This window comes from Rhizobium ruizarguesonis (genome assembly GCF_017357285.1).
Lineage (GTDB): Bacteria > Pseudomonadota > Alphaproteobacteria > Rhizobiales > Rhizobiaceae > Rhizobium > Rhizobium ruizarguesonis.
Genome location: NZ_CP071678.1, coordinates 2881631 through 2936540, shown reverse-complemented (window position 1 = coordinate 2936540; position 54910 = coordinate 2881631). Strand labels below are relative to the sequence as shown.

58 protein-coding genes, 1 pseudogene and 1 riboswitch (1 of these 60 only partly in view) are annotated in these 54910 nt (G+C 62.2%); of the genes and pseudogenes, 41 read left to right on the top strand and 18 right to left on the bottom strand.

Annotated elements, in window-relative coordinates; genetic code table 11:
- The 4 genes from J3P73_RS14555 to J3P73_RS14540 form a co-directional block, all read left to right on the top strand.
- Positions 1-926: the 3' portion of a DUF2950 domain-containing protein gene (locus J3P73_RS14555; protein ID WP_024322112.1), read on the top strand. It extends 31 nt beyond the left edge of the window; only the last 926 of its 957 coding nucleotides appear in the window; the start codon falls outside the window, past its left edge; the stop codon is at positions 924-926.
- A gap of 81 nt (positions 927-1007) precedes the next feature.
- Positions 1008-1241, top strand: a complete 234-nt coding sequence (locus J3P73_RS14550; protein WP_018074571.1) for a DUF2171 domain-containing protein — start codon at positions 1008-1010, stop codon at positions 1239-1241.
- Positions 1242-1357: 116 nt separating this feature from the next.
- The gene (locus J3P73_RS14545) at positions 1358-1567 is read left to right on the top strand and encodes a hypervirulence associated TUDOR domain-containing protein (RefSeq protein ID WP_018074572.1); all 210 of its coding nucleotides are present in this window, start codon (positions 1358-1360) and stop codon (positions 1565-1567) included.
- A 37-nt stretch (positions 1568-1604) separates the two neighbouring features.
- Positions 1605-1790: a DUF3008 family protein gene (locus J3P73_RS14540; protein WP_018074573.1), complete on the top strand. Its 186-nt coding sequence runs from the start codon at positions 1605-1607 to the stop codon at positions 1788-1790.
- A gap of 34 nt (positions 1791-1824) precedes the next feature.
- On the opposite strand, the gene J3P73_RS14535 is transcribed toward J3P73_RS14540, so the two are convergent.
- A complete protein-coding gene (locus J3P73_RS14535; protein WP_130691988.1) occupies positions 1825-2544 on the bottom strand; it encodes an MgtC/SapB family protein in 720 nt (239 codons plus the stop codon).
- Between the two features lie 284 nt (positions 2545-2828).
- On the opposite strand from J3P73_RS14535, the gene greA reads away from it, so the two are divergent.
- Entirely contained in the window at positions 2829-3311 is a 483-nt protein-coding gene (greA, locus tag J3P73_RS14530) for a transcription elongation factor GreA (protein WP_075224905.1), read from the top strand.
- A gap of 110 nt (positions 3312-3421) precedes the next feature.
- Positions 3422-3781 (top strand): hypothetical protein, encoded by a 360-nt coding sequence (locus tag J3P73_RS14525; RefSeq protein WP_075224906.1) that lies wholly within the window; start codon positions 3422-3424, stop codon positions 3779-3781.
- A gap of 48 nt (positions 3782-3829) precedes the next feature.
- On the opposite strand, the gene J3P73_RS14520 is transcribed toward J3P73_RS14525, so the two are convergent.
- The gene (locus J3P73_RS14520) at positions 3830-4723 is read right to left on the bottom strand and encodes a LysR family transcriptional regulator ArgP (protein WP_130691986.1); all 894 of its coding nucleotides are present in this window, start codon (positions 4721-4723) and stop codon (positions 3830-3832) included.
- Between the two features lie 98 nt (positions 4724-4821).
- Between J3P73_RS14520 and J3P73_RS14515 the strand changes: the two genes are divergently transcribed.
- Entirely contained in the window at positions 4822-5430 is a 609-nt protein-coding gene (locus tag J3P73_RS14515; protein WP_075224927.1) for a LysE/ArgO family amino acid transporter, read from the top strand.
- Positions 5431-5543: 113 nt separating this feature from the next.
- Here the strand turns inward: J3P73_RS14515 and J3P73_RS37555 are convergent, their stop codons facing one another.
- A complete protein-coding gene (locus J3P73_RS37555) occupies positions 5544-5732 on the bottom strand; it encodes a hypothetical protein (RefSeq protein ID WP_018074579.1) in 189 nt (62 codons plus the stop codon).
- 73 nt (positions 5733-5805) lie between these two features.
- On the opposite strand from J3P73_RS37555, the gene J3P73_RS14510 reads away from it, so the two are divergent.
- Positions 5806-6747, top strand: coding sequence for a LysR family transcriptional regulator (locus J3P73_RS14510; protein ID WP_018074580.1), 942 nt, complete (start codon positions 5806-5808; stop codon positions 6745-6747).
- Between the two features lie 100 nt (positions 6748-6847).
- Positions 6848-7003 carry an entericidin domain-containing protein gene (locus J3P73_RS14505; RefSeq protein ID WP_003540537.1) on the top strand — a complete coding sequence of 52 codons (156 nt, stop codon included), beginning with the start codon at positions 6848-6850 and terminating at the stop codon, positions 7001-7003.
- A 59-nt stretch (positions 7004-7062) separates the two neighbouring features.
- Here the strand turns inward: J3P73_RS14505 and J3P73_RS14500 are convergent, their stop codons facing one another.
- Complete coding sequence (locus J3P73_RS14500) at positions 7063-7425, bottom strand: hypothetical protein (RefSeq protein ID WP_018074581.1); 363 nt, start codon at positions 7423-7425, stop codon at positions 7063-7065.
- Positions 7426-7444: 19 nt separating this feature from the next.
- On the bottom strand, positions 7445-8446 hold the full coding sequence (locus J3P73_RS14495) for a glycine betaine ABC transporter substrate-binding protein (protein ID WP_197726832.1): 1002 nt from the start codon (positions 8444-8446) through the stop codon (positions 7445-7447).
- 665 nt (positions 8447-9111) lie between these two features.
- Here J3P73_RS14495 and J3P73_RS14490 point away from each other — a divergent pair.
- Together J3P73_RS14490 and J3P73_RS14485 are read left to right on the top strand one after the other, a co-directional pair.
- Entirely contained in the window at positions 9112-10566 is a 1455-nt protein-coding gene (locus J3P73_RS14490) for a cobyric acid synthase (protein ID WP_130691982.1), read from the top strand.
- 551 nt (positions 10567-11117) lie between these two features.
- A complete protein-coding gene (locus J3P73_RS14485; protein WP_018074585.1) occupies positions 11118-11888 on the top strand; it encodes an SDR family oxidoreductase in 771 nt (256 codons plus the stop codon).
- An 81-nt stretch (positions 11889-11969) separates the two neighbouring features.
- Here J3P73_RS14485 and J3P73_RS14480 read toward each other — a convergent pair whose 3' ends face one another.
- Positions 11970-13103 (bottom strand): helix-turn-helix transcriptional regulator, encoded by a 1134-nt coding sequence (locus J3P73_RS14480; RefSeq protein WP_130691980.1) that lies wholly within the window; start codon positions 13101-13103, stop codon positions 11970-11972.
- Positions 13104-13288: 185 nt separating this feature from the next.
- Here J3P73_RS14480 and J3P73_RS14475 point away from each other — a divergent pair, with 185 nt between their 5' ends.
- The 4 genes and pseudogenes from J3P73_RS14475 to J3P73_RS14460 all read left to right on the top strand — a co-directional run bounded on the left by J3P73_RS14475 (position 13289) and on the right by J3P73_RS14460 (position 15802).
- Positions 13289-13774 (top strand): hypothetical protein, encoded by a 486-nt coding sequence (locus J3P73_RS14475; RefSeq protein WP_130691978.1) that lies wholly within the window; start codon positions 13289-13291, stop codon positions 13772-13774.
- Positions 13775-13816: 42 nt separating this feature from the next.
- On the top strand, positions 13817-14089 hold the full coding sequence (locus tag J3P73_RS14470) for a DUF4242 domain-containing protein (RefSeq protein WP_130691976.1): 273 nt from the start codon (positions 13817-13819) through the stop codon (positions 14087-14089).
- An 89-nt stretch (positions 14090-14178) separates the two neighbouring features.
- Positions 14179-14400, top strand: a complete 222-nt coding sequence (locus J3P73_RS14465) for a DUF1127 domain-containing protein (RefSeq protein WP_130691974.1) — start codon at positions 14179-14181, stop codon at positions 14398-14400.
- Positions 14401-14564: 164 nt separating this feature from the next.
- Positions 14565-15802, top strand: a pseudogene (locus J3P73_RS14460) (adenylate/guanylate cyclase domain-containing protein).
- Positions 15803-15831: 29 nt separating this feature from the next.
- Here the strand turns inward: J3P73_RS14460 and J3P73_RS14455 are convergent.
- The gene (locus J3P73_RS14455) at positions 15832-17622 is read right to left on the bottom strand and encodes a chloride channel protein (protein WP_018074591.1); all 1791 of its coding nucleotides are present in this window, start codon (positions 17620-17622) and stop codon (positions 15832-15834) included.
- 253 nt (positions 17623-17875) lie between these two features.
- A riboswitch (cobalamin riboswitch) is annotated at positions 17876-18272 on the top strand.
- Between the two features lie 437 nt (positions 18273-18709).
- Here J3P73_RS14455 and cobU point away from each other — a divergent pair.
- From cobU to cobO, 4 genes are read left to right on the top strand one after another with little or no spacing between them, the layout of a single operon-like run.
- The gene (gene cobU, locus J3P73_RS14450; protein ID WP_130691970.1) at positions 18710-19234 is read left to right on the top strand and encodes a bifunctional adenosylcobinamide kinase/adenosylcobinamide-phosphate guanylyltransferase; all 525 of its coding nucleotides are present in this window, start codon (positions 18710-18712) and stop codon (positions 19232-19234) included.
- 4 nt (positions 19235-19238) lie between these two features.
- Positions 19239-20288, top strand: a complete 1050-nt coding sequence (gene cobW / locus J3P73_RS14445) for a cobalamin biosynthesis protein CobW (protein ID WP_130770461.1) — start codon at positions 19239-19241, stop codon at positions 20286-20288.
- 4 nt (positions 20289-20292) lie between these two features.
- Positions 20293-24252, top strand: a complete 3960-nt coding sequence (cobN, locus tag J3P73_RS14440) for a cobaltochelatase subunit CobN (protein ID WP_207579653.1) — start codon at positions 20293-20295, stop codon at positions 24250-24252.
- Positions 24249-24899 carry a cob(I)yrinic acid a,c-diamide adenosyltransferase gene (gene cobO / locus J3P73_RS14435; RefSeq protein WP_018480804.1) on the top strand — a complete coding sequence of 217 codons (651 nt, stop codon included), beginning with the start codon at positions 24249-24251 and terminating at the stop codon, positions 24897-24899. The genes cobN and cobO overlap by 4 nt, the downstream gene beginning before the upstream one ends.
- Positions 24900-24904: 5 nt before the next feature.
- Here the strand turns inward: cobO and J3P73_RS14430 are convergent, their stop codons facing one another.
- The 3 genes from J3P73_RS14430 to J3P73_RS14420 all read right to left on the bottom strand — a co-directional run bounded on the left by J3P73_RS14430 (position 24905) and on the right by J3P73_RS14420 (position 26961).
- Positions 24905-25699, bottom strand: coding sequence for a helix-turn-helix domain-containing protein (locus tag J3P73_RS14430; protein WP_130691964.1), 795 nt, complete (start codon positions 25697-25699; stop codon positions 24905-24907).
- A complete protein-coding gene (locus tag J3P73_RS14425; protein WP_017988609.1) occupies positions 25699-26112 on the bottom strand; it encodes a nuclear transport factor 2 family protein in 414 nt (137 codons plus the stop codon). Before J3P73_RS14425 ends, J3P73_RS14430 begins: the two co-directional genes overlap by 1 nt.
- 63 nt (positions 26113-26175) lie before the next feature.
- Positions 26176-26961, bottom strand: a complete 786-nt coding sequence (locus tag J3P73_RS14420; protein WP_130693089.1) for a TSUP family transporter — start codon at positions 26959-26961, stop codon at positions 26176-26178.
- A 100-nt stretch (positions 26962-27061) separates the two neighbouring features.
- On the opposite strand from J3P73_RS14420, the gene J3P73_RS14415 reads away from it, so the two are divergent.
- The 8 genes from J3P73_RS14415 to J3P73_RS14380 all read left to right on the top strand — a co-directional run bounded on the left by J3P73_RS14415 (position 27062) and on the right by J3P73_RS14380 (position 33782).
- Entirely contained in the window at positions 27062-27481 is a 420-nt protein-coding gene (locus J3P73_RS14415; protein WP_026171077.1) for a cobalamin biosynthesis protein, read from the top strand.
- A 70-nt stretch (positions 27482-27551) separates the two neighbouring features.
- Positions 27552-28505 (top strand): nucleoside hydrolase, encoded by a 954-nt coding sequence (locus tag J3P73_RS14410; protein ID WP_130691962.1) that lies wholly within the window; start codon positions 27552-27554, stop codon positions 28503-28505.
- Positions 28506-28690: 185 nt separating this feature from the next.
- Positions 28691-29530 (top strand): uroporphyrinogen-III C-methyltransferase, encoded by an 840-nt coding sequence (gene cobA, locus J3P73_RS14405; protein WP_130691960.1) that lies wholly within the window; start codon positions 28691-28693, stop codon positions 29528-29530.
- On the top strand, positions 29527-30834 hold the full coding sequence (locus J3P73_RS14400) for a cobyrinic acid a,c-diamide synthase CobB (protein WP_130691958.1): 1308 nt from the start codon (positions 29527-29529) through the stop codon (positions 30832-30834). Before cobA ends, J3P73_RS14400 begins: the two co-directional genes overlap by 4 nt.
- The gene (locus J3P73_RS14395) at positions 30831-31937 is read left to right on the top strand and encodes a threonine-phosphate decarboxylase (protein WP_130691956.1); all 1107 of its coding nucleotides are present in this window, start codon (positions 30831-30833) and stop codon (positions 31935-31937) included. The genes J3P73_RS14400 and J3P73_RS14395 overlap by 4 nt, the downstream gene beginning before the upstream one ends.
- Positions 31934-32914, top strand: coding sequence for an adenosylcobinamide-phosphate synthase CbiB (gene cbiB, locus J3P73_RS14390; protein WP_130691954.1), 981 nt, complete (start codon positions 31934-31936; stop codon positions 32912-32914). The genes J3P73_RS14395 and cbiB overlap by 4 nt, the downstream gene beginning before the upstream one ends.
- An 89-nt stretch (positions 32915-33003) precedes the next feature.
- Positions 33004-33204, top strand: a complete 201-nt coding sequence (locus J3P73_RS14385; RefSeq protein WP_018074603.1) for an ECs_2282 family putative zinc-binding protein — start codon at positions 33004-33006, stop codon at positions 33202-33204.
- A gap of 146 nt (positions 33205-33350) precedes the next feature.
- Positions 33351-33782, top strand: coding sequence for a L,D-transpeptidase (locus tag J3P73_RS14380; protein ID WP_018074604.1), 432 nt, complete (start codon positions 33351-33353; stop codon positions 33780-33782).
- 44 nt (positions 33783-33826) lie between these two features.
- Here J3P73_RS14380 and J3P73_RS14375 read toward each other — a convergent pair whose 3' ends face one another.
- Positions 33827-34549: a Crp/Fnr family transcriptional regulator gene (locus tag J3P73_RS14375; protein WP_024322088.1), complete on the bottom strand. Its 723-nt coding sequence runs from the start codon at positions 34547-34549 to the stop codon at positions 33827-33829.
- 410 nt (positions 34550-34959) lie between these two features.
- On the opposite strand from J3P73_RS14375, the gene J3P73_RS14370 reads away from it, so the two are divergent.
- The 7 genes from J3P73_RS14370 to J3P73_RS14340 all read left to right on the top strand — a co-directional run bounded on the left by J3P73_RS14370 (position 34960) and on the right by J3P73_RS14340 (position 41427).
- Complete coding sequence (locus tag J3P73_RS14370) at positions 34960-35238, top strand: acyl carrier protein (protein ID WP_003540486.1); 279 nt, start codon at positions 34960-34962, stop codon at positions 35236-35238.
- 214 nt (positions 35239-35452) lie between these two features.
- Positions 35453-35935 carry a 3-hydroxyacyl-ACP dehydratase FabZ family protein gene (locus J3P73_RS14365; RefSeq protein WP_003540474.1) on the top strand — a complete coding sequence of 161 codons (483 nt, stop codon included), beginning with the start codon at positions 35453-35455 and terminating at the stop codon, positions 35933-35935.
- The gene (locus tag J3P73_RS14360) at positions 35932-37137 is read left to right on the top strand and encodes a beta-ketoacyl-ACP synthase (protein WP_130691952.1); all 1206 of its coding nucleotides are present in this window, start codon (positions 35932-35934) and stop codon (positions 37135-37137) included. Before J3P73_RS14365 ends, J3P73_RS14360 begins: the two co-directional genes overlap by 4 nt.
- A 12-nt stretch (positions 37138-37149) precedes the next feature.
- Entirely contained in the window at positions 37150-38436 is a 1287-nt protein-coding gene (locus J3P73_RS14355) for a beta-ketoacyl-ACP synthase (protein ID WP_018074607.1), read from the top strand.
- A 56-nt stretch (positions 38437-38492) separates the two neighbouring features.
- Positions 38493-39521: a zinc-binding dehydrogenase gene (locus tag J3P73_RS14350; RefSeq protein ID WP_018074608.1), complete on the top strand. Its 1029-nt coding sequence runs from the start codon at positions 38493-38495 to the stop codon at positions 39519-39521.
- A 4-nt stretch (positions 39522-39525) separates the two neighbouring features.
- On the top strand, positions 39526-40461 hold the full coding sequence (locus J3P73_RS14345) for a lipid A biosynthesis lauroyl acyltransferase (protein WP_130697732.1): 936 nt from the start codon (positions 39526-39528) through the stop codon (positions 40459-40461).
- Positions 40462-40710: 249 nt separating this feature from the next.
- Complete coding sequence (locus tag J3P73_RS14340) at positions 40711-41427, top strand: PAS domain-containing protein (protein WP_024322086.1); 717 nt, start codon at positions 40711-40713, stop codon at positions 41425-41427.
- Positions 41428-41482: 55 nt separating this feature from the next.
- On the opposite strand, the gene J3P73_RS14335 is transcribed toward J3P73_RS14340, so the two are convergent.
- From J3P73_RS14335 to J3P73_RS14325, 3 genes are all read right to left on the bottom strand, one after another.
- Positions 41483-41845: a VOC family protein gene (locus J3P73_RS14335; protein WP_018074611.1), complete on the bottom strand. Its 363-nt coding sequence runs from the start codon at positions 41843-41845 to the stop codon at positions 41483-41485.
- On the bottom strand, positions 41846-42244 hold the full coding sequence (locus tag J3P73_RS14330; RefSeq protein ID WP_024322085.1) for a polyketide cyclase: 399 nt from the start codon (positions 42242-42244) through the stop codon (positions 41846-41848).
- A 68-nt stretch (positions 42245-42312) separates the two neighbouring features.
- Positions 42313-43104: a helix-turn-helix domain-containing protein gene (locus J3P73_RS14325; RefSeq protein ID WP_024322084.1), complete on the bottom strand. Its 792-nt coding sequence runs from the start codon at positions 43102-43104 to the stop codon at positions 42313-42315.
- A 210-nt stretch (positions 43105-43314) separates the two neighbouring features.
- Between J3P73_RS14325 and gndA the strand changes: the two genes are divergently transcribed.
- The 5 genes from gndA (at position 43315) to J3P73_RS14300 (ending at position 47465) form a co-directional block, all read left to right on the top strand.
- The gene (gndA, locus tag J3P73_RS14320) at positions 43315-44766 is read left to right on the top strand and encodes an NADP-dependent phosphogluconate dehydrogenase (RefSeq protein WP_024322083.1); all 1452 of its coding nucleotides are present in this window, start codon (positions 43315-43317) and stop codon (positions 44764-44766) included.
- 84 nt (positions 44767-44850) lie between these two features.
- Positions 44851-45609 (top strand): carbon-nitrogen hydrolase family protein, encoded by a 759-nt coding sequence (locus tag J3P73_RS14315; RefSeq protein ID WP_024322082.1) that lies wholly within the window; start codon positions 44851-44853, stop codon positions 45607-45609.
- Positions 45610-45621: 12 nt separating this feature from the next.
- A complete protein-coding gene (locus J3P73_RS14310) occupies positions 45622-46116 on the top strand; it encodes a GNAT family N-acetyltransferase (protein ID WP_024322081.1) in 495 nt (164 codons plus the stop codon).
- A 56-nt stretch (positions 46117-46172) separates the two neighbouring features.
- The gene (locus J3P73_RS14305; RefSeq protein WP_024322080.1) at positions 46173-46682 is read left to right on the top strand and encodes a GNAT family N-acetyltransferase; all 510 of its coding nucleotides are present in this window, start codon (positions 46173-46175) and stop codon (positions 46680-46682) included.
- A 165-nt stretch (positions 46683-46847) separates the two neighbouring features.
- On the top strand, positions 46848-47465 hold the full coding sequence (locus J3P73_RS14300) for a class I SAM-dependent methyltransferase (RefSeq protein ID WP_018074618.1): 618 nt from the start codon (positions 46848-46850) through the stop codon (positions 47463-47465).
- Positions 47466-47509: 44 nt separating this feature from the next.
- On the opposite strand, the gene J3P73_RS14295 is transcribed toward J3P73_RS14300, so the two are convergent.
- The 3 genes from J3P73_RS14295 to J3P73_RS14285 are packed head-to-tail and all read right to left on the bottom strand — an operon-like array spanning position 47510 to position 49796.
- Positions 47510-48055 (bottom strand): AAA family ATPase, encoded by a 546-nt coding sequence (locus J3P73_RS14295; protein ID WP_024322079.1) that lies wholly within the window; start codon positions 48053-48055, stop codon positions 47510-47512.
- A 15-nt stretch (positions 48056-48070) separates the two neighbouring features.
- Complete coding sequence (locus J3P73_RS14290) at positions 48071-49147, bottom strand: D-alanine--D-alanine ligase family protein (RefSeq protein WP_024322078.1); 1077 nt, start codon at positions 49145-49147, stop codon at positions 48071-48073.
- Positions 49148-49181: 34 nt separating this feature from the next.
- Complete coding sequence (locus J3P73_RS14285; protein ID WP_075224913.1) at positions 49182-49796, bottom strand: C39 family peptidase; 615 nt, start codon at positions 49794-49796, stop codon at positions 49182-49184.
- 173 nt (positions 49797-49969) lie between these two features.
- Between J3P73_RS14285 and J3P73_RS14280 the strand changes: the two genes are divergently transcribed.
- Positions 49970-50878: a LysR family transcriptional regulator gene (locus tag J3P73_RS14280; protein ID WP_024322076.1), complete on the top strand. Its 909-nt coding sequence runs from the start codon at positions 49970-49972 to the stop codon at positions 50876-50878.
- A gap of 390 nt (positions 50879-51268) precedes the next feature.
- Positions 51269-53785, top strand: a complete 2517-nt coding sequence (gene leuS / locus J3P73_RS14275) for a leucine--tRNA ligase (protein WP_130691948.1) — start codon at positions 51269-51271, stop codon at positions 53783-53785.
- 57 nt (positions 53786-53842) lie between these two features.
- On the opposite strand, the gene J3P73_RS14270 is transcribed toward leuS, so the two are convergent.
- Positions 53843-54886, bottom strand: coding sequence for a LacI family transcriptional regulator (locus tag J3P73_RS14270; RefSeq protein ID WP_024322074.1), 1044 nt, complete (start codon positions 54884-54886; stop codon positions 53843-53845).
- Positions 54887-54910 lie beyond the last annotated feature (24 nt).

Here is a 54910-nt window from a genome sequence, read left to right as displayed (position 1 = left end):
GTTCTGTGTTCGCTCTTGCGGCTCTCGCCACCAATCCGGTTCCGACATCTGCGGCAGAGCCATCCGATGCGACCGTCATCTCGGGCTTCGCTTCGCAGAGCGATCCCCCGGAATTCGAGACGCCGGAACAAGCCGTCGACGCCTTCAAGGCGGCCTTGTCGGCTGATGATTTCGACAAGTTCGCGGCGCTGCTGGGAATTGATGCGGCGAAAGCGAAGGCGGGCGAAGGCGTGATGGACACCTACGCGCAGATCCGGGACGGCACGAAGAAGAAGATCGTCGTGAAGGACGTCGATGGCCGCAAGATCATTGAGATCGGCGACAAATTATGGCCTCTGCCATTTCCGATCGCGAAGGGCGACGATGGCAAATGGGGCTTCGACACCTATGCCGGGTTCGAGGAGATCATCGATCGTCGCGTCGGCGAGAACGAATTGCAGACCATCGACACGATGCGGGCCTATGTCGACGCCCAAAAGGAATATTCTTCCGCCGACCACGACGATGACGGCGTCCTGGAATATGCCCAGAAACTGATCAGCAGCGACGGCAAAACTGACGGTCTCTACTGGTCGCCTGATCTGGGCGAGGGTGACAGCCCGGCGGGCAACGCCCTCGAAGACAATGCGGCGCTTGATAAAGCGAAGGCCGGCGAGGGCTATTACGGCTATCGCTACAGGATTATCGAAAGCCAGGGGCCGAACATCGCGGGCGGAAAGTTCGATTACGTGATCAACGGCAACATGATCGCAGGATTCGCACTGATCGCCTGGCCGATCCGATATGGCGAAACCGGCGTGCACACGTTCGAAGTGAATGCTAACGGCACGGTCTACCAGGCCGATCTCGGTCGGGAGACCGAAAAAATAGCCGCTGGCATCAGGAGCTTCAACCCGGATGACAACTGGGAAGTGACTGAAGATTGAACACGGTCGCTCGTGCTTGGAACCAAGTCCGCTCCACGTCGTTGCCGCTTCGTATCTGACAATGATGCAAAGGAGGAAACGATGATTTCCGCAGAGCAGATCCGTGAACATATGGAAGTTCGGGCTGCCGACGGCACCCATGTCGGCACAGTCGATCATCTCGACGGCCCCACGCGCATCAAGCTGACGAAGACCGACTCGGGGGATGGCAAGCACCACTTGATCCCGCTCGATTGGGTCGACCACGTGGACGCCCACGTCCACCTGTCGAAGAACGCCAGGGATGTCCGAAGCCAGTGGGCCACCATCAACTGACAGCCAGGAGGCCGCGGCTTCCGGGCCGCAGCCTCCTTGGAACAGGATGATTAGAGCATGGTGTCGTCCGAAAACCGCTCACACTTTTCGGCATCATGCTCTTAAAGGAGCCTGCCATGTCGAAGCAATTGAAGAGGGGCGATGAGGTCAGCTGGAATACCAGCCAGGGAAAGACCGAGGGCAGGGTGGTCAAAAAGCAGAGCAGTCCGACGAAGATCAAAGGCTATAGCGTGAAGGCCTCGAAGGCCGAGCCGCAATATATCGTCGAGAGCGACACGTCGGGAAAGCGTGCCGCCCACAAACCTGGCGAGCTTAAGAAGCTTTGACGCCGGCGGCCGTCCTGTTCGAGCAAAGGAGATCGATATGCCAGCCAAGTCCAAGGCCCAGCAGAAGGCGGCAGGTGCCGCACTTTCGGCCAAGCGTGGCGAGACGCCCAAGAGCGAACTCAAAGGCGCCTCGAAACAAATGGTCGAATCCATGAGCGAGAAACAGCTTGAGGAGTTCGCATCGACCAAGACCAAGGGTAAGCCCCAGCACGTCTCGAAATGAGAGATGTCGAACTGCCGGCGTGCAACCGCAAACCTTATGTCGTCATCGACTTCATGGAGAAGTCCGCCACGTCATGCGTGTTGGAAAGCGCGTTCACGATCGCGCGCGCCGACGCGTCAGGGTCGTTGGCGAGCCATCGCAGCTCGAACGTCACCTCGGCGCTGCCATCGGCCGTTCGTTGGAGTGACAGGAAGCCTACATGGCATCTGAGCGGGTTCAGAACTTCCGATAGCTCCGGGATATTGCCGTTCGAGGCGCGGACGACAAGCGTTGCCTTCTGTTCGCAGCGCAGCCATGTGTCCAGCCGCTTCAACGGCGACAGGACGACAAAGCCAATCGCCGTCGCCACGATGCCGGTCAGGATCTGACCGCCCCCGAAACAGAGGCCCACCACCGTCATGAACCACAAGGTCGCCGCCGTCGTGACCCCGGTCAGCATATCGCCGCGTTTCAGGATCGCTCCGCCGCCGATGAAGCCCACGCCCGTCAGGACGCCGAGCGGAAAGCGCAGCACGTCCATCTGCGTGAACGAGCCGGGCGTCTTTCCGTATACCGACAGAAGAAGGTTTGCCTGGATCATCGCCAGACAGGCGGCAAGCGCCACCAGGATCGTGGTCCTGAAGCCTGCCGCGTGACCGCCGCGCTCGCGATCAAGGCCGATGAGGCCGCCGGCAACCAATGTCAGCGTGATACGCGTGCCGATATCCCACCAAGTTGGCGTCAGCGGCATGGCATCCGTCAGGAACGAAGGCATGTTTTGGTCCAGACTTTGTCCTGGCCCTCTCGCTGCTCGCCGGGCATTTGCTCCTCCTAGGCCGCGTTTAGCAGAGTGTATCCGATGCGCCACGGCGCACCGTCGTATAAACGCCATGCGGCGCAGGACGTTCCTAACGCTCGCAAGCTGGAGGCGTGACAGGAAAAGCGGCCGTCGATGGCCTCGATTGGCGGTTCGTCTGCAGTCGGTGTATGGTTCCAACAGAGGTCTGGGCAATAGCCCATCAGCTACGAGACCGCATCACGCTAAAACGGAGTCCGAGATTGGCCGTCGCTTTCACCAAGGAAGAGAGTTTCGAAACCGCTTCGGAAACCCTGCTGCCCGATCGTCCGATTTCGGCGCATCCGAACCTTGTCACGCAAGCGGGTTTGAACGCTCTGGAGCTGCACTTCCAGCAGGCCCGCGAGGCCTATGATGCGGCGAGCATCATCGACGACGTGAACGAACGGCGGCGGCAGACAGCCAATCCTTTGCGTGATCTTCGCTATTTAGCGGCAAGACTTCGCACTGCCCAGCTCATGCCTGACCATACGTCAATCGACATCGTCGCCTTCGGCAGCACGGTGACTTTCCGCCGTGACGACGGGCGCGTGCAGACCTATCGAATCGTCGGGGAGGACGAAGCCGATCCCAAGACGGGATCGATTTCCTACGTCTCCCCGGTGGCGCGGTTGCTGATGGGCAAGGCTGTCGGCGATGTGGTGGAGACAGGCGGCCAGGAACTGGAGATCATTGCCATCACATAAGAGAGCGATATTTGCGAACCGTCACTCATTATTTTGGTACCGTTTGGTACTTTATTTATTGAACCTTTACCATCCGTGGCTAGAACGATGACATTCCATCATCGAAAGTCATGCTCATGGTTAGCGCAATTTCCAGTTCTGCATCCACCATTTTGAGTTCAGCCGTTTCAACCTCGTCTTCCAGTTCGTCGGATCAACTTGCCTCTCTCGAGGCGCAGCTTGCCGAAAAGAAAGCAGCCCTGTCGGAAACCCAGGACGATCAAGAGAAGGCCACGATCGAAAAATCTATCGATACGCTGGAGGCGAAGATCGCCAAGCTCGAAGCGAGCGAGAGCAGCCAAACTCAGGCGTCTGCTGCATCGAAGCCTGCCGGTGACGCTCCGAAAGAACTTTCCGGCGAAAGCGAGCGTATCGGCACGACGAATTTTGACGAGACCAGTGAGTTCGGCAGCCGCATGGCCTACGTCTGATAAAAGCGACCCGGTCACTGGGATGAAGCTGCATTTTTGAGTGATGCATCAAAGACGGCGCTGGGCCACGGTGACGACTTTGCGCGTCAGATCCGCCAGGCGGTCGGCGGCGAGGCGATTTATCTGCCAGTAGAGCGGGACATCGAGCGGCGTGTCGGGCACCAGCTCGACCAGCCGTCCGGATGCAAGGTGCTCGCGGGTCAGCTGTGTCGGGTTCATTCCCCATCCCATGCCCGAAAGGCTCGCTTCGACGAAGCTCTGCGGCGACGGCAGCCAGTGGGTGGGATAATCGAGATCGCGTCCGAACGTTCGCCTGATCCAACTGCTCTGCAGCCTGTCCTTCTGATTGAAGGTCAGCGCCGGAGCGTTGCGGATCGCCTCTGATGTCACGCCCTGTGGAAAATGACGCGCGACGAAATCGGGCGTTGCCGTGGCGTGGTAACGCAGAACCCCAAGGGCAAAACGCCGACATCCGCGGACCGGCTTTTCCAGGCTGGTGACGGCTGCGATCACCCGCCCGCGCTGCAGCCATTCAGCGGTGTGGTCCTGATCGTCGACGGCGATATTCAGCAGATAGGAAGAACTCCTGGCGAAATTCGACATAGCCTCGACGAACCATGTCCCGAGGCTGTCGGCATTCGTCGCGATTTGAAGCGTGACCCTTTGGCGGGGTTCGTCGGGATCGACGAGAGCCGGCAGTTGCCCGAAGAGTTCGGCTTCGAGCATGCCGACATTTTCCATGTGGCGGCAGAGCCATTCTCCCTTTTCCGTTGCCGTGCACGGCGTGCCTCTGACGATGAGGACGACGCCGAGACGCTCCTCGAGCTGCTTCACGCGTTGGGAAATGGCCGAAGGCGTCACGTTCAGCACGGTCGCGGCTCTTTCGAAGCTGCCTGTCTGAACAATGGTTGCGACGGCGCGAAGAGCGGGATAGTCGAGCATAGATTAGTTTCGCTTAATCAGAGTAAGTCAAATTAATTAGCCTAATTCCCGCAATGGGGATAGCGCAACCTCACCGAAATGGGGCGTTGGCCGAAGCGATGAATTTTTCGATCTATGGAACCGGCCTGATGATGGGCCTCAGCCTGATTGTCGCCATCGGTGCGCAGAACGCCTTCATCCTCCGCCAGGGCTTGCGCAACGAACATGTCTTCGCCGTCTGCCTCGCATGCGCGGTATCGGATGCCGCGCTGATCGTGCTTGGCGTGACCAGCCTCCAGCAAATCGCCAGGTTCATGCCCTGGCTCGATCCTGTCATGCGCTACGGCGGAGCCGTATTTCTGGTCTGGTACGGGGCAAGAAGCCTCTATTCCGCCTTGCGGTCGTCCGCCGCTCTCACGGCTGGGGAAGCCAAAACGTCGAGCTTCCGGCAGACGCTCGCGACTTGCCTCGCGCTCACCTGGCTCAATCCGCACGTTTATCTCGACACGGTCGTGCTGCTCGGCACGATATCGACCCGATATCCGGGAGAGCAGGCTTCTTTTGCGGCAGGGGCGGTGACGGGTTCCTTCCTGTTCTTCTTTTCGCTCGGATATGGCGCAAAGCGGCTGCGTCCGATCTTCTCGAAACCCTCATCCTGGCGCGTCCTGGAAACGCTCGTCGCTTTCACGATGTGGATCATCGCCTTCAAATTGCTGGGCGGGATGTGATCGCGGTTCGACCGGCTTATCATCCGCTGCAGCGCAGGTCGAGCGGCGACGTTGCGAGTTGACCGGCATCGATCTGCCCAGATTATGAGCGGATTCAAAGGGATGAAGCGTCTCTACCGCGTCCCATCGCACGCGCGGCGCTTCGGGACGGTCAACTCTAGCTCGCGCTGGCAATCTGCCAGCAGATGTGGCGGAAAGCGCCTTAACTCCCGGAGCGCATGCTCATGGTTGGCATCCCTGCGCCTCTGCGCCTTGAATGCGGAAAGGGCTTGTACGATATTCCAGATGCTTGTTTGAGACATGTCGGGCCTCCTTGGCTGCATTTAGCTGCCGACACGCGAAATATCGGGTTCAATTGACATTCAATCAAACAAAATGATATGGGGTTATAAATCAGAAAAATTGAAAGATGCGACGATGAGCATACCCTTTCGCCGTCCCATTCCGCTGCTCGACAACGATGTATTGCGCACCTTTGTTGCCATCGCCGAGACGGGCAATTTTTCGACCGCCGCAGAGGCAGTCTTCCGCACGCCATCGGCGGTGTCGATGCAGATCAAGAAGCTTGAAGAACAACTGGGGGCAACGCTGTTTCTGCGCGACGCCCGCTCGGTATCGCTGACGCGCCACGGCGAGATGTTGCTGTCCTATGCCCGTAACATCCTGGCGCTGTCGAACGAAGCGGTGTCGCGGTTTATCATGCCGGAGCTTAGCGGCGTCGTGCGGCTCGGCGCGCCGGAGGATATCGGCGAACGGCTGCTGCCGAGCATTCTGAAGAGTTTTGCCGAGAGCTATCCCGGCATCATGGTTGACGTGACGATCGACATGAGCATGGGGCTGAAGAAGCGCATGGAAGAGCAACGGCTCGACCTCGCGTTGATCAACTGTGCGACACGGCCGTTCCCGACTGGCGGAGAGGTCGTGTTCCGCGAGCGACTGGTCTGGGCCGGGGCCAAGTGCGGCTCGGCGCATCGCCGCGACCCCCTGCCGATCTCGATCTGGGAGGATGGCTGCATCTGGCGCCAGGAAGCGCTCTCGCAGCTCGAACGCAACAAGCGGCATTATCGCGTCGCTTATCTCAGCGGTCACACGATGGCGCAGCGCGCCGCAGTGCTTTCCGATCTCGCCATCGCGCCGTTGCCGCTGTCCTATGTCAACGAGGACATGGCGATCCTCGGGCCTCAGGAAGGGCTGCCGGAACTCGGCGCCTTCGATATCCGCCTGCTGACCGCCTCGCAGGTGTCGGGCCCGATCGAGACGGTGGCCGACAGCATTCGCGGCGCCTTTGCCGAGAGAGCGAAGGCGGTCGCCGCCTGAAGCGCCGACTTAGCCAGTGAACCTTTTGGTTTGTCGCGCGTTATCGGCGCGGACGGCAATTGTCGCCGTTCGGGGTTGATTTCAAACAAGGATATCCGAGATGACGACAACGGCCAAAATTGCCGCAGCCTTGATGGTTCTTCTTGCCCTTTCCTCCTGCGGCAACACGATCCGCGGTATAGGAAAAGATACGGCAAATACTGTAAACGCCACGCAGGATGCCGGCCGCTCGGTCGACCGTGCCGCGAAGAAGTAACGACGGTTCAAATTCCTTCCGGGATTGGCAGATTAGGTGCTGACCGGGGTCGGATCATCCTAACGGATGACCGGGGGATAAATCTTTTCCAGCCCGCCGGATCGGTCGAGACCGGTCCGGAAGGCCTGGTAGGCGGGATGCTGGCTGGAGCGGGCGGTTTCCATCAGTCGGATCTGTAACCGGTCCGGCGCCTGGGTTCCGAGCCAAATTCCCAGATTTTCGAGCTTCAGCGAGTTGAGGAAACGCGATCCGGCGGCAAGATCGAGATGGCGGCGCAGTCCGTCGAGCAGGTTGTCGTCCTGGGCGGCATTTTCCATCAGCAGCGCCAAATACGACTTGTCGGTCTCCGAAAGCGCGGCGAGCTTTTCCGCAACGGTATCGCGGTCGGGAAAGGGAACATTGCCTGTCATCGAATCGTCCATGCTAGCTCGTGTCTTGTCGTTATAAGCTCGCCTTGACCTTCTCGGCTACATCGACTGGCACCCATTTGGTCCACAGACCCTCGTAATTGCGAAGGAAATAGATTGCGGCATCCTCGTTGCTTTCGCGGTTTTCGTCCTGCCAGGCGAGCACCTGGTTGATCGTCTTGTTGTCCCATTTGCGGGTCTTGAGATAGGTCGTGACAGGTCCGGCGCGGCTGGCGAAGGACCGGGTCATCAGCGTGAAGGCGCGCGAGACCGGATAGGAATTGACCTCGGGCCTGGCGCAGCCGGCAACGGCGGTGCAGCGGTCCCATTCGCTCTTGTTGTGGCCGACGCCGAAGCTCAGGCGCGTCATGTCATATTTGCCGAGGATGGCGGTCGGCGCCCAGTAATAACCGAGCCAGCCCACCTTGTTTTCGAAGGCGCGGGCAATCGAGGCATCAAGCTGTTCGGGGCTGCCGGTTTCGACAAGCTCGAAGCTCTTCTTGTCGGCGGCAAGCGCCTTGAACAGGTTGGTGGTTGATATCTGGCAGCTCCAGTCGGCGGGACAGTTGTAAACTGCGCCCTTCGACGGGTCGTCCTCGGCGGGGAAGAGTTCGGGATGTTTCAGCGCGCCTTCGACCGAGCGGATGTCGGGGTGGGCGTCGGCGATGAATTTCGGGATCCACCAGCCCTCGACGGCGCCGTCAGCCAGGATTTCGGCCCCCTGCACCAACCGGCCGCTGTTGACGGCTTGATCGAGGAGGGCCCTGACGGAATTAATCCAGTATTCCGAGGCGATGTCGGGGGTACCTTTCTCATTCATCGAGGCGAAGGTCGGCAGGGTGTCGCCATCGACAATGGTGACGGAACAGCCGTATCCCTTTTCCAGGATGATCTTGTCGAAGCTCGCCGCAATGCCTGCCGAGGCCCATTTCATTTCGGCGATCGAAACGCTGCCGCATTCGGCGGCTTCAGCCAGCTCGACGGTAGAAAGAGCCCCGGCAAAGACGGCCGGAATCAGAAGCGTCTTCATCGTCATTCCCCGAATTCTTCTTAGGCGGACGCGCAGGCTCTGAAATCAACCGACAAATATCTTCGGCACCCGAAGGGAAAACGCCTGCCGGGCGATACAGCAACAGGCTTTCCGGTTCACGGGCACCGTCCGTCCTTGCGGCTCCGGCAACTCATCGCAGGCCATGTTCAACAATGGCGCATTGTGATGGAGCCTACGCGTTCGCTCGCAGAAATCAACCATCTTCTGCTCATGGTTGCGTGACTAAATTATTGAATTCGAAGAATTTATGTGAGGATCCCAAAAATCGACCTCGGACGAAATGCACGCTCTTCGCGATCGGCGGTGGATCTTCGGCAGAAATTTCGACGAGAATATCAAAAAAGATCAAAATTAACATTTGCGTAAGCCTTCAATAACTCTCCGGTAAGAATGTGCCGTTATCAGTTGGGGCGTGGCAGCAATGACCGCCGCTTCTCCGGTTCAGGTAGTGCGTACCGGAGAAAGCGAGCTTCGCCGTGTAAGGGCGAAGACGCCTGAGTTTTCGGCAAACCGCGCAGAGCCAAGGCCATGCGCGGTTTTCGCGTTTGCGCGGGAACTTGCCCAAGCCAAGTCTTGGCCCGGGCCAAGCTTGACCCGAGGTTGCCGCCCATTGTAGGCCTCGCCTGAACGAGAAGCGGATGTGAGCCACCATGGCAAGAGCGATCATGCTGCAGGGAACCGGCTCGGATGTCGGCAAGACGGTTCTGGTTGCGGGCCTTTGCCGGTTGGTGGCCAATCGCGGGCTGACTGTCCGGCCGTTCAAGCCACAGAACATGTCGAACAATGCGGCGGTCGCGGATGATGGCGGCGAGATCGGTCGCGCGCAGTGGCTGCAGTCGCTGGCCGCGCGCGCGCCATCCTCGGTGCACATGAACCCGGTGCTGCTCAAGCCGCAATCGGAAAATGGCAGCCAGATCATCGTGCAGGGCAAGGTGTTCGGACAGGCGACAGGACGGGACTACCAGCGGCTGAAGCCTCAGCTACTCGGCGCCGTGCTCGAAAGTTTCGAAAAAGTGGCTGCGGGTGCCGACCTCGTTATCGTCGAGGGCGCCGGATCGCCGGCCGAGATCAATCTCAGGGCCGGCGATATCGCCAATATGGGCTTTGCGACGCGGGCCGGCGTGCCGGTCGTGCTTGTCGGCGATATCGACCGCGGCGGCGTCATCGCTTCGCTGGTCGGCACGCATGCGATCCTCGACAGTGCCGACCGGGCGATGATCTCGGGCTATATCATCAACAAGTTCCGTGGCGACGTCTCGTTGTTTGACGACGGTATCCGCGCCATCGAAGGTTTTACCGACTGGCCGTGTTTCGGCATCGTGCCGTGGCTGAGGGGTGCTGCGCAGCTGCCGGCCGAGGATTCGGTCGTGCTCGAACGGCTGGCGAGGGGCGGGACGGGTGCGCTGAAGATCGCCGTGCCGGTGCTGCCGCGCATCGCCAATTTCGATGATCTCGATCCGCTGCGCGCCGAGCCCGATGTCGAGCTGGTCTTCGTAAAGTCCGGCGAACGCCTGCCTGAGGATGCGGCGCTCACTATCCTTCCCGGCTCGAAATCGACCATATCGGATCTCGACAATTTCAGGGCTCAGGGCTGGGACCGCGATCTCCAGGCGCATGTCAGGCGCGGAGGCCGAGTGATCGGCATCTGCGGCGGCTACCAGATGCTCGGCCGCATGGTGCGCGACCCGCTCGGCATCGAGGGCGGGACGCTGGAGACGCCGGGGCTTGGGCTTCTCGATGTCGAAACCGACATGGCGCCGGAGAAGACCGTGCGCAACAGCGCTGCCCGCTCGACCGAATATGACGCGCCGCTTGCCGGCTACCAGATCCATCTTGGCATCACCCGCGGCCCGGATTGCGATCGGCCTTCGGCGATCATCGATGGAGCACCTGACGGTGCGCTTTCGGCCGACGGCCGGATCATGGGCACCTACCTGCACGGGCTGTTTGCCAGCGACGCCTACCGCGCCCGTCTGCTTCAAAGCTTCGGGCTCTCAGGCGAAGGCGGAAACTACCGCGAAAGCGTCGACCGGGCGCTTGACGAGGTCGCGAACGGCCTGGAGAAACATCTCGATCCGCGCTGGCTTGCCGGGCTGCTCGGCTAGAGCGGTTCAGCTCTTCAGGAAAGCGCAGAACGGTTCCAAGATGTTGCGATATGGCGCACGCCTGACAGAGGCGAAGCCTGCCCTCGACGCGTCCGAGCGCGGATAATATCGCCGTTGAAGTCATCGATGCGGACGTTCCGTCTGGGTATGGAACGTTTTCGGGCGGCAGCTGTTGAATCGTCGGCTTTTGCGAAGAGGCTTATCCCTGCCTCAAAAACTGCGCCGCACGACTATCCCGATAGTCGGCCTCAAATCGCAAAGGCCAAGGGCGAATTGATCTGACGCGAGGCGAGCCCATGAAAATGTTAATGATGATCATCGTCGGAGCAATGATAGCGTCTGTCCTAGGCATCCTGGTAATCAAGCCATTCGATCGAGGCGGCAATAAGAGCGATACGCCGCCGCCAGTCATCCAACAGCCGGAGCCGAAGTGACCGCACTGCAGGTCAAATCTATCGGGGAACTTGCGCCCATCGGCTGCCATTCGCTCTTGCTAAATTAGTTGACTGAGTCCATTAATTGTGGCGCGGACGATTGAGAGCGATGAAACCATGAGCATATTGGAGAGATTTTCACTGGCGGGTCAGGTGGCGCTAGTGACTGGCGGCGGCCGAGGTCTGGGTTTCGAGATGGCGAGCGCCCTTGCCGAGGCCGGTGCGCATGTCATCGTCACCGGGCGCACGACGGCGACGCTAGAAGATGCCGTCAGGACCATCCGGGCTGCGGGCGGCACGGCGGAGGCGGCCGTGTTCGATATCGCCGACCGCGGGGCCCAGCGTGCTGTGATGGCCGAGATCGACAAGATCCACGGCCGTCTTGATATTCTGATCAACAATGTCGGCGCCCGCGACAGGCGGCCGTTGGCCGAATTCGACGATGAGGCCGTCTTAGAGCTGCTGCGCACCGATCTGGCCGCGGCGATAACGCTTTCCCGGGACGCCAGCGTGCTGATGAAGCGGCGCAATTATGGCCGCCTGATCGCAGTCACCTCGATCAGCGGCCATGTCGTCATGCCCGGCGACTGCGTTTATCCAGCCGCCAAGCAGGGTCTGACCGGCCTGATGCGCGCCATGGCGGTCGAATTCGGCCCGCACGGCATCACCAGCAACGCGATTGCGCCCGGCTGGTTCGCCACCGAGACGAACGCCGCGATGGCGGCGAACGAGGAGTTGATGCCCTTCGTGCGCCAGCGCATCCCGGTCCAGCGCTGGGGACGCCCTGACGAAATCGCCGGCGCGGCGCTGTTTCTCGCAAGCGCCGCCGCCTCCTTCGTCAACGGCCATGTGCTGACGGTCGACGGCGGCATGACGGTCACGATGTAAGCGGAGATGCCCTGAGGCGCCGTGCCGCCGGCGCGCCTTTTCGCCTCTTCCGCCGATCGGCCGAAGTTTGATGTCGAGATGTTACGTGCGCCTGACAGGTGGGCTGAGTTCGCGTACGAGCTGCTGCAGGCTGCGCTGGTCTTCCGCTCCCGTCTTGTCGTAAATGGCAGCCAGTTGCGATTTCACGGTGCCGTCGGCAACGCCCTGTGCATTTGCGATCTCGGATCGCGTCATGCCTTCGGACACGTAGCCGACCACGCGCCGTTCGGCAGGCGTGAGGGCAAAAAGGGCCGCAATGGCCTCGACGGCCGACTGGATCACCGTTCCCGCCGCGGCGAGGAAGATCGCCGCAGCCGCCCGGCTTTCAAAGCGTCCCCTTTCTGTGCGCCGCTGCAGCGGCAGAACGTGAGCGACGGCGGGGCGTTCCGCCGAGGCAAGGGGAACGTCGATGCCGGCGGCCGCGAGACTGATTTCGTCGCGCGCGCCAAGCGCCACGGCGTTGGAAAGGGCGGCGCCTGCATAACTGTAGCGAGCGGCCAGACGGCCTGAAAGCGAGTGGACCACGTGCTGCTCGCGCAGCCGTGCTTCGGCGGCTCCATTGGCGAAGAGGATTGTCATGTCTTCTGCAACGATGAAGACCGCATGATCGAGGGCGTCGATGACCTCCCTTAGGACGGCGGCTTCGGCGCGCTCCATCTCGAACATGTCGTGGATCGTCACGGCACGGCGGATATGAGGGCCGAGCAGACCGACGATGTCGAAGACACGTCGTTCGCTCGGTTCGTATTGCACCGAAATGTTGATCGTCCCGACACGGGTCGGGCGCTTCAGCACGGCCATGTCGATCGAGTTTAGAACCCCATACCTGGCATGAAAGTTCTGGTACAGCGCACCGCTCTTCCAGACGGCTTCGCCATCGGGTCCATAGAGGGAAAACATCCGCTCCAGCGTATCCGGCTGATCGATCTCCATTCGGTGGAGAAGGTGGAAGAACGGGACGTCCTTCGCATGCGCGACGAGGGTGCGGATGGCCTCTCTGTCGTCGCAGGCGATCTGGGCCAGCCGTGCGGACCGCGTGGTGGTGTCGAAGACGGCAAGCGTGGTTAGAAAACCATTCACCTGACCATTGATCAGACGAAGAGCGTTCGGCCAGGCATCCTCCCGGGCCACGCAATCATAAATAGCGCCAATAATTTCCGACAGCTGCTGTTCCATGATCACAATCCTGCATCAGCCCGGCCAGCCCGGTCAATTATCGCCGGCCATGGCGCCTTCATTTCCGGGATTTGCGGAAGATTTCATCCCCCACGCGGGAGATGTTTCATCGCGCGGATTTTTTACAACGCACTGCCAGCCGGAATCCAATCGGCTTGGACAACCAGAAATTGGAGGCAATCTTTATGAAAGCGACAAAAGCGCCGATCGCGGCGCTTCTCATTATGGCAGCTCTTCCGGCTGCAGCGCTCGGCGGCGGCGGCCTGCCGGAACAGGTCCGGGAGGCCAATGCGCGCTTCCGGGACGTCAACCAGGCTGTCAAGGAAGGCTATTCGCCGATCCCATGCACCAGCGGCATAGATGGAGGTGCGATGGGCATCCACTATGTCAGTGCCGACCTCATCAAGGATGAGGCCATTGAACTCTCCAAGCCGGAGGCTGTGATGTACGAGCCTGACGAACACGGCAAGATGAAACTCGTCGCTGTCGAATACATCACGACGAAAGGTCCCGCCAATCTCGGCGGCCAGCTGTTCAGTTTCACGAACGCACCGAACCGCTACGGGCTTCCGGCTTTCTACGAGCTGCACGTCTGGGCATGGAAGAACAATCCGAAGGGACCGTTCGCCGACATGAACCCCGACGTCAGCTGCCGGCATGCGCACGGTTGATGAAGCGCTAGGTCACTCAAAACATCATGAAAGGATAAAACAATGCCGCAATTCGTTATCGAACGAAACATTCCAGGTCTCGGGGACATGGACAAGGAAACCCTGCGCGAGATCTCGGCGAAATCCAACGCCGTCGTGGCCTCCCTCGGCGAACCCTATACCTGGATTACCAGCTATGTGACCGGGGACAAGATGTACTGCGTTCATGAGGCCGAGAGCGCCGAAGCGGTCTATCGGCACGCGGAAAAGGGTGGTTTTCCGGCGGACCGCGTGACGGAGATCACGACGCTCATCGGCCCACATTCGGCGCACTAGGATGTCGGAACCGGCCGGCGAACGAGTCGCCGACCGGTTCTCCGGGTTGCGATCTTGCCACCGGCACGCGCAAATTCATGGGGATCACAATGAACGAGAAGCTCTTGTCCGGCGCGGTCGAGCTGCGACTGCGCAAAGTGATGGTGCTGCTTACCTCTCCGCTGCGCGCCGTTATCGTCTGGCGGAGCAGGCGATCGGTAGCAAATCGCCTTGGCGCCTTGCCAGATCACATGCTGAAAGACATTGCCGTGTCGAGGGGCGAAATACCCTTCGTCGCCTCACAGGATGCAGACTGGAGCAGGTTCCGCTAGCGTGTCGTGGCGGGCGTCCGCATCGGGCGTAAAACCTCGCAGTGCCTCGATACCGGTATCAATCTCTCTGCCATCTGCCCCGCGGTCGTCATGGCCGAGCTCGATGGCTAGAAACATCGGTTTGGCCGGGCTATCACTGGATGTCGTGGTGACCCGGTTCGGCATTGCCGCCCATTTGCCCGATTTGCCATCATAAGATTGTGGCGGCTCATGTGGAGGTTCGGAAATTAGCAATCATATTCAGTGGCTTATAGAACATGGAATCACAGCTGAGCATATTGCTGAGCTGATAGCCGGATTGTGCGATCGGTTGATCGCGGATGGCTTTCCGATTTGGCGGGGAAGCATTTCAATGCCGTCTATTCATCCCATGTATGGCGGCGTCTCGGCCAATTTCGTGCGCGGCGGTGTGACCACGATCGAGAATGCCGAATATGGCACTGCGGGAGTGCTGAATTTCGAGAAGACTCCGATCTATTTTCTTTTGGGCCGTGGCGAAACGTCAGGTCGCTGGAACATCGCTAAGGGTGAGGGTGTCGATGACTACCCGCAGCTTGCGGAATTCGCGCATGGCGGCGGCACGGATCACCTGGTCAGCCTGCTGGAATTCCCGAAAGAGGCTGCGCTGCGTGGAGTCAGTCTGTCTCTCACAAGCGATAGGCCGGGCGGATTTTCTGATGATCAACTGGCGATCGTCGCGAAGCTTTTCCCAGCGCTGGGGCTGGCTTGTTATCGTATTGCGGCATCGAAAACCGCATCGGATATCCTTGCCGTCTATACAGGCGCCAAGACCAGTGCACGCATCCTTGCAGGCGATATTCAGAGGGGAAAGGGAGGGGCGATCAATGCTGCGATCCTGCTTGCGGACCTGAGAAACTTCACTGCGTTGACCGAGGTTTATCAGCCGGGCGAAATCGCCGGGTTTCTGAATGAACATTTCGAGCTGATCGGCTGGCATGTCGAGGAAAATTCGGGCGAGATCCTTAAGTTCATGGGCGATAGCGTGCTGGCGATCTTTCCGACCGATGCTGAAGATCCGCAAAAGGCCTGCATGGCCGCACTGGCTTCCGCAAGGAATATTCTAGAAGCCAACAAGGTGCTGAATGGTCAGCGGAGGAATGATGGAGGTCCTGACATCGGCGTCGATGTCGTGCTGCATCTCGGCGAGGTCTTCTACGGAAATATCGGCGCACGCGGCAGGCTTGATTTCACGGTGATCGGCAGCGCCGTCAACGAGGCTTCGCGCCTCGAAAAACTCTGCAGCACGCTCGGACATCACCTTCTGATGTCGGAAAGCTTCGCCGTCACCTGCGCCGTCGCCAACGAATGTCTGGGATCTTTCGAATTGCGCGGGGTTTCGAAAGCGGTAAACGTGTTCAAGCTCGCCGATGCGGTATCCTGAAGCGTCGATCCGGTCGGCGCGATGACGGATCAGATCTCACCTGAGACCTCACGGCGGCGGCGGTCGAGTTCTTCGCTGTAGCGGCGCAGCGTATAGCTTTCGCTGAGTTGGCCGATCACCTTGCGTTCGATGAGGTTGTTGACGACGGCGAGTGCTTCGCTTTCGCTCTTGTCGAAGATCGCGGCCGCCTGCCTTGCATTCATCTGCGGCTGCAGGAAATCGTTGCGGTAGTGGATGAAATCGGCAAGCGTCTTGCCCTCGTCCTGCGCATCGGTCGGGTTGGCGTAAATCTCAGGCACGAGCACGAGGCCCGCATATTTGTCGCTCTCCTCGACCAGGATGACGCGCTGGGTCGAGCCGATCGGGAAGGCCTGCTTGAATTCCTCCAGAGAGATGCCCGCCCTTGCCGTCTTGACGTCGGCGCGCATCAGCTTGTCGACCGTCAGATTGCGGATCCAGCCGACATCATGCGCGCTGCGGATGCTTTCGCCGCGCAGATGAAAGCGCCATGTGGCAAAGGAGTAGCCGAAGGTCGAGCGCACGACGAGCGAGGAGGTGATGACGGCAGCGAGCACCAGCGCCGTGATCGGAAAATCGCCGGTGATTTCGAGCGCCAGGAACGTCATGGTCAGCGGCCCGCCGATGACGGCCACGGCAAGCGAACTCATGCCGACAACGGCATAGATGACGGGCGTCAGCGTCGCATCGGCGAAATAGGGGCCGCAATAGGCAAAGAGCTTGCCGAGCAGGGCGCCCATGAACAGCGAGGCGAAGAATAGCCCACCCCTGAAGCCGGAGCCGATCGAGATCGCCGAGGCGAAGGATTTCAAGAGGAAGAGGCCGATCAGCGTCGGGATTGCCACCTCACGGGAAAGGTTGAGATGCAGCGCGCCGTGGCCGGCCGAGAGCACCTGCGGCGAGATCATCGCCAAGAGCCCGACGATGATGCCACCGAGTGCCGGGCGGAAGGGTGGGGCGATCGAACTCTTGCGCGCCAGTTCTTCGACAAAGGCGACGCCCTGCATGATCAGGATGCCGACGCCGGCGCAGAAAGCACCGAGCAGCAGCGCCGGGATATAGTCGGCCGGCACGACCGAGCCAAAGCTGCCGATATCGATGGTGAAATCGCTGCCGGCGAGTAACCTTGCGATCAGGGTGGAGACAAGGGCGGAGACGACGACAGGCGTCAGCGAGACGATCGTATAGGTGCCGATGATCAGCTCGAAGGCATAGAAAGCACCGGTCAGCGGCGCGTTAAAGGCGGCGGCGATGGCGCCCGCCGCGCCGCAGCCAACGAGGGTGCGCAGGTCCGAGCGGCGAAGCTGCAGCTTCAGGCCGAATTTCGAGGCGAGGCCGGCGGCAAGCTGGGTATAGCCGGCCTCCAGGCCGACCGAGGCGCCGAAACCGTTGGAGATCAGGTTCTGCACGGCAACGATGATGCTGTCGGTCAGGGACAGGCGGCCGCCATGCAGCGCATTGGCCTCGATCGGGTCGACCATCGGCTTCTTGCGCCGTTTCGCCAGCACGAAAAGCAGCAGGCCGAGCAGGGCGCCGCCGATGACGGGGGCGGTGAGCAGCAGCATCTTGTTCTCGATCTCGGACGAGCTCAGTCGTTCGCTGTCGGCGATGCCGAAGACCAGCTGATGCAGCTCATTGGAGACGTAGCTCATGCCAGTGACGGCAAGACCCGAGATGATGCCGACGACGGCGCCCGCCAGCGATAGGCCGACCTCGCTACGCCGGGTCAGCGCCCGCAAGCGTCCCGGATCGAAGAAAACACGCAGCGCGCGGAAACGGCGCCGATCCAATTTCATAAGCATGGCAAGACAACTAGGCAGGGAGAGGCCTGGTCAAGGGCGAAGGCGCAGTCCGCTTGCGTCGCAATTGCGGCGAAAACCCGGCGGACGGGATAAATATTTGTGACGTAAGTCTCTGATAAATGACGATGTTTTAGGTAGAGTAAGTCGTGTTGGAGCAGGCATTCCGGCTGGCCGTCAATTGGTCGACCGCCAAGGCCGGTTGACTTCACCCCTGCGCTTGCCTAACCATCCCGATAACGGATGGCCGACTGACCATCCTGACATAACGGATGGTTCCGGATCGGTGTTACGCCCTTCCGGATGAAAAGGGAATGTGACGGGGCGGACCCAAGCCGGGCGCCTTCATCACAGCCGACCCCGCGACTGTAGAGCGGTCAGGGTCTTCCATCCGGCACTAAGCCCTTCCGGCCGGCGGCTTGCAATCATGCAAGCGGGCGGGACGGGCGACATGCCGGAAAAGCCACTGGATATGCATGGTGATCAACCGGGGTCGGACGCCTCTCAAGTCTACGAATCGTCCACCTTTTCACTGATGCAGCCGGGAAGGCGAGGATGATCCGCTGGCACGATCAGGGCGACCGGTTTCCGGTCTGCCCCGATCGCGGCCGATAACCGCGAGCCAGGAGACCTGCCATGCGTGCCGGGCGAGAAGCCCACACCTGGGCACTATGCCCGTTGCCAGCACGGAGGTTGTCTTGGCTGAACGATTGAATTCGGCGCGGCCTGGTGCGGCGCGACGGGGGGGTGCTTTCCTCTCCTCCCTCACTCCTGTGCTTGTGACAGGAATCCAGTGTGCCCAAGTCCTTGGGCACGGAAAACTGTGGGTCTTTCGTTGTTGCGCTTCATTTGCGCTCAGCACATTCGCGGCTTTGCCGCTCACCCCCTCATCCGGCTGCCGCCACCTTCTCCCCGCTGGGGAGAAGAGGAATGCCGCAACGGCTCGGTCCTTCTCATCCCGCAGAGGTCAGAGAGACGACCTTAGACTATGGCTTGCTCCCTCTTCTCCCCAGCGGGTAGAAGGTGGCCCGAAGGGTCGGATGAGGGGGGGCACACGGCGTGCCCTATCTGATCAACGGACCGTTTGCATATGATCGCCGCCGCCTCCAACACCGTCTTCATCCTCGGCGGCGCACGTTCCGGCAAATCCCGATTCGCCGAAGACCTCGTGACGGCCACCGGACTCGACCGCCATTACCTTGCGACCGGCCGCGCATGGGACGAGGAGATGCAGGCGCGCATCGCCCAACACAAGGTCGACCGCGGCCCGTCCTGGGTGACGCATGAAGAGCCGCTCGATCTTGTCGGCAAACTTACCGCCATCGACGGCGAGGGGCGCATCGTGCTCATCGACTGCCTGACGCTCTGGGTCACCAATCTGATGATGGAGGAGCGCGACATGGCGGCGGAATTTGCCGGGCTTGCCGATTTCCTGCCCGCCGCGAAGGCGCGGCTCGTTTTCGTCTCCAATGAGGTCGGTCTCGGCATCGTGCCCGACAATCGCATGGCGCGGGATTTCCGTGATCATGCCGGCCGGCTGCACCAATCAATCGCCGCGAAGGCCGCCGAAGTTTATTTCATCGCGGCAGGCCTGTCGCTGAAAATGAAGGGTTAAGTCCATGAACCAGCAGAAGATTCCCGCAACCGTCATCACCGGCTTCCTCGGCGCCGGCAAAACGACGATGATCCGCAACCTGCTCACCAAGGCTGGCGGCAAGAAGATTGCGTTGATCATCAACGAATTCGGCGATCTCGGCGTCGACGGCGACGTGCTGAAGGGCTGCGGCGCGGAGAATTGCACGGAGGACGACATCATCGAGCTGACCAATGGCTGCATCTGCTGCACCGTCGCCGATGATTTCATTCCGACGATGACCAAGCTGCTCGAGCGCAAACATCGGCCCGACCATATCGTCATCGAGACCTCGGGCCTTGCTTTGCCGCAGCCGCTGGTCGCCGCCTTCAACTGGCCCGACATTCGCACCCAAGTGACCGTCGACGGCGTCATCACGGTGGTCGACAGCGCCGCCGTTGCCGCCGGTCGTTTCGCCGACGACCACGATGCGGTCGATGCGCGCCGGGCCGAGGATGAGTCGCTCGATCATGAGAGCCCGATCGAGGAGCTGTTCGAGGACCAGCTCACCTGCGCCGACCTCATCGTGCTCAACAAGACCGACCTGATCGATGCCGCCGGCCTTATCAGGGTGCGTGACGAGGTCGCCTCCCGCACCGTCCGCAAGCCGGTCATGATCGAGGCACGGAACGGCGAGGTGTCGGCCGGCATCCTGCTCGGCCTCGGCATCGGCACGGAGGGCGATGTCGCCAATCGCAAGTCGCATCACGAGTTGGAGCATGAGGACGGTGCGCCGCACGACCATGACGAATTCGACAGCTTCGTCGTCGAGCTTGGCCCGGTCGCGGATCCCGCCGGCTTCATCGAAGCGCTGAAGACGATCATATCAGCCCATGACGTGCTGCGCCTAAAAGGTTTCGTCGATGTGTCAGGCAAGCCGATGCGTCTGCAGCTCCAGGCCGTCGGCAGCCGCATCGACCATTATTTCGACCGCGCCTGGGGCGCGAGCGAAAAGCGCGCCACGCGCCTTGTCGTCATCGGCCTGCACGAAATGGATCAGGACGCGGTGAGGGCGGCGATCGAAGCGCTGGCGTAACCCGATGCATCTGCTTCTGGCTCAACAGGGAACGATCAGCGACGGCGAGGAGGCAATCGACCTCGGGCAGACGCCGGGCGATATCCTGTTCCTGTCGGCGGCCGACAGCGAGCTTGCCGCGATCGCCGCCGCCCATCGCGATCGTGGGGCGGCGCCGTCGCTCCGGCTCGCCAGTCTGATGAGCTTGAAGCACCCGATGTCGGTCGATACATATGTCGAGCGCACGGCAAGGCATGCGAAGCTGATCATCGTGCGGGCGCTCGGCGGCGCCAGCTATTTCCATTATGCGCTGGAGGCGCTGCATGCAGCGGCAGCGCGCGCCGGTGCGCTGATCGCGGTGCTGCCGGGCGATGCCAGGCCGGATGCGGGGCTGGTGCCTTTCTCCAATGTTGATCTCGACGATCTCAACGCGCTCTGGGCCTATCTGATCGAGGGCGGCGATGCCAACGCGCAGGCGTTTCTCGACTATGCCGGGGTGATGCTGTCGGGAGCCGAGAAGCCGGCGCCGGCGGTGCCATTGATGAAGGCGGGTATTTGGTGGCCGGGACGGGGTTTGATCGGGGTCGAGGAGTGGCGGCGGGTTACCGATTCCCCCTTCTCCCCAGCGGGGAGAAGATGCCCGACAGGGCAGATGAGGGGGGCGAGCGACGGAGGGAGCGAGCAGCAGGATTGGGACGCCGGAGTTTGTCGAGCCACCCCCTCATCCGACCCTTCGGGCCACCGACCAGGGTTGAGCCACGGGTCTCAACCCGTCCTTCGGACCCCCGCTGGGGAGAAGAGGGAGCAAGCCGAGAAGCCGACAATCGCCATCAGCTTCTACCGCGCGCTCGTCCAAAGCGGCGAGACCGCGCCGATCGAAGCTCTCATCGAAGCGCTGACGACACTCGGCCTCCGGCCGCTGCCGGTCTTTGCTTACAGCCTCAAGGATCCGGTTTCGACAGGCATTCTCGAAAGCGTATTTTCGGTGCTGAAACCCGATGTCGTCATCAATACGACGGGCTTTGCCGTCTCGGCACCGGGTGCGGACCGGCAGCCGACGGTGCTGGAGGCGAATGAGGCGATCGTGCTGCAGGCGATCTTGTCGGCCTCGTCGAGAGAGGCATGGGCGGCTTCCTCGCAGGGCTTGTCGGCGCGCGATCTCGGCATGAACGTGGCGCTGCCCGAGGTCGATGGCCGGGTGCTGGCGCGGGCGGTCTCCTTCAAGACGGCGGCCCGCTACGATGCGCTGGTCGAGACCAATATCGTCGCCAGCCAGGCTGATGCCGGGCGGGTGCGCTATACGGCGGAGCTTGCCGCCAATTGGGCGCGTTTGCGGAAGACATCAGCCGGCGACCGGCGTATCGCGCTCGTCATGGCGAACTATCCGAACCGCGACGGTCGGCTCGGCAATGGCGTCGGCTTGGATACGCCGGCCGGCACCATCGAGGTGCTTCGCGCCATGCGGGCGGCGGGTTATCCGGTCGCTGACCCTCCGGCCGATGGCGACGCGCTGATCCGCCACCTGATGGAAGGGCCGACCAATTCCGGTTCTGACGGAAAAATCATCCGCGAGACGCTTTCCCTGAGTCTGTACAACAGCTTCCTGGAATCTCTTCCCAATAAGATTCAGGATGAGGTGAGAGCCCGCTGGGGCAATCCGCAAAACGATCCGTATTTTCGCGAGGGCGTCTTCGCCCTGCCTTTCGCGCGATTCGGCGAGGTACTCGTCGGCATCCAGCCGGCACGCGGCTACAATATCGATCCGAAAGAGAGCTACCATTCGCCGGATCTCGTGCCGCCGCACGGTTATCTCGCCTTCTACGCTTTCCTGCGCCGCGAATTCGGCGCCCATGCCGTCATCCATATGGGCAAGCACGGCAACCTCGAATGGCTGCCCGGCAAGGCGCTGGCGCTGTCAGAAAGCTGTTATCCCGAGGCGATCCTCGGGCCGCTGCCGCATCTCTATCCCTTCATCGTCAACGATCCAGGCGAGGGCACGCAGGCCAAGCGCCGCAGTGCTGCCGTCATCATCGATCACCTGACGCCGCCGCTGACGCGGGCCGAGAGCTACGGGCCACTGAAGGATCTGGAGGCGCTGGTCGACGAATATTACGAGGCGTCCGGCGGCGATCCCCGCCGCATCCGCCTGCTCAGCCGCCAGATTCTCGATCTCGTGACCGATATCGGTCTCGACCGGGATGCCGGTATCGCCAAGGGCGAAAGCGAAGGCGAGGCGCTGAAGAAGCTCGACGCCTATCTCTGCGACCTCAAGGAAATGCAGATCCGCGATGGGCTGCATGTGTTCGGCCTGTCGCCCGAGGGGCGGCTCTTGACGGACCTGACCGTGGCGCTGGCGCGGGTGCCGCGCGGGCTTGGCGAGGGCGGTGATGCGAGTTTGCAGCGGGCGATCGCGGCGGATGCGGGATTGGGCGGCGGCGTGCGGGGTGCCTCCTCCTTCGACCCTCTCGACACAGACATGGCTGCCGTTTGGACCGGTCCGCGTCCTGATATCCTCGCAGATGTTCTAGATGCCCCATGGCGAACCAACGGAGACACTGTCGAGCGCATCGAACTACTCTCGGCGAAGTTCGTTTCCGGCGAGCGCAAATGCCCCGAGGACTGGAAGGCGACACGGGTGGTGCTCTCCGAGATCGAGATCCGCCTCAAGCCCTCCATCCTTGCCTGCGGCCCGGCCGAGATCGAAGGTTTGCTCAAAGGGCTCGACGGCCGGTTCGTGGCGCCCGGACCCTCCGGCGCGCCGACGCGCGGGCGGCCCGATGTGCTGCCGACGGGCCGCAATTTCTATTCAGTCGACAGCCGCGCCGTGCCGACGCCGGCCGCCTATGAGCTTGGCAAAAAATCGGCGGAACTGCTGGTGCGCCGCTATGTGCAGGATCACGGCGAGTGGCCTGTTTCCTTCGGGCTGACGGCTTGGGGCACGTCAAACATGCGTACTGGCGGCGACGATATCGCCCAGGCGCTGGCGCTGATCGGCGTCAAGCCGCTCTGGGACATGAGTTCGCGCCGCGTCACCGGCTACGAGATCATTCCGCCGGCGATGCTCGGGCGGCCGCGCGTTGACGTGACGCTCCGCATTTCCGGCTTCTTCCGCGATGCCTTTCCCGAGCAGATCGCGCTGTTCGACAAGGCGATCCGCGCCGTCGGAGCGCTTGAAGAGGACGAGGCCGACAATCCGATCGCAACGCGCATGCGCGGCGAGGCGGCAAGGCTTGGTGCCGCCGGCCTGGACGAAGTCTCGGCAAAGCGCCGGGCGGGCTACCGCGTTTTCGGCTCGAAGCCCGGCGCTTACGGCGCCGGCCTGCAGGCGCTGATCGACGAAAAGGGCTGGGAGCGGCGCGCCGATCTCGCCGAAGCCTATCTCGTCTGGGGCAGCTATGCCTATGGCGCCGGCGAGGAGGGCAGGGCCGAACGCGGCCTGTTCGAGGAACGGCTGCGCTCGGTGCAGGCCGTCATTCAGAACCAGGACAATCGCGAGCACGACCTGCTCGACAGCGACGACTATTACCAGTTCGAGGGCGGCATGGCCGCCGCCGCCGAGCAGCTCGCGGGCGCTCGTCCCTCGATCTATCACAACGACCATTCCAAGCCGGAACGGCCGGTGATCCGTTCGCTGGAAGAGGAGATCGGCCGCGTCGTGCGCGGGCGCGTCGTCAATCCGAAATGGATCGCGGGCGTCATGCGCCACGGTTACAAGGGGGCAGCCGAGATCGCCGCCACTGTCGATTATCTCTTTGCCTTCGCAGCAACGACGGGTGCGGTCGGCGAACATCATTTCGAGGCGGTTTACCAGGCCTTCGTCGCCGATCCCGCCGTCGCCGGCTTTATGGCCGAGAAGAACCCTGCGGCATTCGACGAGATGAGAGAGCGGCTGCTTGAGGCGATCGACCGCAGCCTCTGGACGCCGCGCAGCAATTCGGCCCGGTTCGACCTGGCTGCTACACAACAGAATGAGGTGACCCAATGAGCGACGAGACCCCTGATAGCGAGATCGCAGAAGGCGGAGTTGGCAAGGACGACGCGCGCCATGCCGAGAAGATGGCGAAGAAGAAGGCCGCGCGCGACAAGATCATGGCGACCAAGACCGATGGCAAGGGCCTGATCATCGTTCACACCGGCAAGGGCAAGGGCAAGTCGTCTGCCGCCTTCGGCATGATCTTCCGCCATATCGCCCACGGCAAGCCGTCGGCCGTCGTGCAGTTCATCAAGGGCGCGATGTGGACCGGCGAGCGTGACCTGATCGAGAAACATTTCTCCGATCTCTGCCAGTTCCACACGATGGGCGAGGGCTTCACCTGGGAGACGCAGGACCGCGCCCGCGATGTCGCGGCAGCGTCGGCCGCCTGGGAAAAGGCCAAGGAGCTGATCCGCGATGAAAGCAACTCCATGGTGTTGCTCGACGAGATCAACATCGCGCTGCGCTACGACTATCTCGACATCAACGAAGTCGTCGCCTTTCTGAAGAGCGAGAAGCCCCATATGACGCATGTCGTGCTGACGGGGCGCAACGCCAAGGAAGAATTGATCGAAATCGCCGATCTGGTGACCGAGATGGAGCTCGTCAAACACCCCTTCCGCTCCGGCATCAAGGGGCAACCGGGCGTGGAGTTCTGACGCGGTCAGTTGAGCGCGAGGCTGCGCAGGATGGCAGCCGTTTCCTCATCCGCCGGGAAGAAGGACTCGACCGCGAGTTCCGACAAAGTGATTTCGACGGGCGTGCCGAAGACAGTCGTTGTCGAGATCAGGGAAAGCAAACCGGCCTTGGTCAAAAGCTGAAGGGGAACGGCGATGCCGGCATAGTCGGTATGGACCTCGCCAGTAGTTTTAGGCGCTGGATAGGACAGCAACTCCTTCAAAAGCTTGTCCAACATTGGATCGCCCGAAGCCGAGAACTGTTGGCGCAGCCTGCCGATAAGGTGGGCGCGCCACTCGGAAAGGTTTTTGATATGGGGCGCCAATCCTTGTGGATGCAGGCTGAGGCGCAGTACGTTGACGGGTGGTGTGAGCAGAGACTGGTCGGCAACGGCTGAGAGCAGCGGAGCGATGGCCGCATTGGCCGCGATGAGTGTCCAATGGCGGTCGACAGCGATTGCTGGGAAGGGCTCGTGCCCTTTCAGCACCATGTCGATGGCGCGACGGGCCGGTTCCAATGCGGGATCGTCGAGCGCGCGTTCGGCAAAAACAGGAGCGAAACCCGCCGCGAGCAGCAGCGGGTTCCGATCGCGAAGGGGCACGTCGAGCCGTTCGGCAAGATGCAGCAGCATGTCGCGGCTCGGTGTCGAGCGCCCGCTCTCGATGAAGCTCAGATGCCGCTGCGAGATCTCCGCCTCCAGCGCGAGGTCGAGCTGGCTCATGCGGCGGCGCTGGCGCCATTCACGCAGATGGTCTCCAAGGGAGCGGGCGGTCGGCGTCATCAGGCGGCTTCCGGCAGCAAATCTATGAAACCGCGGACAGATTTCAGCTTGCCGCCTTCGAGCTCGGCGAAATCCGTGCCCTTGATTAGCGCATCGCCGTTTTCCGGGCCGAGGCCCCAGGAGAAGCGTAGGTTGTCGCCGTAGCCGTCGGCCGCCCCGATGAGGGCGAAGCGGAAGCCGGGGAAGCGGCTTTGCACCGCCTCGACCAGTGAATTGATCTGCTCATGGCCTTCGCCGCGCATCAGTGGGTCGATATAGGTCGCGGCTTTGCTCCAGCTCTCGGCGATGAGAGCGCGACGGCGAGCGGCATCCGTCTCATTCCAGATGGCGAGATAGCGCTCTGCGTTGGTGTTTGCGTCGTTCATCGGGTCATCTCCTTTTGATCGCCCATCAGTTCCTGGCAGTCCGATCATGCGGGAAGGCGATGCACCTTATCAATTACGCCAGAGGTAATGGAAGATGGTCGAGGGGTCGTGTCAGACGCCGAGCCAGACACGCAGCGGATTTACCGGGTCGGCGAGCAGCTTTACCGCAAGGGCGACGCAGACGATCACGAGCAGCGGCTTGATGAGCTTTGCGCCGATGCGCATGGCCAGCCGCGAGCCCAGCTGTGCGCCGAGGAACTGGCAAGCACCCATTAATAGGCCGATCTTCCAGAGTATCGCGCCGAAGCTTGCGAAGACGATCAGCGCGCCGAAATTCGAGCCGAGATTGAGAAGCTTGGTGTGGGCCGTCGCCTTCAGCATGCCGAAGCCGGCGAGCGTGACGAAGGCCAGCATGAAGAAGGAGCCCGTGCCGGGGCCGAAGACGCCGTCATAGAAGCCGATGACAGGCACCAGCGTCAGACCGAAGATAAAGGGGGTCATGCGGCGGTGGGTGTCGAGGTCGTTGAGGTTCGGCTTGACGGCGAAGAAGATGGCGATCGTCACCAGGAGCACCGGCATGATGGCCTGCAGCACCTGGCCTGGAACGACCGTGGCGAGTGCGGCGCCGAGTGAACCGCCCATGACAGCCATCAGCGCCATCGGCAATTGTTCCGCAAGCTGCACATGGCCCTTGCGGGTATAGGCGATCGTGGCCGAGGCCGCGCCGAAGAGGGACTGCACCTTGTTGGTGCCGAGGGTCTGGAGCGGCGGAATGCCCGCGATCAGCATGACGGGGACGGTGATGAGACCGCCGCCGCCGGCAATGGAATCGACGAACCCGGCAAAGAAAGCCGCTGCGCAGAGCAGCAGAAGCAGATGGAAGGCGATATCGGGCAAGGTGGTATTCCGGGCAGGGATTTCGGACGGCCTTGTTGCATTTGCCGCCCCAAGCTGCAATGGCTGCAAAGACATGGGCAGGGCGTATTTGACGGTTTCCATGAGCGATATCTCTTTCGATACGGCGAGGCGCCACGTGCTCGGCCTCGGCTGCGAGCGCGGGACGCCGCCTGCCGAGGTGCTGGCGCTTGCGATCGAGGCGCTTGACGTAGCCGCTATCGGCGCGGCGGAACTCACAGCCATTGCCTCGATCGACAGCCGAAGACTGGAGCCGGCGATCCTTGCCGTTGCCGCGCATTTTTCCGTGCCTGCCGTGTTTTTCGGCGCGCTGCGGCTGGAGGAGGAGACGCCGCGGCTCGCGAATCCCTCCGCGATCGTCTTTGCCCGCGTCGGCTGCCATGGGGTCTCCGAGGCAGCTGCGCTGGCGGCTGCGGGGCCGGATGCCGAGCTTGCTGTCGCCAAGATCAAATCTGCACATGCGACGGCGGCAGTTGCCCGTAGCGGGTTGCAGAAAGCCTAGTGGACGTTATGGTGGCGCCAATTCGCGGCGCCGTCCGGCTGCTTCACGGTTCACATCTAGAGGATATCTCATGCACAAGGTCATCTATGACACTGACCCTGGCGTCGACGACGCCATGGCGCTTCTCTTCCTGCATCGTCATCCCGAAATCGACCTTCTCGGCATCACCACGGTTTTCGGCAACGCCTCGGTCGAGACGACAACGCGCAATGCGCTCTTCCTCAAGCGCGAATGGAATATTCCGGCACCCGTTTCCAAAGGCGCCAGCGTCACCATCGATTCCTCGCGCGCGGAGCGGCCATGGCCGGCCATGGTGCATGGCGAGAACGGCCTCGGTGATATCGACGTGCCCGAGACGATCGACCTGCCGCTCGATCCGCGCCCGGCGCATCGCTTTATCATTGACACGGTGCGCGCCCATCCAGGCGAAGTGCGACTCGTCGCCGTTGGCCGAATGACCAACCTGGCGCTGGCGCTGAAGGAAGATCCCGAGATTGCGACGCTGGCCAAGGACGTCGTCATCATGGGCGGCAATTTCTATGTGCCGGGCAATGTCTCGCCGGTCGCCGAGGCCAATATCCACGGTGATCCTGAGGCTGCCGACATCGTCATGACCGCGCCCTGGAAGGTCGCCGTCATCGGCCTCGACGTCACCGCGATCACCACGATGAGCCGCAGCTATCTCGGCGAGATGGCGGCTAGGGGTGACAAGGCGATCAAGCAGCTCGACGCACTGTCGCAGTCCTACATCGATTTCTACAAGCACGCGGTTGAAGACGGCATGATGGTGCATGACAGCTGCGCCTGTGTCTATGTCGTGGTGCCGGAGCTGTTCTCGTCGATATCGGGTGCGGTGCGCGTCGTCTGCGGCGGCATCGCCGACGGTCAGACGATCGTCAGGCCGGACGCCCGGCGTTTTCCGCCTGACGGCGCTTGGGATGGCCTGCCGAGCCAGGTCGTCTGCACCGGTATTGAATCGGAGAAGGTCCTCGACCTCATCCGCAACACGCTGCTCGCAGCCTGAGGGATGGGAGAGCCGGCGCATCGCGCCGGCTTTCGATATATGATAATATATTCATATTGTTGTGCCGGTTTTTCGAGAATTCGAATCCGCCTCTTCGCAAAGTGAGTCATGGTCGTCTTAGCAACTTCAAGTGAGGTGATGGGCGCGGCGTTGACCTTGCCCTTTGCGGGGCCTAGATCAGCAGGATGATCGATGCCGCATTCTCCCATCTTCCGGCGCTGGAGCCGGGCAGCGTCTGGCTCGTCGGCGCCGGTCCCGGCGATCCCGGCCTTTTGACGCTGCTTGCCGCCAAGGGGCTTTCCGAGGCCGACGTCATCGTCCACGACGCGCTGGTCAACGAGGAATGCCTGGCGCTGGCGCGGCCGGAAACGCTGGTGGAATATGCCGGCAAACGCGGCGGCAAGCCTTCGGTGAAACAGCGCGACATCTCGCTGCGGCTGGTGGAGCTGGCGCGCGCCGGCAAGCGGGTGCTGCGGCTGAAGGGTGGCGATCCCTTCGTTTTCGGACGCGGCGGCGAGGAGGCGTTGACGCTGGTTGAGCACAACATCCCCTTCCGCATCGTGCCCGGCATCACCGCTGGCATCGGTGGGCTCGCCTATGCCGGCATTCCGGTGACGCATCGCGACATCAACCATGCCGTGACCTTCCTCACCGGCCATGATTCGTCCGGCATCGTGCCCGACAGGATCAACTGGGAGGCGATCGGCCGGGGCTCGCCCGTCATCGTCATGTACATGGCGATGAAGCATATCGCCGAGATCAGCACGCGGCTGATGGCGGCCGGCCGGCTGGCGTCGGAACCCGTCGCCTTCGTCTGCAATGCGGCCACTGGCCGGCAGCAGGTGCTGGAAACGACGCTCGGAGCGGCGACCGAGGCCGTGGCTGTCTCCGGGCTGGAGCCGCCGGCGGTGGTCGTCGTCGGCGAGGTGGTGCGGCTGAGGGCCTCGCTCGACTGGCTCGGCGCACTCGCTGGACGGCGGCTGCAGCCCGATCCGTTTCGCCGGTCCGGCAAGGTGCGAGCATGAGCGGCCTCCTGATCGCAGCCCCTTCTTCCGGCGCCGGCAAGACGACGGTAACGCTCGGGCTGCTCCGAGCGCTTCGCCGGCGCGGCATCGCGGTCGCGCCCGGCAAAGCTGGCCCCGACTATATCGATCCCGCCTTTCATGCGGCAGCGAGCGGCACGCTCTGCCTGAATTTCGATCCCTGGGCGATGCGCCCGGAGCTGATCTCGGCCAATGCCGCGCTTCACCGTTCCGGCGACCGCATCCTCGTCATCGAGGCGATGATGGGGCTTTTCGACGGGGCGGCTGACGGAAGGGGGACGGCGGCCGATCTGGCGGCCCAGCTTGGGCTGTCGGTAGTGTTGGTCGTCGACGCCTCGCGCATGTCGCAGTCGGTGGCGGCGCTGGTTACTGGTTTTGCCGGTTTCCGTGCCGATGTCCGCGTTGCAGGCGTCATCCTCAACAAGGTCGGCAGCGACCGGCACGAGGCGATGCTGCGGCAGGCGCTCGAAGCTATCCGCATGCCTGTCATCGCCGTCATCGGCAGCGACAAAGGGCTTTCGCTGCCGGAGCGCCATCTCGGGCTGGTCCAGGCCGGCGAACATGCCACACTCGACGCCTTCATCGACCATGCTGCGGATGCTGTCTCCGAGGAATGCAATTTCGAGTTCCTGCTGCGCATTGCAAAGCAGGGGCTCAACCGGCCATCGGCCGCCAATATTGACCGGTTGCCGCCGCTGGGCGCACGCATCGCCGTGGCGCGCGATGTTGCCTTTGCCTTTTTCTACGAGCATATGCTGCTCGGCTGGCGCCGCCGGGGTGCTGCGATCTCCTTTTTCTCGCCGCTCGCCGACGAGGCGCCGGCTTTGGATGCCGATGCGATCTATCTGCCCGGCGGTTATCCCGAGCTGCATGCCGGACGGCTTGCAGAGGCGCAGAATTTCCGCGCTGGCATGCTCGATGCGGCAGCGCGCGACATCCGGATCTATGGCGAATGTGGCGGCTACATGGTGCTTGGCGACGGGTTGATCGACGCGGAGGGGCAGCGCCACGAAATGCTTGGCCTGCTGCCCGTCGTCACCAGTTATGCGGAGCGCAAGCGCCATCTCGGCTATCGCCGTGTTGTGCCGCTCGACGGCGCCTTCTTCGCGCGGATGATGACGGCCCATGAATTCCACTATTCCAGCGTCGTCTCGGAAGGCGAGGGCAAGCGGCTTTTTCAAGTGCAGGATGCGCTCGGAACCGATCTCGGTGCCGCCGGTCTCAGGCGCGACCAAGTGGCAGGCTCCTACATGCATCTGATCGATCTTGCCGGAGCCGCGGCATGAGTGCACCGATTGTCCACGGCGGCGGCATCACCGCCGCTGCCGCCGCCTTCGGCGGCAGGCCGGAAGACTGGCTCGATCTTTCCACAGGCATCAATCCGTGCCCCGTCGCGCTGCCTGACATTCCGGCGCGAGCCTGGCACCGCCTGCCGGACAGGCACCTCGTCGATGAGGCAAGGCGCGCGGCGCGCGACCACTACGGCAGCGGCAAGATTCTGCCGCTACCAGTGCCTGGCACACAATCGGTGATCCAGCTTCTGCCACGTCTGGTCGAGGCGGGTAGGCTGGTTGGCGTCACGGCCGAGCGAGTCGATGTGACGGACAACGGGGTTGCCGTGACGGACGATAGGATCGCCGTGACGGACGATAGGATCGCCGTGACGGACAACAGGGTTGCCGTGGTAACGCCAACCTATGGCGAGTATGCGCGCGCCTTCACCTCGGCCGGTTTTACCGTCGACGCGGTCGATAATGTTGCCGCGATCGGGATCGAGCATAGGCTGGCTGTCGTCGTCAATCCGAACAATCCTGACGGACTGGCATGGCCGACCGAAACACTGATTGCCCTGCACGACAGGATGAAGGCAGCAGGCGGGCTTCTCGTCGTCGATGAAGCCTTCGGTGATACCGATCCAGCGCTCAGCCTTGCATCCCGTGCGCCGCAGCTTTCCAACCTCATCATCTTCCGCTCCTTTGGCAAGTTCTTTGGACTTGCCGGCCTCCGGCTCGGTTTCGCGATTGCGCGCGGCGATATTCTCGCGCGTTTCGAAAACTGGCTCGGACCTTGGGCGGTCTCCGGACCGGCCCTTTCGATTGCAGGTTCGCTGCTGCGATCGGACGTTTCTGCTATCCGCAGCCGCATCAACGAACGTTGCACCGGCCTGCATGCCGTGCTGAAGGGCGCGGGGTTGCGGATGGCTGGAGGAACGGCACTCTTCACCCTTGTCGCCGATGCGAGAGCCGGCGACATTTACATGCATCTCTGCCGCCATCATATTCTCGTCCGCAAATTCGGCTATGCGCCGAATTGGCTGCGTTTCGGGCTGACGCCCGATCCGGCGGCAGACAGGCGGCTTGGCGAAGCCCTTCAGAGATTTGAGCGATGACGATCGACGAAAACCTTCTCGTACTGCTTCTGGCGCTGCTGCTCGACCGGATCGCCGGCGATCCGCAATGGCTGTGGTCGCGGATGCCGCATCCCGTCGTCGTCTTCGGCGCGGCGATCTCCTATGCCGACCGGCAGCTCAACCCAGCAAGCCTCACGGGCTCGCAACGCCGAATGAACGGTATCGCCGCCATCCTGGCGCTGCTTCTTTTGACGGTAGCCGCAGGCTTCGTGTTCAACCGGTTCTTCGCGCTGTTCGGCCCTGTCGGCATCTTGCTAGAGACCGGGCTGGTGGCGATCTTCCTGGCGCAGAAAAGCCTTGCCGATCATGTCGCGGACGTCGCCGTCGCGCTGCGCGACGAGGGGCTTACCGGCGGGCGGGCCGCCGTCTCCCGCATCGTCGGGCGCGATCCCGAGACGCTGGACGAGCCGGCCGTCTGCCGCGCGGCGATCGAAAGCCTCGCCGAGAATTTCTCCGACGGCGTCGTCGCGCCGGCGCTCTGGTATGCCGTCTTCGGCCTGCCGGGGCTCTTCGCCTACAAGATGCTGAACACGGCGGATTCGATGATCGGCCATAAGTCGGAAAAATACATCGACTTCGGCTGGGCTGCCGCCCGACTCGACGATGTCGCCAACTGGCCGGCCGCGCGCCTCTCCATCCTGCTGATTGCCGCCGGCGCCTGGATCCGGCGGGGAACAAGCGCCGGCCGTGAGGCGATCCGCGTGGCGATGCGCGACGGGGCCTTGCACCGCTCGCCGAATTCCGGCCGGCCGGAGGCGGCCATGGCGGGCGCGCTGAACGTCCAGCTCGCCGGGCCGCGCATCTATGGCGGCGTCATCGTGCGCGAACCGATGATCAACGACACCGGCCGCGACGTGGCGACCTCGGGCGACATCGAGGACGGCGTATCGGTATTCTACGCCAGTTGCATGGTACTCGCCGGCATCACCTTCGGGCTGTTTTTGTGTTTTCTGTAGGATCGTTGCGTGCATGCCCCCAGTGGACAGGCCAGGCCTAAACGTTTATTCCGACCGCCTCATATCTCCATCAGACCGGAAGCAGAGCGATGACAGTTCAGGTTGAATTACCGTGCCCGAAGTGCAAGAGCACCAAGATGAAGTTCGAGCGGCCCGAGATCCGTGAGACCGACATCATCACTTGTGCGGCCTGCGGGCATAATCTCGGCACGATGGCCTCGATCCGCGAGAAGATGAACAAGGCCTACCAAGGGCTCAAGAAGCCTTCGGCGGCGCGCAAACTCCAGTGAGGCAGGTGCCGCTATCTTCCGGCGCCAGCTCCCGCTTGGCTCGTTAAAATTGTGATTACCATTCGGATTAAAGCAATATAATAAGTATTGCCGTAGTCTCTCTTTCGTGAGGGCGCAATTAAGCTGCGCGAGTTCGAAGAGGGGTTATGATGAAGACGATTTTGGCGGCTGCGGCCGCAAGTTTATTGCTGCAGTTTTCTCCCGTTGCCGCTCAGGCAGCGACGCTGGTCGCCAATATCAGCATCGGCAAGCAGATGATGACCGTTTCCGAGAACGGCTTCGTCAAGTATCGCTGGAAGGTTTCGACCGCGCGCAACGGCTATGTCACGCCGACGGGTTCGTGGAGCGCCAAGTGGCTGTCGCGCGATCATCGCTCACGCAAATACGACAATGCGCCGATGCCGTTTGCGGTGTTCTTCAACGGCGGTTACGCCGTTCACGCCACTTTCGACCTGAAGCGCCTGGGCACGCCGGCCTCGCATGGTTGCGTGCGCCTGCATCCCAACAATGCAGCCGAGTTCTTCTCGCTGGCGCGGCAGGCCGGGCTTGCCAATACCCGCGTGGTCATTACGCGCTGATCCCGGATCAGCGCCTGACCCCGATGTCGGGAGATGATCCCGTTCTATGCGCTGATCATCCGCTCCAGCTCATCCATGTCGGGCACGATGATATGTCGGAAGTTCTCGATGCGAATGACGCCGCTCTTGCGCAGCCTGGTCATCTGGCGGCTGACGGTTTCGATCGTCATCCCGAGAAAATCGGCGATCTCGGCGCGGGACAGCGGCAGGTCGAAAGCGGTGCTCGTGGCGGTCTGCGGTTCGGCGTGTGTAGCGATCAGGTAAAGCAGGCTTGCGACTTTCTCGCCTGCGGTGCGCCGGCCGAGGGTCAGCATCCATTCGCGCGCGGCGTCCAGCTCCTTTAGCGCCTGATCGTGCAGGCTGCGCTGCAGCTCCGGCGTCTCGGATATCATTCGGTCGAGCAGGTTGCGGGGAAAGACGCAGATTTCGGCATCGGTCGCAGCCTCAGCCGACAGCGAGCTTTCACGGATGAAGGGTCTGCCGACGAAATCGGGGGCGAATTGCAGGCCGACGATCTGCTGGCGCCCGTCCTGCATCACCTTGCAGAGCTTCACCACCCCGCGCATGATGTTCGAATAGAAAGAGCTTTCCGACCCTTGGGCGATGATCTCGCAGCCGGCCTCGATCTTGCGGCGCAGAGAGTGGCGGTTGAGTTCTCTCAATTGACCGCTCGACAGGGCGCCGCAGACGACGCCGTGCCGCGCCTGGCAGGAAGCGCAAGCGACGGGAGTGCCGGTCTCGAAAAGCTCACTGCGGGCAACATCCATGTCCTGATCCCTTTTGAAATCCTCGTATGGCTGGCACGACTGGCGCGTCCGGCATGGCCAGCATGCCCCAGCGCCGCTTGAGGATTATCAATTTTGCCGGGATCGCTGTTTGATCTAGATCAAAGCATGCCCGCCCGTGGGTTTTGTCAGGAGCCGCGCTTGCCCGGTGCGAGGGCCATCCACGGATTTGATTCGGACGGCTTCTCCGATCTGCCGGCGCGGCGGGCCTTCCACAGAGGTCTCGCCTTCCGCCTCGACGCCTGTTCGGATGACCGCAAAGGCCGGCATTCCATTGCTGTTTAAGCAACACCCGATCGGCAAATTGCCATTGTGCCGGGACGAAAGCATTGGCTTTTGAAATGGATTTGCCTATGAGGGGGTTTAAATCGTCATTTCATGAGGTACAGCGCGTGACCGCTACATTCGATAAAGTTGCCGACATTATTGCAGAGACCAGCGAGATCGACCGCGCGACGATCACGCCGGAGAGCCATACGATCGACGACCTCGGTATCGACAGCCTTGATTTCCTCGACATCGTGTTTGCGATCGACAAGGAATTCGGCATCAAGATCCCGCTCGAAAAGTGGACGCAGGAAGTCAACGAAGGCAAGGTTTCCACCGAAGAATATTTCGTGCTGAAGAACCTCTGCGCCAAGATCGACGAGCTCAAAGCAGCCAAGGCCTGAGCGACATAACCGTCTTTTTTGAACGCCCTGCCGCCCTGAATATGGCGGCCGGGCGGATTCGTTCCTAACTAGTGCATGCCGCCCAAAAGTGTGCAGCGGTTTTGGGACGACGGCATGCATAAAAACAAAGACCTAAAGTGCTAAGCAGGTTCCATGCTGCGCGCTTTGGGCGTCACCGGCGGGCGGATCTGGCCTGTCGGGCCGGAGGATCCGAATGCTGCTGGAATATTTCCAGATGATTGACCGCGTCGAAGCGGTGGACCTGAAGAAGGGCACGCTTAAGGCGCGATCCGTCGTGCCGGCCAAGAGCCCCGTCTTCGAGGGTCATTTTCCCGGCATGCCGCTCGTTCCCGGCGTGCTCCTGATCGAGACCATGGCGCAGGCCTCCGGCATGCTGGTGCTTGCCGTCACCAATTTTGCCGCCATGCCCTTCCTGATGACGGTCGACGGCGCCAAGATGCGCACCTTCGTCGAACCGGAAGCCGTGCTCGACATCGAGGCGGTGCTCGAGCATGACGGTTCGGGTTTCGCGGTCACCAAGGCTAAGATCACCAGCGGCGGCAAGAAGGTCTGCGATGCGCAGCTGAAATTGCGCACCATGCCGTTTTCCGAGGTGCCGCTCGGCGATATCGTGAAGAAACGTGCCGGCGAGATCGGGCTTCTCGAAGCGATCGCGGCGCAGGGAGTGATTGGATGAGCAAGGCTGCAAACGACGTCGTCATCTCGGGCATCGGCATCGTCACCTGTCAAGGCGTCGGCAAGGATGCGCATATCGCGCTGCTTTCGGCCGCCAGCGCGCCGAAAGCGATCGTCGAGACCGAAAAGTTCAAGCCCTATCCGGTGCATCCGCTGCCCGAGATTGACTGGTCGCAGCAGATCGCCAAACGCGGCGACCAGCGCCAGATGGAGAACTGGCAGCGCATCGGCGTCTTCGCCGCCGGCCTTGCGCTCGACGATGCCGGCTTCAAGGACGATATCGAGGCTTGCGGTACGATGGACATGATCGTGGCGGCCGGCGGCGGCGAGCGCGACATCAATGTCGACACACTGATCGTCGACGAAGCGCTGAAGCGCAATGACCGCGAGCTGCTGCTCAACGAGAAGCTGACGACGGAGCTGAGGCCGACGCTGTTCCTCGCCCAGCTTTCCAACCTGCTCGCCGGCAATATCTCGATCGTGCACAAGGTCACCGGCTCGTCTCGCACTTTCATGGGCGAGGAAGCGGCCGGCATTTCTGCCGTCGAGACAGCCTTTTACCGCATCAAATCAGGCGAATCCTCGCATGCGCTTGTTGGCGGCGCCTTCGCGGCCGAGCGGCCTGACATGATCCTGCTCACCGAAGCGATCGGCGCCCATGCGCGCGGCGACTGGGTGCCGCTCTGGTCGCGCAAGCCGAGCGATGGCGGCGGCATGATCACCGGTTCGGCAGGCGCTTTCCTGGTGCTGGAATCGCGCAAGCATGCCGAAGCCCGCGGCGCTCATATCTATGCCGTCATCGACGCGGTCGAGGGCGACCGCGGCAACCGCAATTCCGGCAATCTCGAGGTTCGGCTGGAGCGGCTTCTGGGGCCGGCAGCCGGGCTTGCCGCTGAAAGCACGGCGATCTTTTCCGGATCAACCGGCATGCACGATCTGGCCGCCCGCGAGCGGGCGGTGCTCGAACATCAATTGCCCGACGTTGCGATCCGTGGCTTCGGCGGCGTTACCGGCCATACGATCGAGACGCAGTTCACGCTGGGTCTGGCGCTCGCAGCCCTTGCCGTCGACGGCAAGGCCAAGGTTCCGCCCTTCGATGCCGCCCATGAGGCGCCGATGCGGGCAGGCGCCACCGCCGCCGTTGTGACCACGGTCGGACACCAGCGCGGCGAGGGCGTTGCCGTTCTTTCCGCAGATGCGTGAGGAGTGAGAGAAATGACAGCTTCCGCTTATAAAGATCACCTCGGCCGTCCGATCGTGGCTGTTACCGGCATGGGCATCATCACCTCGCTCGGCCAGGGCCTCAGCGACAACTGGGCAGCGCTTTCGTCAGGCACGTCGGGCATCCACGAAATCAACCGCTTCCCGACCGAGGGCCTGTCGACGCGGATCGCCGGCACCGTCGATTTCATCGGCATTCCGGTGCCGAACGCCGTCGAGCGCTCCTATGCCTTTGCCCGCGAAACGACGATCGAGGCGCTCGCCGATGCCGGCCTGTCCGGCGATTTCAATGGCCCGCTATTCCTCGCCGCTCCGCCGATCGAGCCGGAATGGAGCGCGCGCTTCGAACTTGCCGACCGTTCGCCGGCCTCCGACCATCCGGGTGACGCCTACGAGCGCTTCCTGACGGCGCTGCGCCAGCGTCCGGACCCGGCCTTCCATGAAGCGGCGCTGTTCGGCGCGATTTCCGAGCGCCTTGCCGACCGGTTCGGCACGCGCGGCCTGCCCGTCACGCTGTCGACCGCCTGCGCCTCCGGCGTCACGGCGATCCAGCTCGGCATCGAGGCGATCCGCCAGGGCCGCACCGATCGCGCGCTGACCGTCGCGACCGACGGATCGCTAAGTGCCGAAGCTCTGATCCGCTTCTCGCTGCTATCAGCTCTTTCGACGCAGAACGATCCGCCGACCAAGGCTTCCAAGCCATTCAGCAAGGATCGTGACGGCTTCGTCATCGCCGAGGGCGCGGCGACCCTGGTGCTGGAATCGCTGGAATCAGCAGTTGCCCGCGGCGCCAAGGTGCTCGGCATCATGAAGGGCGCCGGCGACAAGGCCGACAGCTTCCACCGCACCCGGTCTTCGCCCGATGGTGGCCCGGCGATCGCGACGATCCGCGCGGCGCTTGCTGATGCCGGTATCGACGAGAGCGGCATCGGCTACATCAATGCGCACGGCACTTCGACGCCTGAGAACGACAAGATGGAATATGGGGCGATGTCGGCCGTCTTCGGCGATCGGATCGTCGGCATTCCGGTTTCGTCGAACAAGTCGATGATCGGCCACACGCTGACGGCGGCGGGCGCGGTCGAGGCGGTGTTCTCGCTGCAGACGATGTTGACCGGAACGCTGCCGCCGACCATCAACTACAACAACCCCGATCCGTCGATCGTTCTCGATGTCGTGCCGAACAAGAAGCGGGAAGCACAGGTTTCAGCCGTGCTTTCCAACTCCTTCGGCTTCGGCGGGCAGAATGCCAGCCTTGTCATGGCGCTCGAACCGGCTTAAGCGGTTCCCGACAATTTCAAGACAAGAAAAACGCCTTCCAGGCGAGGGATTTTGCCATGCGCGCTTTGCAACTGATCGACGACCGCAAGCTTGAGATCACCGATCTGCCGGAACCGGATGCCCCAGGTGCCGGCGAGGTGACGCTGCGCGTCAAGGCGGTGGCGCTCAACCATATCGACGTCTGGGGCTGGCGCGGCATGGCGTTCGCCAAGCGCAAGATGCCGCTCGTCATCGGCGCGGAAGCTTCCGGCGTCGTCGAAGCGATCGGACCGGGCGTGGCGAACGTGCTGCCCGGCCAGCTGGTGGCGATCTACGGCGCGCGCACCTGCGGTCTCTGCCGCCCCTGTCGCGAAGGCCGCGATAATCTCTGCGAACATGTCTCCGGCGTGCACGGCTTCCATCTCGATGGCTTCGCGCAGGAAAAGGTCAACCTGCCGGCGCGCCTGCTGGTGCCCGCCCCTCCCGGCGTCGATGCGATTGGCGCGGCGCTTGCTCCGGTCACTTTCGGCACCGTCGAGCACATGCTGTTCGACAATGCCAAGCTCGAGCCGGGTGAAACGATCCTCGTCCATGCCGGCGGCTCCGGCATCGGCACGGCGGCGATCCAGCTTGCCAAGAAGATCGGCTGCACCGTCATCACCACGGTTGGTTCGGACGACAAGATCGAGAAAGCTAAGGCGCTCGGCGCCGATCACGTCATCAACTACCGCACCGACCGTTTCGAGGGCGTGGTGCGCAAGCTCACCAAGAAGAAGGGCGTCGACGTCGTCTTCGAACATGTCGGCAAGGACACCTGGGCGGGCTCGATGCTCTGCATGAAGCGCGGCGGGCGCCTCGTCACCTGCGGCTCGACCTCGGGTGTTTCCACAGAGATGAACCTGATGATGCTGTTCCAGCAGCAGCTGAAGCTCTTCGGCTCCTTCGGCTGTCGTATGGAGAACATGGCGGATGCGATGCAGAAGATGGGCCGCGGGCTCGTCCATCCGGTCATCGATACCGAGGTCAGCTTCAGCGATATCGACCGGGCGCTGGAGCGGATGGAATCGCGCCAGATCTTCGGCAAGATCATCCTGAAGATGGATTGACCGCGTGAAACTGTTCATCACCCGGATCGTTCTAGCGCTCAGGAATTTCCAGCAATGGCTGGTGGCGCAGGTGATGTTCGGCTTCCTGAATTTCCTGAAGCTGTTTCCGGCCGATGGCGCGATCCGCTTCGCCGACAGGATGATGCGCCGCCTCGGCCGGCTGACCAGCCGCCACAGACTGATGCTGACCAATCTGCGCAATGCCTTCCCTGAGAAGAGCGAGGCCGAGATCGAGGAGATCGCGCTCGCCAGCTGGGGTAATATGGGCCGGCTTGCGGCCGAATACGTCTTCCTCGACCAACTGTTCGACTATGATCCCGAAAAGTCGGAGCCGGGCAGGGTGGAGGTGTCGGGCGTCCCGATCTTCCTCGACCTGCGCGACAATCCGCGCCCCTTCATCGTCTTTACCGGCCATACCGCCAATTTCGAGCTGCTGCCGGTGGCGGGTGCCGCCTTCGGGCTCACCGTCACCGTGCTCTTCCGGCCGCCGAATAATCCTTATGTCGCCAAGAAGGTGTTCGACTTCCGGAGCGCCCGCATGGGCAAGCTGGTGCCCTCGCATGCCGGCTCCTCCTTCGCGCTCGCCCGTCAGCTCGAAGCAGGACAAGGCGTGGGCGTGCTCGTCGATCAGAAATTCCGCAAGGGGCTGAAGGGCACCTTCTTCGGACGCGAGGTCAAGACCAATCCTCTGGTGCCGAAGCTGGTGCGGCAGTTCGACTGCGAGGTTTATCCGGCGCGCTGCATCCGTCTGCCCGGAAATCGCTACCGGCTGGAAATCGAGCCGCGGCTGGATATGCCACGCGACGCCGCGGGTAATCTCGACCTGCCGGCCGCCGCCCAGTTGCTCAACGACAAGGTGGAAAGTTGGGTGCGGGAATATCCGGAACAGTGGCTCTGGTATCACGACCGCTGGCAGATCAAGCAGACGCTCGCGCCTTAGAACAGGATGATTTCAGGCCGGCATGATGCCGAAAACCGCTCACACTTTCGGCATCATGCTCCAAAAACGTCCACCCTCATTTATCAGCGGTGAAAAGCGGCAGGTGCTCTCGGATTGAAACTGAGGGCACTTCATGTTATCCGTCACCACCAAGACGCGAATAATGTCTACCGGAAGGCGCATTTTTTGGGAAATGCAGCCATGTGAGGTTTCGGACTCGTCTCTTGGGACAATGGGAGTGGAGGCGTCTTGCTGGAGCTTTTTCGAGCTTTTTCCTTGCGTTGCGTGCAAATCGAGGAAGCCATACGCTTGGGCGACGACCAGCGCGTCACGGCGCTCGACCGCCATGTCGAGCCGCTGGTCGAGGCAATCCTCGCCTGCCGGGCAGTCAATCTGCTCGAAGTTTACATGCAACTGCAGTTTGTGAGCCATCTGATCAGCCAGGATGCCGACGACAGCGCCAGCGTCACGGAGCACACGTCGGTGCTTTCCTACCTGCTCGACCGCTATTTCGGGGCGCATGGGCCGGACTGGCGCGTGCCTTCGCCGCAGGATGTGCGCATCGAGCCGCCGCCGGCCTATGTGCCTGATACCGACAATGGCCAGTTCCTCAACGCGGTGATCCTCGAAAGCCTGCCGGATCGCGTGGCGGTGCTGACCAGGGACTATCGCTACCTCTATTCCAATCCAGCCAACAGCGCCCATCTCAACAGGAAGCCGATGGAGCTTATCGGCCGCCACCTTTCCGAATTCATCGGCGAGGAGCGGTTTGCCGAATGCGCCAAGCATAAGCTCGACGCCTGTTTTGCCGGCGAACAGATCGACTATTCCTATGAGCGCTCGGCCGACAGCGGCGGATCGCGGCAGGTGCGCTGTCGCATGTCGCCGCTGCGCGATGCGGGCGGTACGGTGATCGGCGCCCTGCTCGTCATGGAAGATCTCGATCGGCTGTCGCAGGCTGCCTGATCCCGGTCGGCAGCCTTAGGCAGCCTGACCAACTCGGCTGCCTTGGGTCGTCTGGCTAAGCGGCCGCCCAGACGGCGAGCTCGTAACCGTCGCGGTCGAGGAAGTGGAAGCGACGGCCGCCGGGAAAATCGGTGATCGGCCGACAGATCGTGCCGCCGGCTCTTTCGACTGAGGTCAGCACTTCTTCCAGGTCTCTGGCATAGACGACGACCAGCGGGCCGCCGCCCGGACGCACCGGTCCGAAATCGGTAAAGCCGCCCTTCAGCCGGCCATCGTCGAATTCGCAATAATTGGGGCCGTAATCGGTGAAGCGCCAGCCGAAGGCCGAGCCGTAAAAGGCTTTGGCGGCGGCGATGTCGGCGACGTTGAATTCGACATAATCGATACGGCGATCGTGGTTTTCTGTCTTCTCGGCCATCTATCTCTCCATCAGGGCTTTCAGCATGGCAAGATCCTTCTCGACATGGGCGGCATCGGCGGAAAACTGCGCGTCGGTCATGCCGGGCAGACGCAGCAGCGTGAACATGACCTCGCAGCCATCGCCGTTCGGCACGATGCGCAGGGCATTATAGACCCTGAGGCCGGATTCGATCGTCACTGTATGATCGATCACGCCGAATTCATTGGTAGGTACGAAGCTCACCTTGACGCTGCCAAGAGCGCCGTGGGCGATCCAGTCGGCGCCGTGCGGTTCGAGGCCGGTCGCAAGGCCGGAAGCCCAGAGCGGCATGTTCTCCGGTTTGCCGGCGAAGTCATAGACGTCGCGCCAGTCGCGCCCGATCGACAGGTGGATGATTTTCGCGGGCATTGTCGTCATCGGCTGCAGGTCCCTGTCATGGTTTCGTCAGAATAACAGACCGGCCGGCAGCGTCTTGAACAAAACGGTCAGTCGGCTCTTTGCCGCATGCTGAGCTGGTCAAGAATGACCGCGGGCGTCAGCGTCGAGAGCTCGCCGACCTCGCGCGTCATGTGGGGCTGATCGGCAAAGCCCGCTTCGAGCGCAAGGCGGGCAAGCGGCATCGTGTCCGACCTGCGGCAGAGGTCGAGGAAACGCTGGAACCGGCGGATCCGTTCCAGCGTCTTTGCGCCATAGCCGAAATGGTGGTGGCAGCGGCGGCGCAGCTGCCTTTCGCTCATGCCGAGCCTGTCGAGCAGGCCGGGTGCCGGGCGACGGCTGTCGGCGGCGGCGAAGATCACGGCAGCCTCTCGGGCGGGCTCTTCCTCATCGCGCGCGGCCTCTTCGAGCAGGCGGCCAAACAGCGCCGTGGCGGCTGAGGGGTCGGGGCAATCCGCAAGCCGCGCCTCGAATTCGGCAGTGTCCTTCCGGCCGAAGTCAGCGAGGGGCACCGAGCAGCCGACCAGTGCCGAGAGCGGCGTCTCCAGCCAGGGTGCTGCGGCGCCAGGCGCAAAACGTGCGCCGATCACTGTCGCACCCGGCTGGATGACGGGAAAGGCCGCCGCCCTGTCGGGGCCGGCGACGACCAGCCGGCCGTCGATCCAGAGGAGATCGCAATAGCCGTCCGGCACGATCGCCACCATCGCCAGCGGCCCGTCATGGAGCGCGTGCGACCAGAGGCGGCTGAAATGGTGTCGCAGCGTCGGTGGCGGTGCATATTCGCGGTAGCGGCCGGCGCGGGCCGCCAGGAGAGCCGTATCTTTTCGTCTTCCCGATGCCAATGCGATATCTCCCGGGGCACTGATGATAACATGAGATAGGGCAATACGGGCAGGATGCTCGAAAAACTTGCGGCTTCGGATTAAGCGGCAGCCTGTGGGTTGTCGGACAAGCGGCGATATTGCAAGCTTCATTTCATTGGCTTTTGCGAACCGATTAGACCCTTGCGAGACTTGCCGTTTGACCGAGACAGTGCCACAACACCGGTCCAAATGACACATCGGAGGTTTGTCGTGGAAAAGGCAGAAATCGGACTGATCGGCCTTGCGGTCATGGGCTCCAACCTGGCGCTCAACATCGCGGAGAAAGGCAATAAAATCGCGGTGTTCAACCGCACGCCGGAGAAAACCGACGAATTCTACGAAAGCGCCGGCGATCTGAAGAAGCAGATTGTTCCCTGCAAGACGATCGAAGAGTTCGTCGATGCGATCCGGCCGCCGCGTCCGATCATCATCATGATCAAGGCGGGCGAGCCCGTCGACCAGCAGATGGAGCTGCTGCGCCCGCATCTCTCCAAGGGCGACATCATGATCGATGCCGGCAACGCCAATTTCCGCGACACCGTCGCCCGCTTCGACCGGCTGAAGAATACCGATCTGACCTTCATCGGCATGGGTGTTTCCGGCGGCGAAGAAGGTGCGCGCCATGGCCCGTCGATCATGGTCGGCGGCACCGAAGAGTCCTGGAAGCGCGTCGAGAAGGTGCTGACATCGATTGCCGCCCGCTACAATGACGAGCCCTGCGTCGCCTGGCTCGGCAATGACGGTGCCGGCCATTTCGTCAAGACCATCCATAACGGCATCGAATATGCCGACATGCAGATGATCGCCGAAATCTACGGCATCCTGCGCGACGGCCTCGGCAAGAGCGCCTCCGAAATCTCCGGCATCTTCGGCGAATGGAACAAGGGCCGGCTGAACTCCTACCTGATCGAAATCTCCGAGAAGGTGCTTGCGGCCACCGATCCGGTTTCCGGCGGGCCGATGGTCGACATGATCCTCGACAAGGCCGGCCAGAAGGGCACCGGCAAGTGGTCGGCGATCGAGGCGCAGAACATGGGTATTCCGGCAACGGCGATCGAAGCCGCAGTCGCCGCCCGCAGCCTCTCTTCGATGAAGTCGCAGCGCGAAGCCGCCGAAAAGATCTTCGGCACGCAGGCTGTGTCCTTCCCGATCGCATACGGCCCCGAGCTGAACAAGGATCTCGAACTGGCGCTGTTTGCCGCGAAGATCGGCGCCTATGCGCAGGGCTTCGCGGTGATGGCGGAAGCATCGCGCGAGTTCAACTGGTCGCTGCCGATGCCGACGATTGCCAGGATCTGGCGTGCCGGCTGCATCATTCGCTCGCAGTTCCTCGACGAGATCACCTCGGCCTTCACCAAGGCGCCCGATGCTGCCAACCTGATCGTCACGCCTGCCTTCTCCGACATGGTCAAGGAATCGATCCCGGCGCTGCGCCGTGTCGTCGGTGCCGCGATTGCCGCCGGCCTGCCGGTGCCGGCGCTGACCTCGGCGCTGACCTATTTCGACGCCTATCGCCAGGGCAGGGGAACGGCAAACCTCATCCAGGCACAGCGCGATTTCTTCGGCGCCCATGGCTTCGACCGCCTGGACGGCAAGGATTTCCACCACGGCCCCTGGGGCAGCGGTGCCTCGACTTTCTGAGGTTCAGCCCGATTTTCAAGGAGAGGCCCGGCCACCGCGCCGGGCCTTTTGATGAAAGGCCGAGGCTGAAACCCGGAGATCACGGTGAATAGCATTCGGATAGCCGCCGCGCAGACGCCGGAGTTTCGGGAGAATGTCGAGGCGGCACTGGATTATGCCTGCGGCATCGCCGCTCGTGCCGAGGCTGAGGGTGTTGCCCTGCTGGTCTTTCCCGAAGGTTTTCTCCAGGGCTACCTGACCGATGAAGCATCGGCGCGGCGCGTTGCCCTCGATCTGGCATCGGCCGAGTTCGCGGCGGTCCTCGACCGGTTGCCGAAGTCGGGACTGGTGCTGGTCATAGGGCTGATCGAGATCGATGACGGGCGATTGTTCAACACTGCCGTCGTCGTCGAGCGCGGCGTTCTCCTCGGCCGCTACCGGAAGGCCCACCTGCTGCGCGGCGAACGGGCTTTCGAGGCAGGAAAGGACAGCCCGCTCTTTGCGATCGGTGCCCTGCATTTCGGGATCAACATCTGCTACGACACCAATTTTCCGGAAGCGGCCGCAAAGGTCGCCGCGTCTGGCGCGTCGCTGATCCTATGCCTGTCCAACAACATGATGCCACGGGAAAAGGCGGAAATATTCAAGCAGCTGCATAATGCCGTTCGCGCTGAAAGATGCCGCGAGACAGGCCTGTGGCTGATATCGTCCGACGTAACGGGTGAGCGCGACGGGCGCATCGCCTGGGGGCCGACGGCGGTGCTGAACCCGGAAGGGCAGGTCGTGGCGCAGCTGCCGCTGGAGGAACCCGGCTTGCTGGTCTTCGACTTTCCTTGCATAGAACCTTTGAGCTATCGCGATTGAGGATTGATAGAGATGCTTATCCGAGACGAAACGCCGGAGGATATCGACGCGATCCATGATCTGACCTCGACCGCCTTCAAGCCGATGCCCTACAGCGACGGTACGGAAGCGGAGATTGTCCGAAGGCTTCGCGCGGCGGGCGATCTCAAGATATCGCTAGTGGCCGAGCAGGGCGGCGAGATTCTCGGGCATGTGGCGTTTTCGCCGGTGACGATCAACGGCATGCATGAAGGCTGGTTCGGATTGGGTCCGATATCGGTCAAGCCGGAGAGACAGCGGCAAGGGATCGGCAAGGTGCTGATCACAAGGGGTCTGGAACTGCTGAAGGGGATGGGCGCCAGCGGATGCGCCCTGATCGGCAATCCCGAGATCTACAGCCGTGTCGGTTTCAGCAGCGACGGACAATTGACGTACCTCGACCTCGATACGCGGCTCGTGCAGAGAATTGTCTTTCGCGGATCTCCGCCAAGCGGGACGTTGCAATTCGCCCCGGCATTTGAAAGCTAGAATATTCCGTTCAACGGCCGAAACTCCAAACCCAACTTGACAGAGAAGGCAACGACATGTCCGAAGCGGGCGCGATGACCATTCGAACCGAGCGTCTTAGGCTTCGCATGCCAGAGATCGACGATTTCGCTGCCTATGCGCAGATCATGGCGTCGCCGCGATCCGTCGGAATGGGTGGCCCGTTCGATCTGCGTGCGGCATGGGGGATGTTCTGTCACGACGTCGCCCTGTGGCAGCTTTTCGGGCATGGAGCGCTGATGATCGAGCTTGGCGAAACCGGCGAATGCGTCGGCCAGGTGGGGATCAATCACGGGCCGCTTTTTCCGGAAAAGGAACTGGGCTGGTTCGTCTACGAGGGATACGAGGGCAGAGGCTATGCGACCGAAGCGGCGTTCGGGCTACGCAACTGGGCCTTCGCGACGCTCAAGTTGCCGTCGCTCGTCAGCTATATCGCTCCCGGCAATGTCGCATCTGCTGCCGTTGCGGAACGGCTGGGCGCGCGTCTTGATCCCATAGCACCCCGAATGGATCCTGCCGATCTCGTTTACCGGCACCTCGCTTCCTGAAACGCGGAACATGGTCTTGGGCGCATTGCGATTGGTTGCAGACGTCTCAGTCCCTACATGTTGATCAGCTACTACATACTTGAAAGCGCTACAGCGTCCTTTGCGCGTCTGAAAAGACGCTCGGCGCTGTAGGATATCGGGCTCGGCAAGAGATGGGGATATCGGATGACAGGCGAGAAGCGGGAACACTGGGACGAGGTCTACCGCACGAAATCTGCCGACAGCGTCAGCTGGTATCAGCCGACGCCCGAGCCTTCCTTGCGGGCGCTTGACGAGCTGCAACTGCCGGCCATGGCCTCGCTGATCGATGTGGGCGGCGGCGCATCGAGCCTTGTCGATCGTCTTGTCGAGCGCGGGTGGTCCGACCTCACCGTCCTCGATATCGCCGCGCCGGCGCTCGAGGTCGCCAAGGCGCGGCTGCGGGATGAAGCCGCCCGGATCGCCTGGGTGGTTGCCGACGTCACTTCATGGCAGCCCGACCGCCATTACGATGTGTGGCACGACCGCGCCGTTTTTCACTTCCTCACCGAACCCGAGCAGCGGCTGGCCTATCGTCGAGCACTCGAAACCGGCACGGCGCCGGGCAGCGTCGTCATCATCGCGACCTTCGCGCCGGACGGGCCGGAACGGTGCAGCGGCTTGCCGGTCCAGCGTTACGACGCGGTGGCGCTTACGACCGAGTTCTCGTCCACCTTCGCGCTTCAGCGTGACTGGCGGGAGGAACACACGACACCCGGCGGTGGCCGGCAGTCGTTCCAGTGGTGCGTTTTTCGCAGGCGCTGAGCCCTTTTTGTGAAGGCGGCCGAGAGACACCCTGGCGATCTCGTCTACTGCTGCCTCGTTTCCCGAAGGAGGTAGTCGAGGATGAAATCCGCCCGGTCGGTGACCGCGATTTTCGGCAGCATGACGATGTCGTAGCCGAGCGTGGGATAGACGGCGGCAAGTCGATCATATTCGGCGACCGCCTCGTCGAAGCCATGGCGCCGCTCGGGGTCGGTCGTGTAGATTTCGGGCCACGGCGGCGTGAGAAAAACCCTCGGGTGATAGCGGTGGGCGGCGCTCAATTTTTCCAGGACCGGTTCTCCAGTCAGGTGCTGCAGCGCTGCCGCCGCATCGATCAGCCCGCGATCGAAGAACGTCCAGCCGGTCTGCTCACGCGCCGTCGTGTAGTCAGCCATCGCCATCTCGATTGCGCGGCGGGCAAAGGCCGCCATGTCGACCCAGGGCAGGGCTGCGCCGTCGCCTTCGAGTTCCTGTTTGACGATCCGTCGGCCGGGCTCTTCGACGATGGCATGACCGCGAGCGGCAAGTTCCGCAAGAAGCTTCGATTTTCCGCCGCCGGAACATCCCGAAATCAAGACCAGCCTGTTCATGATCAAGCTCCCGTCTCAGTCGGCCCGTCGGGCGCGCGCCAGGCCGTGGTCCACTAGGCGGTCGATGATTTCGGCGTAGGTGACGCCGCTTGCCGCCATCGCCTTGGAATACATGCTGATATCGGTGAAGCCGGGGATGGTGTTGATTTCATTGACGAGGAACCGCATGTCATCCGTCAGGAAGAAGTCGATGCGGGCCATGCCATCGCAGCCGACGGCTCTGAAGGCTTTTGCGGCCACGTCGCGCATGGCGGTCTCGATCTCCTGCGGCAGTTCGGCCGGCACTTTCAGCGCCGCACCTTTCTCGTCGATATATTTGGCATCGTAGCTATAGAAGCCGTGACTTTCGGCCGGCACGATCTCGCCCGGCCGGGAGACGAAGAGTTCTCCTGCCGTATCTTCCAAGACGCTGAATTCGATCTCACGGCCGCGCACGAATTCCTCGGCGAGCAGCGTGCGATCGTGGCGGAAGGCCTCAGTAAGGGCGGGCGCGAATTCCTGGCTGGCATGGACCTTGGCAACGCCTACCGACGATCCCTGGCGCGCCGGCTTGATGAAGAGCGGCAGGCCGAGCTCGCCTTCCAAGGCTGCCAGCGAAGGGACGGCACCCTCATGGATCGTCACCGCACGCGCCACTGGCAGGCCCGCTGCCCTCAGCAGGCGCTTGGCGATGTCCTTGTCGAGCGCTGCGGCGGAGCCGAGGATGCCGCAACCGGCGAGTGGAACGCGGGCCACCTCCGCCGCGCCTTGCACTGATCCGTCCTCGCCATGCTGGCCGTGGAGGACAGGAAACAGGATGTCGACCTTTGGTAGGTCATGCGGCGCGCCATGGGCCGGAATTGCCAGTATCCGGCCCCGTCCGCCCGGCACGAGGCAGATTTCCGTGCCTGATGAAGGCGTCGCCAGCATGCCGTCCTCGAAGCTGCTCAGCAGCCACCGTCCCTCGCGGGTGTTGAAAACAGGAACGGCGTCGTATTTTTCGGGCTTGAGCGCGCCCATGACATTGGTTGCCGAGAGCACGGAAACTTCATGCTCGGCCGAGCGGCCGCCGAAAAGCACGGCAATGCGCAGCCTGTTTGGGGATGGGGTCATGAAAGCCTCCGAAACGATCTGGTGTTGAAAAGGGTCAGGCGTCGACCGATATGCCGCGATTGGCGAAGAAACGGTCGAAGATGGCGAGCGGCAGTGTCACATCGGCCTGGCTCGCTTCGTCATGACCGGACGGGTTGTGAAAGCGAATCGTCTCCTGCGAGGCTGACGTCACCAGCACCAGGTGTCCGCCTTTCGAGAGCGGCTCGCGCTCCGGCCAGCGGATGCCCGAGTTCACCGAGGCGATGAAGAACCGGCGCTTCGACAGAAGGTCGGGAATAGCTGGCGTCTTGACGCCGGTCATCGTCTCCGCGCTAAGTCCGAAACGCTCGGCGGCGAAGCGGACGAAGGGCGCGTAAATCAGCCCTTTGATCGATGCATCGATCTCGTTGACGACATAACCGCCATAGGCGGTGCAGGCGCGGGCAAGCTCGAGGGTCGGGTGGATTTCACCGCGGGCGGCAAGGATCATCTTCAGGCAGGCCATGCCGCAGACATTGACCGCCCAGCGTGCATATTCCTCGATTGTTGCGGCCCCAGAATGGCGCCAGAGCGGATCGCTGAGCAAGGCCTGCGATCCCTCGGCAAGCACCGGCAGCGTCATGCCCGGTGATTCCCATTGGCTGAAATAGGGCACGCCGCTCTGCTGCATCCTGTCGATATCCCCGTGACTCGTCTCTTGAGATGGCGGGCAATCTTGGCTTTTTTCGAACCGATGCACGCTGACGATCCGACGGTAGGGGGCGTTTTTCCGTAGGTCTACTTAATTAAAATAAGGATATAGATTAGAAATTATGGCCGATTGATCAGCCGAGGGAGCCAAGTTTGGATTTTTTCAGATTACGGACGCTTCGCGAGCTTTCGCGCCGCGAGACAATGGCGGCGGTGGCCGATGCTATCGGCATTTCGTCGTCGGCGGTTTCTCAGCAAATCGCCCAGTTGGAGGACGAAATCGGCATTGCGCTCGTCGAGCGACGCGGGCGAGGGGTGACGCTGACACCGGCCGGCCAACGGCTCGTTGTGCATGCCGATCGGATATTCAGCATTGTCGAGGAAGCCAAGACCGATATTGCCGAGCTGCAGAATATCGTCGCCGGTGACCTGAGGATCGCCACCCAACCGTCCGCGGCGTCCTCCTTCATTCCGGCCGCGATGCGCGAGCTCGCGATCCACCATCCGCATCTCAACATCGTCATGACGACGATGGGACCTGCCGAAGGCGTGGCGGCACTCCGGGCCTGGCAGGCCGATATCGTCATTGCCGACGACATATCGTTCAATCCGTATACGCTGGAGGGCACGGCCGACACGCTGTTCCTCTGCCGCGACCAGCTCTTCGTGCTTCTGCCCGCTGGCCACAGGCTGGAGAGCGAGCCCATCATCGAACTCGCACAGCTGAGGGATGAACATTGGGCGCTCGACGTCGCCTCTAGCGCCTATTCCATGGCCATCCGCCAGGCCTGCCGCGACATCGGTTTCGAGCCTGTCATCAACGGCTTCAGTGACAGCTTCGAAGTGGTGTTCGCACTTGTCGAAGCCGGTTGCTCGATTTCGGTGATGCCCGGACTGGCGCTTCGAGATTTTGGCGAAGGCCTGACCGTCAAGCCGCTGGCGTCATCCACCTACCGGAGCATCTACGCGATTACCCGGCGCGGCGAGGTGCGTAACCCGAAGGTCGCGGCGGTGCTCGAACAACTGGTAAAGAGCGCGCCGCGGGATTTGAACAGATCCTGATTTCGCGCGAATGCACTCTTGGCAGAAGCGATCATATCGGGCACTCTTGGTTCATGGTTATGGCAACTCAAGCAGCAGACGCTCGCGCACGCGACGCACGACTTACCACCACGGCCTCCTGATCGGAGCCGAGTTAACACTGTCGTTTGCTTTCTCCTTATTTGCCTTGAGCCACAGTCCATGGACACCAGATCGTTTCCAAAGCCACATCGCGCTTTTTTCGTCCGGAGCGTCGCGCAGACGTCCTGCGCCGCAACTCCGCGCGCGTTTCGACTTAGCCGCGGCTGCCGGACGTCACCGGAGCACCGGCAGCCGTAGCTGCTCCTGAACCACAGAACGCCTCCATTTTTCAGGACACGCCGCAAAGCCGGCCGGCGCCAGGAGTAATTCATGCCTTATGATCCCACAAAGATCGAACCGAAGTGGCAGGCTTATTGGGCCGACCACCATATCTTCCGAGCGGAAATCGATCCGGCCAGACCGAAATTCTACGCACTCGACATGTTCCCATATCCTTCCGGTGCGGGCCTGCATGTCGGCCATCCTCTCGGCTATACGGCCACTGATATCACGTGCCGCTACAAACGCATGCGCGGCTTCAATGTCTTGCATCCGATGGGATGGGACAGTTTCGGCCTGCCGGCGGAGCGCCACGCGATGCGGACTGGTGTGCATCCCGACATCACGACGAAGCGCAATATCGAGACGTTTCGCGGGCAGGTGCAGAGGTTGGGTTTCTCCTATGACTGGAGCCGCGAGTTCGCCACGACCGACCCCGCCTATGTGCGCTGGACGCAGTGGATCTTCCTGAAGCTGTTCGAGAAGGGCCTCGCCTATCAGGCGGAGGTTGCGGTCAACTGGTGCCCGGCCGAGAACGCGGTGCTTGCCGACGAGGAGGTCAAGGACGGGCGCTATGTCGAGACCGGCGATCCCGTCATTCGCCGCAGGATGCGCCAGTGGATGCTGCGCATCACGGCCTATGCCGATCGGCTGCTACAGGGACTGGACGGCCTCGACTGGCCCGAAAACCTGAAAACCATGCAGCGCAACTGGATCGGACGTTCCGAGGGCGCCGAAATCCGGTTTCCGCTCGAGCACGGCAAAGAGGTCATCACCGTCTTCACGACGCGCCCAGAGACCCTGTTCGGAGCAAGCTATATCCTGCTCGCGCCGGAGCATCCTGCAGTTGCCGCCATCGTCGAGCCGGAAATGCGCAAGGCGGTGGCCGCCTATATTGCCGAAGCCGAAGGATTGGAAGAGACTGTACGGGCCGATGCCGGGCGCGAGAAGACGGGCATCTTCACCGGCGCTTATGCGATCAACCCTGCCAACGGAGCCCGGCTGCCGGTTTGGGTGGCCGATTACGTGCTGGCTGGCTACGGCACCGGCGCCCTGATGGCGGTGCCGGCTCATGACGCGCGCGACTACGCTTTTGCCCATGCGCACGAGCTGCCGATCATTCGCGTGATCGACAGCGAGGACGATATCGAAAAGGCGGCTTATGAGGGCGAGGGGGCGATGGTCAACTCCGGCTTCCTGGATGGCCTGGGCTCGCCGGAGGCGAGATCCGCCATCATCGCCTGGCTGCAGGCGAACGGCGCGGGCTGGCCGAAGGTCATGTACCGCCTGCGCGACTGGCTGTTTTCCCGCCAGCGCTACTGGGGTGAGCCGATCCCGGTGCTGCATCTGGCTGATGGCTCGGTGATGCCGCTGCCTGAGGAATGCCTGCCGCTGCTGCCGCCTGAACTGGACGACTACGCTCCGACGCCGGATGGCGAACCGCCGCTTGCCCGTGCGCAGGCCTGGGTCGAAACGATCGTGCCGGGCACCGACATTCCGGCACGGCGGGAGACCAACACGATGCCGCAATGGGCGGGGTCCTGCTGGTATTATCTCAGGTTCCTCGATCCGGAGAACACCAGCGAACCCGTCGGGCGCGAGGCCGAGCGCTATTGGATGCCGGTCGATCTCTATGTCGGCGGCGCCGAGCACGCGGTCCTGCATCTGCTCTATGCCCGCTTCTGGCATAAGGTGCTCTACGACATCGGCGTCGTTTCGACGGATGAGCCGTTCCAGCGGCTGTTCAACCAAGGCATGATCCTTGCTCATTCCTACCGCGATGCGGCGGGCCGGTATTACGCGCCGTCTTCCGTTGTCGGAGAGGAGGGTAGATGGTTCGCTGGGTCGGTCGAAGTGCAGCGCGCCGTCGAGAAGATGTCGAAGTCGCAGCTGAACGTTGTTAATCCCGACGATGTCGTCCATCAGTTCGGGGCCGACGCCTTGCGCCTGTACGAGATGTTCATGGGACCTCTGGACGCGGCAAAACCCTGGCAGACCGCTGGCGTGATCGGCGTGCGTCGGTTTCTGGAGCGTGCTTGGCGTATTGTCTGCGACGAGAGCGACGGACTCTCTCCAGTGGTGCTGGAGGCGGCCCCCGGCCCGCAGCTTCTGCGCTTGCGCCACCAGACGGTGAAGACCGTGACGGCGGATATCGAAGCAATTCGGTTCAATACCGCGGTTTCCCGGCTGATGGAACTGGCTAACGCACTGACGGTGGAAGCAGAGCGTCCGCGCGAAGTGGTGGAGACATTCGTGCTGTTGCTCGCACCCTTTGCGCCTCACATCGCGGAGGAGTTATGGAGCAAGCTTGGTCACGGGGAAACACTGACATGGGTTTCCTGGCCCACCTTCGATCCTGCAATGATCGAGATGGAGACCCGCGAATATGTCGTGCAGATCAACGGCAAGGTTCGCCACCGCTTCGAAGCCGCCGCCGACCTCGGCGAGGCGCTGCTTGCGGCGGCGCGATCCGAACCCGCTGTCATGGCCTTGCTCGACGGCAAAACGGTGGTCAAGGAAGTTCTGGTCCCGGGGCGACTGGTGAATTTCGTCGTCGAAGACCTGTGATGATCCAAAGCGGATCGTCGGATTTGAGCCCGACGGTCCGTTCCCTCAACCGACCGCCTACCTGCCGCTCTCCGGCCAGGTCGGCTGGCTTACGCTCTGCAGCAGTTCCGGTTCGACGCCGTCGATGCGTGCGATGACGGCTTTTGCCATTTCGCGGCCGGCTTGGCGCACGTCTTCCTGCGCGGTGATGATCTCGGGGCGGATCCAGTTCAGGATGGGCACCGATTGCTTGGAAACCATGTCGAGATCGCGGCCGAGCGCCTTGCCGGCGGCCTCGATGCCGGCATTGACGGCGATTGCAGCACTGCCGGCCGAACAGACGATGCCGTCGGGGGCGTTGCCCGAGCGCATCATCACCTCGACGATGTCGCGGATGTCGGCGAGCGGTGCGTCGGTGTTGACGCGTAGCGGCACTTCCTCGGCGCCGTAATCATGCAGGCCGGTCTGGAAGCCGATGCGGATATGGGCGTAGTAGGTGAGCTTGCTCGGCGGCTGCAGCAGGGCGATGCGGCGCCGGCCGCGCTTGACGAGCCTTTCCACCGCTTGATGCGCGAAGGCCTCGTTGTCGAAATCGTGGAAGGGGTGCGTCAAGCCCGCATCGGTGCGCCCATGCGTGGCAAAGGGCATGCCGCGCTCGCTCAGCAGCCGCACGCGCGGATCGTCCGGCTCGATGCGGGAGATGATGACGCCGTCGGCCGAACCGGTATCGAGGATATAGCGAACCGGCAGCATCGGGTCCTTGCTGTGGGAATGCGGCGTGATGACGATATGATAGGGCGTGCCGGATAGCACCTCGGAAATGCCGAAGACCATCTGGCTCGAGAAGCCCATGATCTCCTCGTCGATGCTGAGAACGAGGGCGATGACGTTGGTCTTGCCGGTGCGCAGGCGCACACCTGCCCTGTTCGGCTGGTAGCCGAGCTGGCGGGCGACCATGCGCACCCGCTCCTTGGTTTCCGCCCCAATATCCGGCGCATCCTTCAGCGCGCGCGACACCGTCGTCACGCCAAGGCCGGTCATGAAGGCGATCGTCTTCAACGTCGGGCGCTCGCGCGCTGCCGGCGTCGATGCCGCGTTCCCGAAATTTCCCTTGTTTTCCATCCCTTTAGGCCGTCCTGCGCGAAT

Bases quoted from the DNA above. Each gene is read 5' to 3' on its own strand.
- cobA (WP_130691960.1), top strand. From the start codon at position 28,691: ATGATCGATGCCGCATTCTCCCATCTTCCGGCGCTGGAGCCGGGCAGC.
- J3P73_RS14525 (WP_075224906.1), top strand. From the start codon at position 3,422: ATGCTCATGGTTAGCGCAATTTCCAGTTCTGCATCCACCATTTTGAGT.
- gndA (WP_024322083.1), top strand. From the start codon at position 43,315: ATGACACATCGGAGGTTTGTCGTGGAAAAGGCAGAAATCGGACTGATC.
- cobU (WP_130691970.1), top strand. From the start codon at position 18,710: ATGATCGCCGCCGCCTCCAACACCGTCTTCATCCTCGGCGGCGCACGT.
- J3P73_RS14425 (WP_017988609.1), bottom strand. From the start codon at position 26,112: ATGATCGGACTGCCAGGAACTGATGGGCGATCAAAAGGAGATGACCCG.
- cobO (WP_018480804.1), top strand. From the start codon at position 24,249: ATGAGCGACGAGACCCCTGATAGCGAGATCGCAGAAGGCGGAGTTGGC.
- J3P73_RS14470 (WP_130691976.1), top strand. From the start codon at position 13,817: ATGCCGCAATTCGTTATCGAACGAAACATTCCAGGTCTCGGGGACATG.
- J3P73_RS14305 (WP_024322080.1), top strand. From the start codon at position 46,173: ATGTCCGAAGCGGGCGCGATGACCATTCGAACCGAGCGTCTTAGGCTT.
- J3P73_RS14490 (WP_130691982.1), top strand. From the start codon at position 9,112: ATGGCAAGAGCGATCATGCTGCAGGGAACCGGCTCGGATGTCGGCAAG.
- J3P73_RS14395 (WP_130691956.1), top strand. From the start codon at position 30,831: ATGAGTGCACCGATTGTCCACGGCGGCGGCATCACCGCCGCTGCCGCC.
- J3P73_RS14310 (WP_024322081.1), top strand. From the start codon at position 45,622: ATGCTTATCCGAGACGAAACGCCGGAGGATATCGACGCGATCCATGAT.
- J3P73_RS14385 (WP_018074603.1), top strand. From the start codon at position 33,004: ATGACAGTTCAGGTTGAATTACCGTGCCCGAAGTGCAAGAGCACCAAG.
- leuS (WP_130691948.1), top strand. From the start codon at position 51,269: ATGCCTTATGATCCCACAAAGATCGAACCGAAGTGGCAGGCTTATTGG.
- J3P73_RS14285 (WP_075224913.1), bottom strand. From the start codon at position 49,796: ATGCAGCAGAGCGGCGTGCCCTATTTCAGCCAATGGGAATCACCGGGC.
- J3P73_RS14510 (WP_018074580.1), top strand. From the start codon at position 5,806: ATGATATGGGGTTATAAATCAGAAAAATTGAAAGATGCGACGATGAGC.
- J3P73_RS14520 (WP_130691986.1), bottom strand. From the start codon at position 4,723: ATGCTCGACTATCCCGCTCTTCGCGCCGTCGCAACCATTGTTCAGACA.
- J3P73_RS37555 (WP_018074579.1), bottom strand. From the start codon at position 5,732: ATGTCTCAAACAAGCATCTGGAATATCGTACAAGCCCTTTCCGCATTC.
- J3P73_RS14355 (WP_018074607.1), top strand. From the start codon at position 37,150: ATGACAGCTTCCGCTTATAAAGATCACCTCGGCCGTCCGATCGTGGCT.
- cobW (WP_130770461.1), top strand. From the start codon at position 19,239: ATGAACCAGCAGAAGATTCCCGCAACCGTCATCACCGGCTTCCTCGGC.
- J3P73_RS14365 (WP_003540474.1), top strand. From the start codon at position 35,453: ATGCTGCTGGAATATTTCCAGATGATTGACCGCGTCGAAGCGGTGGAC.
- J3P73_RS14505 (WP_003540537.1), top strand. From the start codon at position 6,848: ATGACGACAACGGCCAAAATTGCCGCAGCCTTGATGGTTCTTCTTGCC.
- J3P73_RS14535 (WP_130691988.1), bottom strand. From the start codon at position 2,544: ATGCCTTCGTTCCTGACGGATGCCATGCCGCTGACGCCAACTTGGTGG.
- J3P73_RS14545 (WP_018074572.1), top strand. From the start codon at position 1,358: ATGTCGAAGCAATTGAAGAGGGGCGATGAGGTCAGCTGGAATACCAGC.
- cobN (WP_207579653.1), top strand. From the start codon at position 20,293: ATGCATCTGCTTCTGGCTCAACAGGGAACGATCAGCGACGGCGAGGAG.
- J3P73_RS14515 (WP_075224927.1), top strand. From the start codon at position 4,822: ATGAATTTTTCGATCTATGGAACCGGCCTGATGATGGGCCTCAGCCTG.
- J3P73_RS14455 (WP_018074591.1), bottom strand. From the start codon at position 17,622: ATGCTTATGAAATTGGATCGGCGCCGTTTCCGCGCGCTGCGTGTTTTC.
- J3P73_RS14495 (WP_197726832.1), bottom strand. From the start codon at position 8,446: ATGACGATGAAGACGCTTCTGATTCCGGCCGTCTTTGCCGGGGCTCTT.
- J3P73_RS14465 (WP_130691974.1), top strand. From the start codon at position 14,179: ATGAACGAGAAGCTCTTGTCCGGCGCGGTCGAGCTGCGACTGCGCAAA.
- J3P73_RS14350 (WP_018074608.1), top strand. From the start codon at position 38,493: ATGCGCGCTTTGCAACTGATCGACGACCGCAAGCTTGAGATCACCGAT.
- J3P73_RS14550 (WP_018074571.1), top strand. From the start codon at position 1,008: ATGATTTCCGCAGAGCAGATCCGTGAACATATGGAAGTTCGGGCTGCC.
- J3P73_RS14415 (WP_026171077.1), top strand. From the start codon at position 27,062: ATGAGCGATATCTCTTTCGATACGGCGAGGCGCCACGTGCTCGGCCTC.
- J3P73_RS14475 (WP_130691978.1), top strand. From the start codon at position 13,289: ATGAAAGCGACAAAAGCGCCGATCGCGGCGCTTCTCATTATGGCAGCT.
- J3P73_RS14540 (WP_018074573.1), top strand. From the start codon at position 1,605: ATGCCAGCCAAGTCCAAGGCCCAGCAGAAGGCGGCAGGTGCCGCACTT.
- J3P73_RS14400 (WP_130691958.1), top strand. From the start codon at position 29,527: ATGAGCGGCCTCCTGATCGCAGCCCCTTCTTCCGGCGCCGGCAAGACG.
- J3P73_RS14380 (WP_018074604.1), top strand. From the start codon at position 33,351: ATGATGAAGACGATTTTGGCGGCTGCGGCCGCAAGTTTATTGCTGCAG.
- J3P73_RS14335 (WP_018074611.1), bottom strand. From the start codon at position 41,845: ATGGCCGAGAAGACAGAAAACCACGATCGCCGTATCGATTATGTCGAA.
- J3P73_RS14295 (WP_024322079.1), bottom strand. From the start codon at position 48,055: ATGAACAGGCTGGTCTTGATTTCGGGATGTTCCGGCGGCGGAAAATCG.
- J3P73_RS14430 (WP_130691964.1), bottom strand. From the start codon at position 25,699: ATGACGCCGACCGCCCGCTCCCTTGGAGACCATCTGCGTGAATGGCGC.
- J3P73_RS14360 (WP_130691952.1), top strand. From the start codon at position 35,932: ATGAGCAAGGCTGCAAACGACGTCGTCATCTCGGGCATCGGCATCGTC.
- J3P73_RS14290 (WP_024322078.1), bottom strand. From the start codon at position 49,147: ATGACCCCATCCCCAAACAGGCTGCGCATTGCCGTGCTTTTCGGCGGC.
- J3P73_RS14300 (WP_018074618.1), top strand. From the start codon at position 46,848: ATGACAGGCGAGAAGCGGGAACACTGGGACGAGGTCTACCGCACGAAA.
- J3P73_RS14480 (WP_130691980.1), bottom strand. From the start codon at position 13,103: ATGGAACAGCAGCTGTCGGAAATTATTGGCGCTATTTATGATTGCGTG.
- J3P73_RS14485 (WP_018074585.1), top strand. From the start codon at position 11,118: ATGAGCATATTGGAGAGATTTTCACTGGCGGGTCAGGTGGCGCTAGTG.
- cbiB (WP_130691954.1), top strand. From the start codon at position 31,934: ATGACGATCGACGAAAACCTTCTCGTACTGCTTCTGGCGCTGCTGCTC.
- J3P73_RS14500 (WP_018074581.1), bottom strand. From the start codon at position 7,425: ATGGACGATTCGATGACAGGCAATGTTCCCTTTCCCGACCGCGATACC.
- J3P73_RS14410 (WP_130691962.1), top strand. From the start codon at position 27,552: ATGCACAAGGTCATCTATGACACTGACCCTGGCGTCGACGACGCCATG.
- J3P73_RS14330 (WP_024322085.1), bottom strand. From the start codon at position 42,244: ATGACGACAATGCCCGCGAAAATCATCCACCTGTCGATCGGGCGCGAC.
- J3P73_RS14270 (WP_024322074.1), bottom strand. From the start codon at position 54,886: ATGGAAAACAAGGGAAATTTCGGGAACGCGGCATCGACGCCGGCAGCG.
- J3P73_RS14375 (WP_024322088.1), bottom strand. From the start codon at position 34,549: ATGGATGTTGCCCGCAGTGAGCTTTTCGAGACCGGCACTCCCGTCGCT.